At 63.8% G+C, this 47,706-nt stretch carries 43 protein-coding genes, 2 tRNA genes and 1 pseudogene; 31 read left to right on the top strand and 15 right to left on the bottom strand.

Translation table 11 applies throughout. The features are described 5' to 3' along the window. Positions 1–59 precede the first annotated feature (59 nt). From ENJ19_04690 to tsaB, 4 genes are read left to right on the top strand one after another with little or no spacing between them, the layout of a single operon-like run. Positions 60–566: a hypothetical protein gene (locus ENJ19_04690; protein HHM05025.1), complete on the top strand. Its 507-nt coding sequence runs from the start codon at positions 60–62 to the stop codon at positions 564–566. A 41-nt stretch (positions 567–607) separates the two neighbouring features. Next, positions 608–1,999 carry an esterase gene (locus ENJ19_04685; protein ID HHM05024.1) on the top strand — a complete coding sequence of 464 codons (1,392 nt, stop codon included), beginning with the start codon at positions 608–610 and terminating at the stop codon, positions 1,997–1,999. Next, on the top strand, positions 2,000–3,940 hold the full coding sequence (locus ENJ19_04680; GenBank protein ID HHM05023.1) for an ATP-dependent DNA helicase: 1,941 nt from the start codon (positions 2,000–2,002) through the stop codon (positions 3,938–3,940). It begins immediately after the preceding gene. Next, entirely contained in the window at positions 3,937–4,635 is a 699-nt protein-coding gene (gene tsaB / locus ENJ19_04675; protein ID HHM05022.1) for a tRNA (adenosine(37)-N6)-threonylcarbamoyltransferase complex dimerization subunit type 1 TsaB, read from the top strand. Before ENJ19_04680 ends, tsaB begins: the two co-directional genes overlap by 4 nt. Before the next feature lie 237 nt (positions 4,636–4,872). On the opposite strand, the gene ENJ19_04670 is transcribed toward tsaB, so the two are convergent. From ENJ19_04670 to ENJ19_04655, 4 genes are all read right to left on the bottom strand, one after another. Continuing rightward, a complete protein-coding gene (locus ENJ19_04670) occupies positions 4,873–5,217 on the bottom strand; it encodes a cytochrome c (GenBank protein ID HHM05021.1) in 345 nt (114 codons plus the stop codon). Positions 5,218–6,079: 862 nt separating this feature from the next. Then, on the bottom strand, positions 6,080–6,373 hold the full coding sequence (locus ENJ19_04665) for a hypothetical protein (GenBank protein ID HHM05020.1): 294 nt from the start codon (positions 6,371–6,373) through the stop codon (positions 6,080–6,082). Between the two features lie 166 nt (positions 6,374–6,539). Further along, positions 6,540–7,793, bottom strand: coding sequence for an ISL3 family transposase (locus tag ENJ19_04660; protein HHM05019.1), 1,254 nt, complete (start codon positions 7,791–7,793; stop codon positions 6,540–6,542). A gap of 326 nt (positions 7,794–8,119) precedes the next feature. Beyond that, on the bottom strand, positions 8,120–8,608 hold the full coding sequence (locus ENJ19_04655; protein ID HHM05018.1) for a 3-deoxy-D-manno-octulosonate 8-phosphate phosphatase: 489 nt from the start codon (positions 8,606–8,608) through the stop codon (positions 8,120–8,122). 170 nt (positions 8,609–8,778) lie between these two features. Between ENJ19_04655 and ENJ19_04650 the strand changes: the two genes are divergently transcribed. From ENJ19_04650 to ENJ19_04600, 11 genes are all read left to right on the top strand, one after another. Further along, on the top strand, positions 8,779–9,366 hold the full coding sequence (locus ENJ19_04650; protein HHM05017.1) for a penicillin-binding protein activator LpoB: 588 nt from the start codon (positions 8,779–8,781) through the stop codon (positions 9,364–9,366). 48 nt (positions 9,367–9,414) lie between these two features. After that, a complete protein-coding gene (locus ENJ19_04645; protein ID HHM05016.1) occupies positions 9,415–10,740 on the top strand; it encodes a hypothetical protein in 1,326 nt (441 codons plus the stop codon). After that, complete coding sequence (locus tag ENJ19_04640; GenBank protein HHM05015.1) at positions 10,737–11,750, top strand: hypothetical protein; 1,014 nt, start codon at positions 10,737–10,739, stop codon at positions 11,748–11,750. Before ENJ19_04645 ends, ENJ19_04640 begins: the two co-directional genes overlap by 4 nt. A gap of 45 nt (positions 11,751–11,795) precedes the next feature. After that, a complete protein-coding gene (gene miaA, locus ENJ19_04635; GenBank protein HHM05014.1) occupies positions 11,796–12,728 on the top strand; it encodes a tRNA (adenosine(37)-N6)-dimethylallyltransferase MiaA in 933 nt (310 codons plus the stop codon). Between the two features lie 125 nt (positions 12,729–12,853). Further along, complete coding sequence (locus ENJ19_04630; protein HHM05013.1) at positions 12,854–13,099, top strand: RNA chaperone Hfq; 246 nt, start codon at positions 12,854–12,856, stop codon at positions 13,097–13,099. Positions 13,100–13,120: 21 nt separating this feature from the next. Then, positions 13,121–14,476: a GTPase HflX gene (gene hflX, locus ENJ19_04625; protein ID HHM05012.1), complete on the top strand. Its 1,356-nt coding sequence runs from the start codon at positions 13,121–13,123 to the stop codon at positions 14,474–14,476. 51 nt (positions 14,477–14,527) lie between these two features. Further along, on the top strand, positions 14,528–15,754 hold the full coding sequence (hflK, locus tag ENJ19_04620; protein HHM05011.1) for an FtsH protease activity modulator HflK: 1,227 nt from the start codon (positions 14,528–14,530) through the stop codon (positions 15,752–15,754). Positions 15,755–15,768: 14 nt separating this feature from the next. Further along, positions 15,769–16,650 carry a protease modulator HflC gene (gene hflC, locus ENJ19_04615; GenBank protein ID HHM05010.1) on the top strand — a complete coding sequence of 294 codons (882 nt, stop codon included), beginning with the start codon at positions 15,769–15,771 and terminating at the stop codon, positions 16,648–16,650. A gap of 142 nt (positions 16,651–16,792) precedes the next feature. Further along, entirely contained in the window at positions 16,793–16,981 is a 189-nt protein-coding gene (locus ENJ19_04610; protein HHM05009.1) for a DUF2065 domain-containing protein, read from the top strand. A gap of 59 nt (positions 16,982–17,040) precedes the next feature. Then, positions 17,041–18,246 (top strand): ATP phosphoribosyltransferase regulatory subunit, encoded by a 1,206-nt coding sequence (locus ENJ19_04605; GenBank protein HHM05008.1) that lies wholly within the window; start codon positions 17,041–17,043, stop codon positions 18,244–18,246. Next, complete coding sequence (locus ENJ19_04600) at positions 18,239–19,546, top strand: adenylosuccinate synthase (protein HHM05007.1); 1,308 nt, start codon at positions 18,239–18,241, stop codon at positions 19,544–19,546. Before ENJ19_04605 ends, ENJ19_04600 begins: the two co-directional genes overlap by 8 nt. A gap of 30 nt (positions 19,547–19,576) precedes the next feature. Here ENJ19_04600 and ENJ19_04595 read toward each other — a convergent pair. Next, positions 19,577–19,663: transfer RNA gene (locus ENJ19_04595), tRNA-Leu, on the bottom strand. A gap of 123 nt (positions 19,664–19,786) precedes the next feature. Here ENJ19_04595 and rnr point away from each other — a divergent pair. The 12 genes and pseudogenes from rnr (at position 19,787) to ENJ19_04535 (ending at position 31,442) form a co-directional block, all read left to right on the top strand. Then, positions 19,787–22,003, top strand: a complete 2,217-nt coding sequence (gene rnr, locus ENJ19_04590; protein HHM05006.1) for a ribonuclease R — start codon at positions 19,787–19,789, stop codon at positions 22,001–22,003. Positions 22,004–22,026: 23 nt separating this feature from the next. After that, positions 22,027–22,779: a 23S rRNA (guanosine(2251)-2'-O)-methyltransferase RlmB gene (rlmB, locus tag ENJ19_04585; GenBank protein HHM05005.1), complete on the top strand. Its 753-nt coding sequence runs from the start codon at positions 22,027–22,029 to the stop codon at positions 22,777–22,779. Between the two features lie 55 nt (positions 22,780–22,834). Continuing rightward, positions 22,835–23,512: pseudogene (locus tag ENJ19_04580) on the top strand (transposase). A gap of 71 nt (positions 23,513–23,583) precedes the next feature. Continuing rightward, positions 23,584–25,509: a threonine--tRNA ligase gene (gene thrS, locus ENJ19_04575; protein ID HHM05004.1), complete on the top strand. Its 1,926-nt coding sequence runs from the start codon at positions 23,584–23,586 to the stop codon at positions 25,507–25,509. 3 nt (positions 25,510–25,512) lie between these two features. Next, positions 25,513–26,094 carry a translation initiation factor IF-3 gene (locus ENJ19_04570; protein HHM05003.1) on the top strand — a complete coding sequence of 194 codons (582 nt, stop codon included), beginning with the start codon at positions 25,513–25,515 and terminating at the stop codon, positions 26,092–26,094. A 75-nt stretch (positions 26,095–26,169) separates the two neighbouring features. Next, positions 26,170–26,367 carry a 50S ribosomal protein L35 gene (locus ENJ19_04565; GenBank protein HHM05002.1) on the top strand — a complete coding sequence of 66 codons (198 nt, stop codon included), beginning with the start codon at positions 26,170–26,172 and terminating at the stop codon, positions 26,365–26,367. 19 nt (positions 26,368–26,386) lie between these two features. Beyond that, a complete protein-coding gene (locus tag ENJ19_04560; protein ID HHM05001.1) occupies positions 26,387–26,746 on the top strand; it encodes a 50S ribosomal protein L20 in 360 nt (119 codons plus the stop codon). A 315-nt stretch (positions 26,747–27,061) separates the two neighbouring features. After that, positions 27,062–28,081 (top strand): phenylalanine--tRNA ligase subunit alpha, encoded by a 1,020-nt coding sequence (locus tag ENJ19_04555; GenBank protein ID HHM05000.1) that lies wholly within the window; start codon positions 27,062–27,064, stop codon positions 28,079–28,081. A gap of 169 nt (positions 28,082–28,250) precedes the next feature. Next, positions 28,251–30,632 carry a phenylalanine--tRNA ligase subunit beta gene (locus ENJ19_04550; GenBank protein HHM04999.1) on the top strand — a complete coding sequence of 794 codons (2,382 nt, stop codon included), beginning with the start codon at positions 28,251–28,253 and terminating at the stop codon, positions 30,630–30,632. 5 nt (positions 30,633–30,637) lie between these two features. Then, positions 30,638–30,946, top strand: a complete 309-nt coding sequence (gene ihfA / locus ENJ19_04545) for an integration host factor subunit alpha (protein ID HHM04998.1) — start codon at positions 30,638–30,640, stop codon at positions 30,944–30,946. After that, complete coding sequence (locus ENJ19_04540) at positions 30,918–31,280, top strand: MerR family transcriptional regulator (protein ID HHM04997.1); 363 nt, start codon at positions 30,918–30,920, stop codon at positions 31,278–31,280. Before ihfA ends, ENJ19_04540 begins: the two co-directional genes overlap by 29 nt. A gap of 85 nt (positions 31,281–31,365) precedes the next feature. After that, positions 31,366–31,442: transfer RNA gene (locus tag ENJ19_04535), tRNA-Pro, on the top strand. A 286-nt stretch (positions 31,443–31,728) separates the two neighbouring features. On the opposite strand, the gene ENJ19_04530 is transcribed toward ENJ19_04535, so the two are convergent. The 7 genes from ENJ19_04530 to amrB all read right to left on the bottom strand — a co-directional run bounded on the left by ENJ19_04530 (position 31,729) and on the right by amrB (position 38,420). Further along, the gene (locus tag ENJ19_04530) at positions 31,729–32,214 is read right to left on the bottom strand and encodes a peptidylprolyl isomerase (protein HHM04996.1); all 486 of its coding nucleotides are present in this window, start codon (positions 32,212–32,214) and stop codon (positions 31,729–31,731) included. A gap of 346 nt (positions 32,215–32,560) precedes the next feature. After that, complete coding sequence (locus ENJ19_04525; protein HHM04995.1) at positions 32,561–33,682, bottom strand: hypothetical protein; 1,122 nt, start codon at positions 33,680–33,682, stop codon at positions 32,561–32,563. Positions 33,683–34,123: 441 nt separating this feature from the next. Next, positions 34,124–34,771: a phosphoglycolate phosphatase gene (gph, locus tag ENJ19_04520; GenBank protein HHM04994.1), complete on the bottom strand. Its 648-nt coding sequence runs from the start codon at positions 34,769–34,771 to the stop codon at positions 34,124–34,126. Between the two features lie 23 nt (positions 34,772–34,794). Beyond that, positions 34,795–35,502, bottom strand: coding sequence for a bifunctional 2-polyprenyl-6-hydroxyphenol methylase/3-demethylubiquinol 3-O-methyltransferase UbiG (gene ubiG, locus ENJ19_04515; GenBank protein ID HHM04993.1), 708 nt, complete (start codon positions 35,500–35,502; stop codon positions 34,795–34,797). 7 nt (positions 35,503–35,509) lie between these two features. Beyond that, the gene (locus ENJ19_04510; GenBank protein HHM04992.1) at positions 35,510–36,829 is read right to left on the bottom strand and encodes a TRZ/ATZ family hydrolase; all 1,320 of its coding nucleotides are present in this window, start codon (positions 36,827–36,829) and stop codon (positions 35,510–35,512) included. 234 nt (positions 36,830–37,063) lie between these two features. Continuing rightward, complete coding sequence (amrA, locus tag ENJ19_04505) at positions 37,064–37,645, bottom strand: AmmeMemoRadiSam system protein A (GenBank protein HHM04991.1); 582 nt, start codon at positions 37,643–37,645, stop codon at positions 37,064–37,066. After that, complete coding sequence (gene amrB / locus ENJ19_04500; GenBank protein ID HHM04990.1) at positions 37,632–38,420, bottom strand: AmmeMemoRadiSam system protein B; 789 nt, start codon at positions 38,418–38,420, stop codon at positions 37,632–37,634. Before amrB ends, amrA begins: the two co-directional genes overlap by 14 nt. Before the next feature lie 126 nt (positions 38,421–38,546). Here amrB and amrS point away from each other — a divergent pair, with 126 nt between their 5' ends. Next, the gene (gene amrS, locus ENJ19_04495) at positions 38,547–39,644 is read left to right on the top strand and encodes an AmmeMemoRadiSam system radical SAM enzyme (GenBank protein HHM04989.1); all 1,098 of its coding nucleotides are present in this window, start codon (positions 38,547–38,549) and stop codon (positions 39,642–39,644) included. A gap of 141 nt (positions 39,645–39,785) precedes the next feature. Here the strand turns inward: amrS and ENJ19_04490 are convergent, their stop codons facing one another. Continuing rightward, entirely contained in the window at positions 39,786–41,153 is a 1,368-nt protein-coding gene (locus ENJ19_04490; protein ID HHM04988.1) for a cation:proton antiporter, read from the bottom strand. Between the two features lie 493 nt (positions 41,154–41,646). Here ENJ19_04490 and ENJ19_04485 point away from each other — a divergent pair, with 493 nt between their 5' ends. From ENJ19_04485 to ENJ19_04475, 3 genes are all read left to right on the top strand, one after another. Then, positions 41,647–42,330, top strand: a complete 684-nt coding sequence (locus ENJ19_04485) for an ABC transporter ATP-binding protein (GenBank protein ID HHM04987.1) — start codon at positions 41,647–41,649, stop codon at positions 42,328–42,330. A gap of 60 nt (positions 42,331–42,390) precedes the next feature. Beyond that, positions 42,391–44,889 (top strand): FtsX-like permease family protein, encoded by a 2,499-nt coding sequence (locus ENJ19_04480; protein ID HHM04986.1) that lies wholly within the window; start codon positions 42,391–42,393, stop codon positions 44,887–44,889. A 73-nt stretch (positions 44,890–44,962) separates the two neighbouring features. Next, positions 44,963–45,844: an HDOD domain-containing protein gene (locus ENJ19_04475; protein HHM04985.1), complete on the top strand. Its 882-nt coding sequence runs from the start codon at positions 44,963–44,965 to the stop codon at positions 45,842–45,844. A gap of 13 nt (positions 45,845–45,857) precedes the next feature. On the opposite strand, the gene ENJ19_04470 is transcribed toward ENJ19_04475, so the two are convergent. Then, entirely contained in the window at positions 45,858–46,046 is a 189-nt protein-coding gene (locus tag ENJ19_04470; GenBank protein HHM04984.1) for a CPXCG motif-containing cysteine-rich protein, read from the bottom strand. A 142-nt stretch (positions 46,047–46,188) separates the two neighbouring features. Beyond that, positions 46,189–47,706 (bottom strand): aminoglycoside phosphotransferase, encoded by a 1,518-nt coding sequence (locus tag ENJ19_04465; protein ID HHM04983.1) that lies wholly within the window; start codon positions 47,704–47,706, stop codon positions 46,189–46,191.

The following is a 47,706-nucleotide window of genomic DNA, read 5'->3' as shown; positions in this document are numbered from 1 at the left end:
GGGGCGGGTCTTTTGCGGGCATAATAACCTCTTTGCTGTCTGGCGGAGGGCGCAGGCCATTGACCGTCTACAAGGTCGACAAGCTTATGAGCGAGGCGCGCCGTCTCGCCCGGGATTACCGCAGCGCCATGGGCAAGCCCCTGGCGGGCATCAGTGCCGAACTGGCGGTGCACGATGCCATCCGCCTGCTGGATCTCAGGCCCGCGCCGGCGGGGACGGTGGGTTACGACGCGCTCGGCCAGGGGCGTTGGGACGGCAAGCGCATCCAGATCAAGGGCCGGGCGATTTTTGACGAGGGCAGGGGCGGCCAGCGCATCGGCCAGCTTAAGACCGAGCAGGACTGGGACAGTGTCGTGCTGGTGCTCATGGACGAGGCCTACGAGCCCTTTGAGATCTATGAAGCGGAACGGGATGAGGTAATGGCGGCGGTGGCCGAGTCCGCCGGCAGCAAGCGCAGCCGGCGGGGGGCCCTTTCGGTGGCCAAGTTCAAAATCATCAGCCGCCTGGTGTGGACCCGCGAAAACGGCATCGAGGACGAGATCTGGGACAACCAGGGGAGGGCGTGATGGTCAGGGAAAGACAGTTCAGCAAGGGAAAAGGGCAACGCCTGCCGCGCTGGGCGGTTGGGGCCGTGGTGGTCCTTCTGGTCGCCGCCTGCGCGCCGCACCAGGTTTACCGCAGCGATTACACCTTGTGCCGCGACGCCCGGCCCGAGCAGGCCTGCCCCCGCGCGGCCTTGCAGGAGACCGCCGACAGCGCCGATCCCGCGGCCCGCTATCTGCTGGGGTTCGTGGAATTTGACGACCAGGGTCAGCTCTGGGACCGGGCGCAGATGGATGCGGTGCTGGGCCGGATCAACGCCGAAGCGGCCGACAAGGATCTGCTGCTGCTGGTTTTTGTGCACGGCTGGAAACACAGCGCCGCCCCCGGGGATGGCAATGTGAACACCTTTCGCGGGGTGCTGGGGCGGCTGGCGGCCCTGGAAAACCGCATCAGCGCCGCCGCCGGCCTCGCCCCGCGGAAAGTGGTGGGGGTGTACCTGGGCTGGCGGGGCGGCTCGGTGACGGTGCCGGTGGTGAAAGAGCTGTCTTTCTGGGACCGCAAGAACGTGGCCCACAAAGTCGGCTACGGTGGCGTGACAGAAGTGCTGGCGCGGCTGGAGCTGGTCCAGAAAACCAAAGACGCCATGGCCGCCCGGGATGCCTCCGGTCCCGCCGGCGCGAAAAGCCGCACGCGGCTGGTGGTGATCGGGCACAGCTTCGGCGGGGCGGTGGTGTTTTCCGCTTTGTCGCAAATCCTGGAAATGCGTTTTGTGGACACCACCGGTCCCTTGGGGGTGGTCAGCGACGTCCGGGGTTTCGGCGACCTGGTGGTGTTGATCAACCCCGCTTTCGAGGCGGCGCGCTATGCCGTCCTCAGCGACATGGCGACCGAACGGGGCACGTATTTCCCCAGCCAGCTGCCGGTACTGGCGGTGCTCACATCGCAAGCCGACTACGCCACCAAGCTGGCCTTCCCCCTGGGCCGCTGGTTTTCCACCCTGTTTGAAAAAGAACACGAGGCCAGCCGCAAAAACGGCCTGACCGGCAAGCGGGAAACCATCGACCAGGGCCGGGCCAACGTTACCGCCGTGGGCCATTTCGCGCCCTATCAGACCCACCGCCTCAGCGCCACGGCCACTGTCGGGCGGGAGGCCCTTGCGCCGGTTGCAATGGCGGAAGACCTAAAGCTGCTGTTTAACACCGTGGAAGAATGGCGAAACGACGCGCCGGGCAATGTCATCCAGTTCCACGGCGCCCGCCTGACGCGCTCCCAGACTTCCGCCGGCCGCAATCCGTACCTGGTGGTGAAAGTGGACAAGGCCCTGATCCGCGATCACAACGATATGGACGATCCCCGGATCATCGGCTTCATCCGCCAGCTGGTGTTGCTGGCCAGTCTGGCACGGGAGCTGGAGGCGGAGCAGGTGACGCCGGCGCAATTGCTGGGCCCTGAATGAATGGTCCGGGCGGCGGAGGTGCTCGGTCCCCACGGCCCCCTGGCGGCCACCCTGGCCGGTTTCGCCCCGCGGGCCAGCCAGCAGGCGATGGCGGCGGCGGTGGAGGCGGCCCTGGCGGCCGGTGAGACCCTGGTGGCCGAGGCGGGCACGGGCACCGGGAAAACCTTCGCCTATCTGGTGCCCGCCCTGCTGTCCGGCAGGCGGGTGATTGTTTCCACCGGGACCAAGACCCTGCAGGACCAGCTTTTCCACCGTGACCTGCCCGCCGTGCGGCGGGCACTGGACGTTCCCGTGGCGGTAAGTTTGCTCAAGGGCCGGGCCAACTATTTATGCCTCCACCGCCTGGCCCGGGCGGAAACGGACGGGGTGCTGGGCACGCCCCGGGAGCTGGCCAGTCTGGGCCGGCTGCGGGAGTGGGCCCGCCGGACCCGCTCCGGGGACATCGCCGAGGTGGAGGAAGTGCCGGAACAGTCCCCGCTCTGGCCTCAGGTTACCTCCACCGCCGACAACTGCCTGGGCCAGGACTGCGGGCACTTCAAGGACTGCTACGTGGTCAAGGCCCGGCGGGCCGCGCAAAAAGCGGCGCTGGTGGTGGTCAATCATCATCTGCTGCTGGCGGACATGGTGCTGAAGGAAGAGGGCTTCGGCGATCTGTTGCCCGGCGCCGATGCCTTCATCATCGACGAAGCCCACCAACTGCCCGAGGTGGCTTCGGGTTTTCTGGGCGCCAGCGTGGGCACGCGCCAGCTTGTTGAGCTGGCCCGGGACAGCATCGCCGAATACCTGACGGAAGCGGGCGACATGCCCGAAGTCAAAGAGGCGGCGGAGGCGCTGGAAAAAAGTGCCCGGGACGCCCGGCTGGCCTTTGGCCTGGCCAGCCGCCGCGCTCCCTGGAGCGCACTGACCGGTGGGCCCCGCGCCGCCCTGGATGAAGTACGGCAGGCTTTGGGGCGTTTGCAGACCCTGCTGGAGGCGGCCGCCGAGCGGGGCAAGGGCCTGGACAACTGCCATCGCCGCAGCCTCCATCTGGGGGAGCGCCTGGCGGCCTTGCTGGCGGCGGAGCAGGACGGCCATGTGCAATGGTTCGAGACCTACCCCAAAAGCGTGGTGTTCCATCGCACACCCCTGCGGGTGGGTCCCGCCCTGGCCGCCCACATGCTGCGTTTCCAGGCGGCCTGGGTGTTTACCTCCGCCACCCTGGCGGTGGCCGACAGTTTTGCGCACTTTTGCGCCGCCGCGGGCCTGGCGGATCCCCGCACCGCCCGCTGGGACAGCCCCTTCGACCATGCCCGCAACGCCCTGCTTTATGTGCCCCGGAACCTGCCCCTGCCCGCGGCGCCCGGTTATACCAAAGCGGTGGTCGCGGCCGCCGTGCCCGCGCTGGCGGCCAGCGGCGGGCGGGCTTTTTTCCTGTTCACCAGCCACCGCGCCCTGCGGGAGGCGGCGGAAATCCTGCGCCGTGCGGTGGACTATCCCCTCTTGGTGCAGGGGGAGGCGCCCCGGGGCGAGCTGTTGGCGCGTTTTCGCCGCCTGGGCAATGCCGTGCTGTTGGGTACCGGCAGTTTTTGGGAAGGGGTGGATGTGCGCGGCCCGGCCCTGTCGCTGGTGATTATCGACAAACTCCCCTTCGCCGCTCCCGGTGATCCTGTGCTCAGCGCCCGCATCGACGCCCTGCGGCGCGAGGGCGGTCAGCCCTTCACTGACTACCAACTCCCCCAGGCGGCCATCGCCCTGAAACAGGGCGTGGGGCGGCTGTTGCGGGACGTGCACGACCGGGGGGTGTTGATGCTGTGCGATCCGCGCCTGGTGAGCAAAGCCTATGGCAAGGTCTTCTTGCGCAGCCTGCCGCCCATGCCGCGCAGCCGGGATATTGCCGCCGTGAGGGCGTTTTTTGCCCGGGAAGACGCCCACCCGGCGGCCGCGGGCGAGCCGGGCCGGTGAAGCTGCTGGCCCTGGACACCTCCACTGAAGCCTGTTCCGCCGCGCTCTACCTGGACGGCGAAGTGCGGGGATGCTTCGAACTGGCCCCCCGGCGCCACGCCGCCCTGATCCTGCCCATGCTGGACAGCCTGCTAAAGGAAGCCGGCCTGGCCCCTGCCCAGCTGGATGCCCTGGCCTTCGGCCGGGGGCCGGGGGCTTTCACCGGCGTGCGCATCGCCGTGGGGGTGGCCCAGGGGGTCGCCTTTGGAGCCGGCCTGCCGGTGGTGCCCGTCTCTTCCCTCGCGGCCCTGGCCCACGGCATCTTCCGTCAGCAGGGCCGGCAGCGGGTGCTGGCGGCCCTGGACGCCCGCATGGGACAGGTGTACTGGGCGGCCTACGAGGTCCAGGGAATGGGGCAAGTCATTCTGCAGGGGGAGGAGCGGGTGGTAGCACCGGAAGCGGTTCCCCTCCCCGCAGGCGGGGGATGGTGCGGTGCCGGCACCGGCTGGGGGGCCTGGGGCGGCTCTTTGCATGCCCGGCTCGCCGGCAAAGTGACCGCAGTGCACGGCGCCTGTTATCCCCATGCCGTGGATCTGGCCCACCTGGGCGCCAGCGCCTGCCGGGCCGGCGTTATCCTGCCGCCGGAGCAGGCTCTGCCGGTGTATCTGCGCGAGCGGGTGGCGGAAAAAACGTCCCGGAACAAGGCCACCTGGTAGACATGACGTTTTGCAGGAAACGCCCGTGGATATGAGAATCATCACGGACCGCCAGGCCCGCCAGCCGGTGGAAGCGCGCGACCCGGGTTTATCAAGGCCGGTGGTTAATATCGACGGCGTCTTGCGCGGCAAGTCCCTGGCGCGGGAGATGTTTCTGTCGGCCCTGGACAAGGGCCGGGGAAATTTTCCAATCAACCGGATATTCTCATCTTCATGCTTCCCGGCAGACTTTGGTCCTCAGTCCGGGCCGGCCCGGGCCTGCAGATAACTCACGATTTCCTGCAAGGTCTCATCGGAGGGTGTATCCGCCCCGTCGCGCATGTGCTGACGCATACGGACTACCACCAGCGGCCATTGGCCGGCAGTGTGGCTCTCAGGCTCGGGCAGGCCGTGGCACTTGCTGCAGTGTTGACGGAACGCCTCGGCAGCCGGGGACCGGTCTTGCGGTGCCGCCACCACTCTCTGCCCTCCTCCCGGCCCGGTCCCGGCCGGACCCTGTTCCGGTTCCCCACTGTGATAGTCACAAGCGGCCAGCAACGTCGCCATCAACAGCGCCGCCGGAAGTGTCGTAGATCTAATCATCTTGTTTCGCCTTATTGACTCGGCCATCAAACAGTTCGTCCTGAGCTGTTTGACGGCCACCCGAGAAATCCGCGTGCCATTTTGCGACATGGCGGATAGGGCGCGGGCGCCCAGCGGCTGGCGCCAATGGCGGCACCTCCCTGTGCCGCAACAGCAACCCGGTAATTTTAATTTCTTTGACAGGGGATCACTAAATCCCCCGCCGTTGGGTGGCATCGTTGCTATTACCCCCTCTCCCCTTGAGGGGAGAGGGACAGGGTGAGGGGTGAACACACGCCGGGGTTGAAACCTGAACCCTCACCCTGGCCCTCTCCCGGTCTTGGGAGAGGGGACAACCGGCCGTACGGCCGCCCACTTCGGCGTATTGCCGTAACATGACGCCACCGGCTTTAGCCGGTGGAGTATTCCCACCCTGGAAGCCACCATGAGACTATTTCCAGCGGGCGAGTGCAAGCCCACTGAAAGCACGGTGCCTCCCTTTGTTGATATGTAGCAGAGACTGTGTTTTCTCAACTTCAACCGGACGCCGGCCAAGCAGCGCGTTGTGCTGGTGTTGCGATATTTATAGTGTTACTCGCGGCCGCGCGCCAAACCGGAGATGACTAAAGTTTTGCGGCGACAGCCCGTTAGCTGGGCCGTCAAGGGGGCGGCGCGCCGGCAATGGCCGCTATATACTGTTAACGCGGCAATCAGACAGGCTGCCCTGAGCTGTTTGATGGTCACCTGCGAAATCCGCCCGCCATTTGGCGACAGGGCGGGGAGTTCGCGGGCTCCCCTTGGCTGACGCCGATGGCGGCACCTCCCGGTGCCGCGACAGTAAGGCGACAATTTGGGTTGCCGGGTTGAAGTTTTGGCAGACATTTTAAGGAGATTTGCAATGGAAGGAAAACACAAACACGCTCACGAACACGACCATCAACACAGTCATCAGCACGAGCATGAACACACTCACGGAGACGGCACGCAGCACAAACACCCCCATGGGCACACCCACAGCCACACGCACAGCCATGAGCATGAACACAGCCACAGTCACGACACCGGCAGCGGACACGATCACCAACATGAAGAAAATGAACTGGAGGGGCATGAACACAAGCACCCGGGTCATGACGCCGAACCGCACGAACATGACCATCACTAACGTGTTCGGCACCCCGCTGTAGCCGCGGCATCCCCCCGCCGCGAAGCGTTCCGCCCGGGCGCTTCACCGCGGCGGGGGACCGCTTACGCGGCGCCGACAGGTCAAAAAGGGGTCAGACCCCTTTAGTGAATGCGAGACCCCTGAATGCGCTTGCCCGCCGCTGATTTTTCTTGCCTCGTCAGCAGAATCTATGGGTAGATTCCGGTTCAGGTAAGGCGCCAAGTGTATGATACAAAGCGATTTCCATAGCGTGATAGGTTCTAAAGCCAAAGGCTTTTCTGACAGTCAGTTTTGCCTTGGTGTTAAAGCCCTCCACTACGCCGCTGGAAAGCTGTCCCTTGGCGCGAAACCAGTTCATCAGCAGCGGACGATGCCTGCGCAACATTCTCGCCACTTTCTTCATCGGTTCAATCTTCGAGCGCATGGTCTTCCTACACCAGCGTTCCAGGAATTCACCGGCCCAGTAGGGCGACTTGTAGGTCCAGAAGAACTGGAACTCTTCCTTCAGCAGATAGCTGCGCACACTCTTCAGATTATATTGCAACAGCTCCGCCAAGCGCGCCTCCTGGTGCTCAGTCAAGTGCTCAGGGCGCTTGAGCAACAGCCATCGCGTCTTGGTCAACACCGGCTCGTAGCCCTGCGCCTTCAGCGCCTTGGCCTCCTGTGCCCGGACCTCGTCAATGGCCTTGCTCAGGTGAGCCATGATGTGAAAACGATCCAGCACATGAATGGCCTGCCCTGCCTTCCTGGCGATCACCTTCAGGTAGGGCCGCCACATGTCGCTGCAGATGAACCTCAGGGACTGGCTGCGCTCCCTGTCAAACCAGCGGAAGAACTTCAGCAGAGTCCTCACCGTCCGCCGTTCTCCCACCCACAGCAGCCGTTTACAGCCACTGTCGATCTGGTAGACCAGCGTCAGATAACGATGCCCCCGCTGCCACTGGATCTCATCCACACCAATGGACCGAATCCCAGAAAGGTCCTGATGCGCCCGACCCCACGCAACGGCCATCTCCACAGAACGGTAGACCGCCTCCCAGCTCATGCGAAAGGCCTCCGCCACCTCTTTCCAGCTCAGCCGCTTTGCCCAGCGCGCCAGAAACCAGGCATAGGCCTGCGTCAGGCGGCTCTTGCCCAAGGCCCACGGCAGATGCTCAACCCGTACGCCGCACCCAGGACAGTCCACCCGCCGCGGTGCATAACGGAAGAATACCTTGAGACCCCAAAGGGGCACAAACTCAAAGCGCCGTGCCGGCAACCGGTCATAGCCAGGCCTCGCCCGGCCACAGCCGCTGCACAGCGGCCGGCTGTTGGCCCGCGCCCGCAGTTCCACTTCCAGGGCCGGCGCCCCCTCATGATCAATCCAGCGGACCGCGCCATACACAAAAGATTTGAATTTCTGGACACGATTGAGGATAGTCTTAACCAGCATCCCGCTCCTTTCCCTCCGATTGATGATGGCCTTAGCAACTATCATCTTCTCAGAGGCGGGGCGGGATGCGCTACTCCTCCTCTGCCCTCAATCTCTCATTTACAACCCCCTTCTACCCACGAATTCTGCCGAAGAGCCAAAAAGAACAATGGGGCCGAGAACGGCGGCGGGGTATTTCATCGTAGGTGCACGCTCTTTGTTGGATGTCCGCTGATCGGCGGTGCTCCGCCCGGCCGGGAAAGGCGACGGAGAGATATTTACAACTTTGCCGCGCTGTCGGTTTTTCGTCCAGCCTGTTTCCGGTCTTGTGGCTGTCCGGTGAGGGCTTATGCGCTGTTGGCTGCCCGCCACCGGTCGCAAAACTCCCGCACGGCGCCATGGCCGCCCGCACGCCGGGTGATGTACACGCAGCGCTCGATCACCTCAGGGTAGGCGTCCGCCACGCAGGCGGGCAGGCCCACTTGCTCCAGGCAGGGCAGGTCGTTGATGTCATTGCCCAGATAGGCCACCTGGGCCATGACAAGGCCGCGTCCGGCGACTTCCTGCCGCAGCCGCGTGCCTTTGTCTTCACAGCCCTGGATGCATTCCAGGCCCAGTTTGCGGCAGCGGGCCCCGACCACCGGGTTGCGCTCCTTGGACAGGACCAGCATGTCGAAGCCGGCTTTTTTACACAATTCCAGGCCCAGGCCGTCAGAGCGGTTGCAGGCCACTGCCTCGCGGCCGTCTTCCAGGACGAATACCCGGTTATCGGTGAACACGCCGTCGAAATCGAATACGGCGAGCCGGATCTGGCGAAAACATTGGTCGAGTTCCACGGTCACAATGATGACTCCTGTGCTGGGGAAAAGCCGGTGGTGAAAGTGTGACAGCTTATCGGCCTGACGGCAGCATCCTCCCGGCGTCGGTGGCAAAAGGATTTGTGTATCATCGCGTCTTGATCCGGCTCAAAAGCGGGTGTGGCCTGGAGCGCAGACGGAGGCTGGCAATGAAAAAGACGGCATGGTTGACGGGGGTGTTGCTGCTGGCGGCCTGTGGCACCACGGTGGAGCGTTTGGACGTGGAAGCGGTACGCGATCTGAGCGGCGCATGGAATGATACGGATTCCCGTCTGGTTTCCGAGGAAATGGTGGCGGACCTGTTGTCCCGTGATTGGCTGGCGGCATTCAGGCGCGAGCGGGGCGCGCAGCCGGCGGTGATTGTCGGGGGCATCCGCAATCTCAGTCATGAGCACATCAATGTTGTCACTTTCATTAACGATATTGAGCGCGCTCTGATCAATTCCGGCAAGGTGGATTTTGTCGCCTCCCGTGAAGAGCGGGATGATATCCGGGCCGAGCGCGCCGACCAGGATCTCAATGCCGCCAGTGTCACCCGCAAGCCCATGGGGCGGGAGCGGGGCGCGGATTTTATGCTGAAGGGGGATATCAGCACCATCGTGGATGTTGAAGGCAGGCGCCAAGTGCGTTTTTACCAGGTGGACCTGACACTGATCAGCCTGGCGGACAACCGCAAGGTCTGGGTGGGTCAGAAGAAAATCAAGAAATATATCACCGGTGCCAAGCTCCGGCCGTGATGACGATCTGTGCCGGCGCAAGCCCGGTTGGTTGGTGTGGTCAGAGCCGTGAGAGTCCTGCTGGCCGCCGTCGCGATGGTGCTCCTGGCGGGCTGCGCCGGCTACAGCGACCGGGTCGGCACTATGGAGCGCATGATCGCCACCGGTCACCCCGAACGCGCCTTGAGGCTGCTGGAAGAGGAGGATGAGCAGGGCCGTGACGCGCTGCTCACTTTGCTCAACCGGGCCATATTGCAGCGCATGAAAGGCGACTACGCTGCCAGCACGGCGTCCCTGGAGGCGGCCAAGCGGCTCTCGGAGCACTTTGCCACCTTGAGCGTCAGCGAGCAGGCCGGCGCCCTGACGGTGAACGACGCGTTGCGCGCCTATGCCGGCGAGCCGTATGAGCGGGTCTTCATACACGTGTTCGAGGCCCTGAATTACCTGCAGCAGGACCGCCTGCCCGACGCCCGGGTGGAAGCATTGCAACTGGACCTGTTGTTGCGGCAGCTTCCCGAGGATGCGCCGGACGCCGCCGGCGTGGCGCGCTACCTCGCCGGTTTGATCTATGAGTCGCTGCATGAATGGGATGATGCCCTTATCGCCTACCGGAAAAGTTACCAGGCCTACAGCCGCGCCGGTGGCGGCGTGCCCCTTTATCTTCAGCGCGATCTGCTGCGCTTGACCCGACAACTGGGGCGGGAGGCGGAATGGCAGGATTACCGCCGCCGCTTCGGTGACGCGGTGGCGGCCGGGGCGGATGCCGCGCTGGCGGGGGGCGAAGTCGTGGTTTTCCTGTGCGCCGGCCTGGCACCGGTGAAGCGGGACGTGGTGGTGCCGGTCTACAGCGGCGCCGGTCGCCTGGTGAGCGTCGCCCTGCCCTATGTGGAGACCCGCCGCGCCGCCGTTGCCGCCGCCCGGGTGGGCGCCGCCGGTGCCACGGCGCCGGCGGAAATGATGGTGGATGTAAACACCCTGGCCGTGCAGGCCCTGGAGCGGAACATGCCTGCCATCACCGCCCGCGCGGTGGCCCGGGCCGTGGCCAAGTACCAAGCGGCGAAAAAGGCGGAAGAAGACGGCGGCCCGTTGCTGGGCGCTGCCATCAACATCGCCGGCCTGGTCAGTGAGCGGGCGGACACCCGGAGCTGGTCCACCCTGCCCAACCGGATTTTCATGGCGCGCCTGCCCCTTGCCCCCGGCCGCTATGATGTCACGCTGTCGTGGCGCGACGATGGAGAAGCCCGGCGGGTGTTCAAAGGGGTCACGGTCACCGCCGGCCGAAAGCGTTTTTTCGGTGTGCACGTCGTATCAGTGGCGGATTTGCGGCCCACGGGCGGCCCGCCCCCCAGAACCGTCATCGATTTGCGCCTGCAGGGCCGCCGGAGAGGCCAATGAAGCGAATAAACAAGCACTTGGTGGTTTTGCTGTTGCCCCTCTTGATCAGTGCCTGCGTCGCGGCCACGAAAACCACTGGCAGACCCGGCTGGGTGGACGGCGGGCCCGGCCGCTATTCCGCCGGCCTGTATCTGACAGGGGTGGGCAGTGGCGATACCCTGGACGAAGCCCAAGACCGGGCCCGGGCCGATCTGGCGAAGATCTTCCGCGTGGAGGTGAGGGAGGAAAGCCGCTTTGTGGAAAGGGTCGAGCGGCCGTCCCAGGGGGCGACCCGGCACAGCAGTGCCGCCAGCAGCAGTGTGCGCACGCGCACCGAGGGCGTGCTGAGCGGTGTCACCATCGCGGAAAGCTGGCATGACCGCGCTGCCCGCCGGTACTATGCCCTGGCGGTCTTGGAACGGCGTAAAGCGGAAACGGCGCTGGCGGAAAAAATTCATGCTCTGGACGAGGTGACGCAGCGTTACCTGGCCAGTGCTGAGAGCGAGAATGATATGCTGAGGAAAATCGCCTGGACTGCCAGGGCGGTGGCCGCCCAGGAGGAGCGGGGCCGGACCCAGTCGATGCTGCGTGTGGTGGATCAGACGGGGTTGGGCATCCCGGCGCCATGGACGCACCAGCAGCTGCAAACCCGCCTCACCGGGCTGGCCGGCCGCATTACCGTGGCGCCCGTGGCCAGCGGCCGTGCCCCGGGGGTGGTGGAACAGGCCCTGGCGGGAGCCCTGGCGGAGGCGGGGTTTCTGGCCCGCTCCGGGGGGGCGGCGGCTTACGTGGTGGAAGCCAAGCTGAGCTGGCGGGACCTCGGGCTCAGAGAGGGGTGGTACTGGTTGGCCGGTTCCCTGGATCTGGTGTTGCGGGATGCCGCCGGTGCGGTGCGCGGCCGCCGGAGCTGGCCCATCAAAGAATCGGCCACCCGGCGGGAGCTGGCGCGGCAGCGGGCGGTGGCGGCGGCCACGGCGTTGATCCGAAGCGGCTTGCGGGACACCCTGCTGGAATTTGCCGGCGCGCATTGAGCGGTCCCGTTACCAGGGTCAGCAGCGGATTCCACCTGAATTCCCGTGACATCACTTCCTCCCGCCATCTTTCTTATGGGTCCAACGGCTGTGGGCAAGACCGCGCTGGCTCTGGCGCTGGTACAGCGTTTTCCCTGTGACATCATCAGCGTGGATTCCGCCATGATCTATCGGGGGATGGACATCGGCACCGCCAAGCCCGATGCCGAAACGCTCCGCGTCGCACCCCACCGCCTGATCGATATCCGCGACCCCGCGCAACGCTATTCGGCCGCCCGGTTCGCGGCCGATGCCCGCCGCGAAATGGAGGCCATCACCCGTGCCGGGCGGATTCCGCTGCTGGTGGGGGGCACCATGCTGTATTTCCGCGCCCTCGAGCGGGGCCTGGCTCCCCTGCCCACGGCTGATGAAACAGTGCGCGCCCGTCTCGCCGCTGAGGCCGCCGAGGTGGGCTGGGAGGCGCTGCACCGCCGCTTGCGGGATGTGGACCCCCAAGCCGCAGGGCGCATTCACCCCAACGACCCCCAGCGTATTCAGCGGGCGCTGGAGGTCTTTGCGCTGTCCGGGCGCACGCTCACAGAACTGTGTGCGCACTCCGCGCAAGCGCCCTTGCCTTTCCAGGTCGCGAAGCTGGCCCTGATCCCCGGCGAACGCCATATCCTGCGCGCCCGGATTGCGCAGCGTTTTCAAGCCATGATGGCGCAGGGCCTGCTGGAAGAGGTCCGTGGTCTCTATCACCGCGGTGACCTGCATCCGGGCCTGCCGGCCATACGCTGCGTGGGCTACCGTCAATTGTGGCGCCATCTTGCCGGTGACAGCAGCCGCGAGGAAGCGGTCGCCGGCGCCGTCATCGCCACCCGTCAACTGGCCAAGCGGCAATTGACCTGGCTGCGGCGGGAGCGGGGGTTGCACCACTTTGACAGTGCAGACCCTGCACTTGCCGAGCGGGTTGCGGCCTGTCTGGGGAAGATTCTTTGAGAGTTGCCCCTGGGAATATGCTACTCTTGTCATGTTAAGCAGGGAGGGTAACCAGCGGGTTTCTTCCTGCCGATACAACCAACCCAATTTCGCTTACAAGAAGGATAATTTCAGGAGACCCGGTTATGAGTAAAGGGCAATTTCTCCAAGACCCTTTTTTGAACACCTTACGAAAAGAAAAAGTTCCCGTGTCGATCTATCTGGTGAACGGTATCAAGCTGCAGGGGCAGGTGGAGTCTTTCGACCAGTTCGCCGTGCTGCTGAAAAACAGCGTCAGCCAGATGGTTTACAAACACGCGATTTCCACCGTTGTCCCGTCCCGCCCGGTGAAGATCCACATTCCGGCGGAAGACAGCCCGGGCAACAGCTGATACGAGGTGCGCTAGAAACACGTGCATTTTATCGAACGTCCCCGCGCAGGCGAGCGCGCCGTGCTCGTGCATGTTGACCTGCAAGTTGCGCAAGCAAGGGAGGATTGCAGTGAGTTTCTAGAGCTGATTCGTTCGGCCGGTGCTGAGTCCGTCGCCCTGATTGCGGCGAGGCGGCGGGTGCCGGACGCCAGATTCTTCGTCGGCCAGGGAAAGGCCGCGGAGATCCAACAGCAGGTCGCTGACCATGGCGCAGAGCTGGTGGTGTTCAATCACACGCTTTCCCCCACCCAGGAACGCAACCTCGAACGCCTGTTCAAATGCCGGGTGGTGGACCGGACGGGGCTTATATTGGATATCTTCGCCCAGCGCGCCACCTCCTTTGAAGGCAAACTGCAGGTCGAGTTGGCCCAGCTCCGTCACTTGTCCACGCGGCTGGTGCGCGGCTGGACACACCTGGAACGGCAAAAAGGCGGTATCGGCTTGCGCGGTCCCGGTGAAACCCAGCTTGAAACCGATCGTCGTCTGATCGGTCAGCGCATCAAACAGCTCAACAAGCGTCTGGACAAAGTCCGCCGCCAACGGGGTGAACAACGGCGGGCCCGACGCAGAGCTGGCGTACCCACCGTGTCACTGGTGGGTTATACCAATGCCGGTAAATCCACCCTGTTCAACCGTCTGACCAAGGCAGGCGCCTATGCGGCGGACCTGTTGTTCGCCACTTTGGATCCCACGCTGCGCCGGGTGGAACTGCCGGGTGGGCAGCCGGTCATTCTGGCGGATACCGTCGGATTCATCCGACATCTGCCCCACAGCCTGGTGGCCGCGTTTCGCTCCACCCTGGAGCAGACCCGCGAGGCCGATTTGTTGCTGCACGTCATCGACGTGACCGACACGGAGCGCCAGGCCCGCATTGATCAGGTGCGTACGGTATTGGATGAAATCGATGCCGGCGCCCTGCCCTGTATCGAAGTGTTCAACAAGATAGATTGCCTGCCACGGCAAGGTGCCCGTGTCGACAGGGACGAGGCGGGCCGCGTGCGCCGGATTTGGGTGTCGGCAGTCACGGGAGAAGGTGGGCTGGAGTTGCTTGAAGCCATAGCGGAGCACCTTCAGTTTGCGGAAAAAGCCCACGGTCCGGCGCCAAAGAAAGCGTGCGCCCGGATTTACCTTCCGCCCAGTGCGGGTAAAGTGCGTGCGCAGCTTTATGAAAAGGCGTGGGTTCGTGGAGAAGAGGAATCTGCCCAGGGGGGATGGTGGGTGGAAATAGAGGCCTGGCCGCAAGATATCGACAAGCTGTGCATGAACTGGCAGTGCGCGCGCGAGAGGGGGGAACAAGCCGCTTGCGCAGCACCCCGGTTGTTGCGAAACGGCCGCTAAGCCTCCTACAATGACCTACTCAGTTCACACAACGTAAAACGGAGTGAAGGAATGGCCTGGAATGAGCCGGGTGGCCCCGATGACAAAGATCCCTGGGGCAGCCGCAAACAGGATCAAGGCCCGCCAGATCTGGATGAGGCGATACGCAAGCTGCAACAAAAGCTGAAGGGCCTGTTCGGTGGCGGCGGGGCCGGCGGCGGCAGGAGCGGCGGCGGGGGTGCACCCAAGGGCGCTGTCGCCGGGGTGGGGGCGCTGCTCGCGGTGGTCGTGCTGGGGTGGGTGGCCTACGACTCCGTATACATTATCCAGCCCGCCGAGCGTGGCGTGGTGCAGCGTTTTGGAAAGTATGTGGCCACCTTGCAGCCCGGTCCCAACATCCGCCTGCCTCGTCCCATTGAAACCGTCACCCGCGTCGACGTTGATCAGATTCGCACCCTGGAGATCGGTTATCGGGCCGAGGGACGCCAGGCCAGTTCGGTATTGAACGAGTCACTGATGCTGACGCAGGATGAAAACATCGTCGACATCAAACTGGCGGTGCAATACAAAGTGAAAGACCCCGCCGACTACCTGTTCCGGGACCGTGGTCCGGACCTGACCCTGCGCAAGGCCGCGGAAAGCGCCATTCGTGAGGTGGTGGGCAAGAACAAAATGGATTTCGTGGTGGGTGAAGGCCGCGCGGCCGTGGCGGCGCGCACCCAGGAAGTGGCGCAGGCCATTCTTGACCGCTATCGTACCGGCTTGCTGGTCACCAGCGTGAATCTGCAGGACGCCCAGCCGCCCGAGCCGGTGCAGGAAGCGTTCAACGATGCCATTCGCGCGCGTGAAGACCGGGAACGCTTCATCAAGCAGGCTGAGGCATACGCCAATGAAGTGATACCCAAAGCGCGTGGTGAAGCGGCACGTATCATCGAAGATGCCAACGCCTATCGGGCCAGGGTGGTCGCCGAATCCGAAGGTAATGCCAGCCGCTTCACCCAGGTGTTGGCGGAATACAAAAAAGCGCCCGATGTCACCCGCGAGCGTCTGTATCTGGAAACCCTGGAATCGGTGCTGACCCGGTCCAGCAAAATCGTGGTGGATGTGGAGAACAGCAACAACCTGCTCTACCTGCCGCTGGATCAGCTGGGCAAGTCTGCGCCTGATGACACCGCGGCCGCCCCGCCGGTTGCGCCGGTCCGCATGGCGCCGGCCACCTTGATGGAGGAGCATCCTTCTTCGTCGCAGCCGCGCAGCAGCAGCCGCAGCTCCCGCGGCCTCAGCCGGGAGGTACGTTGATCATGTCACAACAGATGAAATCCCTCGGTGTGCTGGCGGCGGTTCTGCTGCTGGTGATTGCCGGGTTTTCCGTGTTCACCGTCAAGGAAACTGAAAAGGCCGTTTTGCTTCGTTTGGGTGAGATTGTCCGCACAGACTACGAACCGGGGCTGCATTTCAAAGTGCCGTTCATCAACAATGTCCGCACTTTTGATTCACGGATACTGACCTTGGACGTGGAGTCCGAGCGCTACCTGACCAGTGAGAAGAAAAACGTCATCGTGGATGCCTTCGTGAAATGGCGTATTGCCGATGTCGCCGCCTTTTACAAGGCGGCGGGTGGTGACGAGCGTCAGGGCGCCCTGCGTCTGTCGCAGATTATCAAGGACAGCCTGCGGGGCGAGTTTGGCAAGCGCACTATTCAGGAAGTGGTGTCCGGCGAGCGTTCCATGATCATGAATTTGGTAACGGTCAACGCCAACAAACAGGCGCAGGAGTTTGGCATCAAACTGGTGGACGTCCGCTTGAAACGAATTGATTTGCCGGAAGCGGTCAGCGAAGCCGTATACCGCCGGATGGAGGCGGAGCGTTCCCGCGTGGCCAGAGAGCTGCGCTCGGAAGGGTCCGAGGAGGCGGAGCGGATTCGCGCGGACGCCGACCGGCGGCGCACGGAAATTGTCGCCAACGCCTATCGTGATGCCGAGCGGGCCCGCGGTGAAGGGGATGCGAAAGCGGCGGAAATTTACGCTGCCGCCTTTGATCAGGACAGGGAGTTCTTTTCCTTCTACCGGAGCTTGCAGGCCTATCGCAATACCTTCAATTCGGCCAACGACGTGTTGGTCATCGACCCCAAGGCGGACTTTTTCAAATACTTTAACCAGCAGCGGGCCACGGTGCCGGCCGCGCCGCAGCCATAGGGGCTGCATCTGCTATAATCCCGGCCGCAGTGGGGCGGCCGGGTCTTTCCCGTTTTTGCTTCCAGGCTTGTCACCGGGCCGCGTCGCGTGAGTGGGGGTGATTCCCCGCAAGCGGCGCGCTCCGTCCACATGGCGTCGGGAAATGTCTTGGCAGGATTTGTTTGTTGCGTTGGCTCTCATGTTGGTGATAGAGGGGATCCTTCCCTTTATGAGTCCGGCGCGCATGCGGCAGGCCGGTTGGCTGATCAGCCAGATGGACGACCGCTCTTTGCGCCTCAGCGGCAGTGTCTGCATGGTCGCGGGGGTGACGCTGCTTTATCTGTTGCGTTGACCAGGCCAGGTCCGCAGAACACCGTTTGCCGTCAGAGATGACATCTCATGCTTGAATTAATGCAAACCCGCACCGAGCGCTGGTTGTTGCCGGAGGGTATCGAAGAGTTGCTGCCGGACCAGGCCGAGCGGCTGGAACATTTGCGCCGGCGCCTGATTGACCTGTTTGCCTCCTGGGGTTATCGCCTGGTTATCCCCCCCGTGATCGAACACCTGGAGTCGCTGCTGGTGGGAACGGGGCAGGATCTGGAGCAACAGACGTTCAAACTCACCGATCCCATGACGGGCCGGCTGCTCGGTATCCGGGCTGATATGACGCCCCAAGTGGCGCGCATTGATGCCCACCGGACCCGCTCGGAGGCCCCCAACCGCTTGTGCTATGTGGGGCCGGTGTTGCATACCCGGCCCGGCGGTTTTCACGGTGGCCGCGGTCCCTTCCAGGTAGGGGCGGAGCTGTATGGTCATGGCGGTGTCGAGAGCGACGTGGAAATCCTGCACTTGATGGTGGCCGCCCTGAACGCTGCCGGCATGCGCCAGCCCCACATCGACGTGGGTCATGTGGGCGTTTTCCGCGCCCTGGCGCGGGAGGTGGGCCTTGACGGCGATCAGGAACAGGCGTTGTTCGATGCCCTGCAGCGCAAGGCCGTGCCGGAAATGAGTGACTATTTACGCCGGCTGGCCTTGACAGAGGGCCAGCGGCGCATGCTTGTCGGCCTGGCCGAGCTGAACGGTGGTGGTGAGGTGTTGGCGGAGGCGCGCCGGACCTTGCGCGGGGCCGCGGCGCCGGTGCAGGAAGCCCTGGACAACCTGGAGCGTATCGCCGCTTTGGCGCGGCAGCACATGCCCGGGGTGAGCCTGAATTTTGATTTGGCCGAACTGAGGGGCTATTACTACCAGACGGGTGTGGTATTCGCCGCATTTGCGCCCGGCCACGGCAAGGAAGTGGCGCGGGGCGGACGTTACGACGACATCGGCCGCGCGTTCGGCCGGGCCCGTCCTGCCACGGGTTTCAGCACGGATCTGGAGACCCTGATCCGTCTCAGCAACAGCAGCGAAACCGCGGGAGGTATTTTCGCACCGGCCGCTGACGATCCGGCCTTGCGCCGCGTGGTGGACCAATTGCGCCAGCGGGGTGAGCGGGTATGCTGGGAATTGCCCGGCCAGCGCGGCGGGCCCGAAGACATGGCTTGCGACCGGATATTGTGTTTGAACCGGGGGCAGTGGCGGGTCCGGCCGCTGGGCCCGGCGGCGGAGAAGCATGGCTAAGAACATCGTGGTGATCGGCACCCAGTGGGGTGACGAAGGCAAGGGCAAGATCGTCGACTGGTTGACCGACCGCGTGGGTGTGGTCACGCGTTTCCAGGGGGGGCACAACGCCGGCCACACACTGGTGATCGACGGTGAAAAAACGGTTCTGCATCTGATCCCTTCCGGTATCCTGCGTCCCAAAGTGAGTTGCCTGATCGGCAATGGCGTGGTGCTCTCGCCCCACGCGCTGCAAGAAGAAATCACCATGTTGGAGGGGCGGGGTGTGCCGGCGCGGGAGCGGCTGCGCATCAGCGGCGCCTGCACCTTGTTGTTGCCGTACCATGTGGCCCTGGATCAGGCCCGCGAGCAGGCCCGGGGCAAGGCCGCCATCGGCACCACCGGACGCGGCATCGGGCCGGCCTATGAAGACAAGGTGGCGCGGCGGGCCCTGCGGCTGGCGGATTTGTTTCACCGCGAGCGTTTCGCCGCGAAACTGGGCGAAGTGCTGGACTACCATAACTTTGTCCTGAGGCACTATTACCATGCCCCCACCATAGATTTTCAGCAGACTCTGGAAGAGGCCCTGGCGTTCACCGAATTATTGACACCGCTGGTAGCCGATGTGCCCGCTCTGTTGCACCAGGCGCGTGAACAAGGCGAGAACATTTTGTTTGAAGGCGCCCAGGGGGCGTTGTTGGACGTGGATCATGGCACGTATCCCTTCGTGACCTCGTCCAACACCACCGCCGGCGGTGCGGCCACCGGCAGCGGCGCCGGTCCTTTGGATCTGGACTATGTTCTCGGCATCACCAAGGCCTACACCACGCGGGTGGGCTCGGGGCCGTTTCCCACTGAGTTGTTTGGCGAGCTGGGGGAGCATCTGGCGACCCGCGGCCATGAATTCGGTTCCACCACCGGGCGGCCGCGTCGCTGCGGTTGGTTTGACGCCGTGGCCTTGCGGCGGGCCTGTGGCATCAACAGCGTATCCGGCTTGTGCATCACCAAGCTCGATGTGCTCGATGGTATGGACACCTTGCGTGTGTGTGTGGGCTACCGTTGCGGCGATCAGGCTTTTGCAGCACCGCCGGTGGGTGCGGAAGCCCTGGCCGAATGTGAAGCCGTTTATGAAGATCTGCCTGGCTGGCAGGAATCCACCGTTGGTGTGAAAACTTATGCGGAGCTGCCGGTCAACGCCCGGGCCTATTTGCGGCGTATCGAAGACATCGTTGGCGTGCCGGTGGCCATGATATCCACCGGCGCCGATCGTGCCGATACTATCGTGTTGAACAATCCCCTGGAATCTGAAGCTGGGGGGTGAACACCCGACGGGGGAGATGCTAAAGATGAATGGTGCCGAGGAGAGGACTTGAACCTCCACGGGGTTTCCCCCACAAGTACCTGAAACTTGCGCGTCTACCAATTCCGCCACCTCGGCAGGTGGCTCCAAGCGGTTCGCTTCGAGACGCGGCGCACTTTACAGCCCAACCTGGCGCTTGTCAATTGCTCCCTCTAGGTATCCTGGCCCGCCGCGTGAACTTTAACTATTTGGAATGAAAGCATGGCTGAAAGCCAAGATAAAACAGTGATAGACGACCCGTATCGTGAACGGGAGGCCAGCAAATACGACCACCCCATTCCCAGCCGGGAATGCATCCTGGCATACCTCGAAAGCCAGCCGGCGCCGGCGCCCATGGCCCAGGTCGCGCAGGCCTTGCAGCTTGATGACGAAGAACAGCTGGAAGCCCTGCGCCGCCGGCTGCGGGCCATGGAACGTGACGGCCAGCTCATCCGTAACCGCCGCGGCGACTATGGTCCGGTATCAAAAATGGATCTGGTCCGCGGCCGGATTATCGGGCACCCCGACGGCTACGGCTTTTTAGTGCCCGAGGACGGGGGGGACGATGTGTTTCTCAGCGCCCGGCACATGCGCAGTCTGCTCCACGGCGACCGGGCCATGGTATGCATCACAGGTGTGGACCGCCGGGGCCGGCGCGAGGGCGCCCTGGTGGAAGTGCTGGAGCGGGCCAATCATCTGGTCGTGGGGCGTTTTCGTACGGAGCATGGCCTGGGTTTTGTGATTCCCAGCAACACCCGCATCAATCAGGACATCCTCGTTCCACCCGAGCACCAGGCCGGCGCGGCGCCGGGGCAGATCGTTGAAGCAGAGCTGGTGGAGCAACCCAGCCCCCGCAGCCAGCCCATAGGCCGCATCACCAAGGTGCTGGGCGACCACATGGCGCCGGGCATGGAAACGGACATTGCCATACGTACATACGAACTTCCCCACGAGTGGTCGCCGGAAGTGTTGCGCGAGGCGGCGGCCTTGGGCGGGGAGGTGCCGGAGGCGGCGGTCACCGGCCGGGAGGACTTGCGCGGCCTGCCTTTGGTGACCATTGACGGTGAAGACTCCCGCGATTTCGATGATGCGGTCTATTGTGAACCGCACGGCAAGGGCTGGCGGCTCATCGTGGCCATCGCTGATGTGTCCGCCTACGTGCAGCCCGGCACTGCCCTGGACCGGGTCGCCCGTGAACGGGGCAATTCAGTTTATTTCCCTGATCGTGTGATCCCCATGCTGCCCGAGGCCTTGTCCAACGGCCTGTGTTCGCTCAATCCTGACGTGGACCGCCTGTGCATGGCCTGTGAGCTGATTTTAACCGCGGCCGGGGGTGTGCGCCGCTTTCGCTTCTTCGATGCCGTGATGCGTTCCGCCGCCCGCCTGACCTATACCGAAGTTGCCAAAGTATTGGCCGGTGAGGCCGCAGCGCAACGCGGGCGCAGCGCGCTGGTACCCCATCTTGAAACCTTGCACGGGCTCTATCAGGCCCTGAGGCACCGGCGCGAGCAGCGCGGCGCCATCGACTTTGATACCACGGAGACCCGGATTGAATTCGGCGCGCACCGCAAAATCAAACGCATTGTTCCGGTGGAGCGCACCGTTGCCCATCGCATCATCGAAGAGTGCATGATCGTTGCCAATGTCGCGGCCGCCGAATTTTTGCTGGAGCGGCAACTGCCCGCCTTGTATCGCGTTCACTCCGGCCCCAGCGCTGAAAAACTGGCGGGCCTGCGGGCGTTTCTGGCGGAACTGGGGCTGCGTTTGGGCGGCGGAGACGAACCCGAAGCCCGCCACGTCGCGAAGCTTCTGAATGCCGTGCGCGGACGGCCTGATGCCCACCTCATCCAGACGGTGTTGCTCAGAAGCTTGAGCCAGGCGGTATACACTCCGGACAACAGCGGCCACTTTGGATTGGCTTTTCCCGCTTACACCCACTTCACCTCACCCATCCGCCGCTACCCCGACCTCCTCGTGCACCGGGCCTTGCGCCACGCCTTCTCGGGCGGTGAAGCCCACAACTTCGCATACGGCTACGCCGACATGCTCGCCGCCGGCGAACATTGTTCCATGACCGAACGGCGCGCCGACGAAGCCACCCGTGACGCCGTGGACTGGCTCAAATGCGAATACATGCGTGACAAAGTGGGCGACGAATTCGAGGGGGTAATCACCTCCGTCACCAGTTTCGGCTTGTTTGTGGAGCTCAAAGACATCTTCGTCGAGGGCCTGGTTCACGTGACCGCTTTAGGGAAAGACTATTTCCACTTCGATCCCGTCAAACACTCGCTCATCGGCGAGCGCAGCCATACCGTCTACCGCCTGGCCGACACCGTGCGCGTGCAAGTGGTGCGGGTTGATCTCGACGAGCGCAAAATCGACTTTGAACTGGCGCAAACGCGCCAACCCTCCCGGCGCCGCCGCCGGCGCGCCGCGTGAAAAACAAATCGGCTCCCGCGCGTCTGCACGGCATTCATGCCGTGCGCCTCCTGCTTGAGCGCGCGCCCGAGCGGGTGTTGCATCTGCACATCCTGGAATCCGCCGCCGGTGCCAATTCCCGCCTTGCCACCGTACTGGCCGAGGCCAGGCGCTTTGACATTCCCGTCACCCGCGCCACCCGTGAGCAGCTCGCGCGCCTGGCTGAAGGCGGCGTGCACCAGGGCTTGGTTGCCGATATCCGCCCCGCCCGGGTGGTGGACGAAAGCGCCTTGCCGGAACTGCTGGACCGGCTCACCGGGCCACCCCTGCTCTTGGTACTCGACGGCGTCCAGGATCCCCACAACCTGGGCGCCTGCTTGCGCACCGCCGACGCCGCCGGCGTGAACGCCGTTATCATCCCCCGCCACCGCGCCGCCGGGCTGACGCCGGTAGTCCACAAAACCGCCTGCGGTGCCACCCAGACCCTGCCACTGGTGCAGGCCACCAATCTCGCCCGCGCGCTGCGCAACTTGAAAGACCAGGGCATCTGGCTGCTCGGCGCTGCGGGTGATGCGCGGGACAGCCTCTACAGCGCGAACTTGACCGGCCCCCTGGCCATCGTGGTGGGCGCGGAACAAGAAGGCCTGCGCCGCCTCACCCGCGACCTTTGCGACACCCTGGTGCACATCCCCATGCGCGGGGCGGTGGAGAGCCTGAACGTGTCTGTTGCCACCGGAGTGTGTTTGTTTGAGGCGCGCCGGCAGCAGGCCTCTGACAAAGGGGTCAGAGCCCTTTAAAAGCCCGTCGGGCCATGCTATCTTCCCTTGCAGCTCAGTTACCGGTGCCGGTCCAATGCCCAGAAAACCCCGCTTCTACCTCCCGGACCTCCCCGTCCACGCCGTTCAGCGCGGCCGCGGCCATCAGGCGGTGTTTTACGACGAGGCTGACTACCGCGCCTACCTGGGCTGGCTGCAGGAAGGCGCCGAGCGCTATCAGTGCGCCGTTCACGCCTATGTATTGATGACCAACCACATCCATGTGCTGGCCACGCCCGCAGACGCGGAGGGCATCAGCCGTATGATGCAATACGTCGGCCGGCGCTACGTGCCCTACGTCAACCACCATTACGGCGGCAGCGGTTCCCTGTGGGAAGGGCGCTACAAAGCCAGCCTGGTGCAGGAGGAGGGCTATCTGCTGGCCTGCATGCGCTACATCGAACTCAATCCGGTGCGTGCCGGCATGGTGAAACATCCCCGCGCGTACCGCTGGTCCAGCTACCGGGCCAATGCAGAGGGGCGGGCCGATGCCGTGCTGAGGCCCCAGCAGGCCTACCTTGCCTTGGGGCGCACCGCCCAGCAGCGCAAACAGGCCTATCGGGCGCTGTTCAAAGCCCATATTGATGACGAGAAGGCGCTTCACAGTATTCGTGCGGCCTGGCAGACCGGCACGCCGCTCGGCAACGACCGCTTCAAAAAGCAGGTGGAATCCAAGCTCAAGACAAGCGTGGGCCAGGACCGGCGCGGCCGCCCCAGTAAAGGCCTGGCGAAAAAGGGCTCTGACCCCTTAAAGTTCCGGTCACTTTCGAACGCTAAGGGAAGGCTATGCCGCGTGTAACATTGCCCGATGGCTCGGAACGCCGCTTTGACGGGCCGGTAACGGTCCGCGCTGTGGCGATGGACATCGGCCCGGGGCTGGCCAAGGCGGCGCTGGCCGGAGAGGTGGACGGCCAGCTGGTGGATATCTCTTACAGTATCGACCGGGATGTGCGGCTGCGCCTGATCACCGACAAGGACGAGGAAGGGGTGGAGATTCTGCGCCATTCCTGCGCCCATTTGCTGGCGCATGCGGTGAAATCCCTGTTTCCCGAGGCCCAGGTGACCATCGGTCCGGTAATCGAAAACGGTTTTTACTATGATTTTGATTACCAGCGCCCCTTCACCCCGGAGGATCTCAAGGCCATTGAAAAGAAAATGCGGGAACTGGCCAGGGCGGATTACCCGCTAGAGCGCAAACTCATGCCGCGGGATGAGGCCGTGCGCTTTTTCCGCGGCCTGGGCGAGGAATTCAAGGCGCGGATCATTGCCGACATTCCCGCGGAGGAGGACATTTCCCTGTATGAACAGGGCGATTTCATTGATCTTTGTCGCGGTCCCCACGTGCCGTCCACCGGCCGGATCAAAGCCTTTAAGTTAATGAAGGTGGCAGGGGCCTACTGGCGCGGTGATCCCAAAAACCCCATGCTGCAGCGGATTTACGGTACGGCCTGGCCGGACAAGAAGCAGCTCAAAGCCTATTTGCACCGTCTGGAAGAAGCAGAAAAGCGTGACCACCGTCGTCTGGCCCGGGTGATGGACCTGTTTCACACCCAGGAAGAGTCTCCCGGCATGGTGTTTTGGCACGACAACGGCTGGCGGGTGTACGTGATCATTCAGGACTACATCCGCAAGCTGCTGCGCCGCCACGGCTATCAGGAGGTACACACCCCGGCTATCATCGACCGCAGCCTGTGGGAAAAATCGGGCCATTGGGACAAGTTCCAGGAGATGATGTTCACTACCGAATCGGAAAACCGGGCCTACGCCGTCAAGCCCATGAACTGTCCGGCCCACGTCCAGATTTACAACCAGGGTCTGAAAAGCTACCGGGATTTGCCCCTGCGGCTGGCCGAATTTGGTTCCTGTCACCGCAACGAGCCGTCCGGCACCTTGCACGGGCTGATGCGGGTGCGTAATTTCGTCCAGGACGATGCCCATATTTTCTGCACCGAGGAGCAGATCGAATCGGAAGTCTCCGATTTCATCGATCTGGTCTATCAGGTGTACCGGGATTTCGGTTTTGAGGACGTCATCGTCGCCCTGTCCACCCGCCCCGAAATGCGCGTGGGCGAAGAGGCGCTGTGGGACAAGGCTGAACAGGCCCTGGAAGCCTGTTTGGGCGCCAAGGGGCTGGATTGGCAGCTGCAGCCGGGGGAGGGGGCGTTTTACGGGCCGAAAATCGAATTTTCCCTCCGTGATTGCCTGGACCGGGTGTGGCAGTTGGGCACCATCCAGCTGGATTTCTCCATGCCCGGGCGGCTGGGGGCGACTTACGTGGCGCAGGACGGTGCCAGGCGCACGCCGGTGATGTTGCACCGGGCCATCCTCGGTTCCCTGGAACGCTTCATCGGTATTTTGATCGAGCACTACGGCGGCTGTTTTCCCGCCTGGCTGGCGCCCCGGCAGGTGGTGATCCTTAATATTACGGACAATCAGGCCGATTATGCCCGGGAAGTGGAAAAAGTGTTGGCCGAAAAAGGATTCCGGGTGGCGTCGGACTTGAGAAACGAAAAAATAGGATTTAAAATCCGCGAACATACGCTTTTGCGCGTACCTTACCTCTTGATCGTGGGCGACCAGGAGGTCAACGACCACTCGGTGGCCGTGCGCACGCGGAGCGGCGAGGATCTGGGCCGGATGACGCTGGACGCGTTTTCCGCCAGGCTCGCCGCTGACATCGCGGGCCGCGGCCTACTTGTTTTGGAGGACTAAAATATCGCTGCCGATAAACGTGATACGCGGATCAACGACGAAGTGACCGCGCCGGAAGTGCGCCTGGTTGGCCCTGATGGAGAAATGGTGGGTGTGGTGCCCATCGCCAAGGCGTTGGCTTTTGCCGAAGAAAAAGGGCTTGATCTCGTGGAAGTGGCCCCGCAGGCGGCGCCCCCGGTGTGCCGCGTCATGGACTATGGGAAGTTTTTGTTCGAAGAGAGCAAAAAACGGCAGGCAGCGAGGAAAAAGCAGAAGCAGATTCAGGTGAAAGAGGTCAAATTCCGTCCCGGTACGGAAGAGGCCGATTACCAGGTGAAACTGCGCAAGCTGATCGGCTTTCTGGAACATGGTGACAAGGCCAAAGTGTCCCTGCGGTTTCGGGGGCGGGAAATGGCCCATCAGTCCCTGGGTGCGAAGCTGCTCAAGCGCATCGAGGGCGATTTGGAAAACTACGCGGCCGTGGAGCAATATCCCAGGCTGGAAGGCCGGGTGATGGTGATGGTGTTGGCGCCCAAAAAGGCGACTCACCCAGCCCCTGCGCAGGCCGCCGGCAGGGGCGAGAAAAGACCGCACGCCTCTTCTTGAAGCCCGCCAGCGGTGCTGATCAATCCTGGAAGCCTCCGCGAGGTGCGGGGGTTTCTTAAATTTTGGAGTTCGGTAATGTCAAAATTGAAAACCCATCGCGGCGCCGCCAAGCGCTTTGCCCGTACGGGCTCGGGCAAATTCAAACGGGCCCAGAGTTTCAAGCGGCACATTCTGACCAAGAAAAGTTCCAAGCGTAAGCGCCAGCTGCGTAACAACACCCTGGTGCATGTCGCGGATACCGCCGCCGTGCGTAAAATGCTGCCCAACGTTTAAGTGTTAGAGGATTCATTTCATGCCCAGAGTAAAACGAGGTGTCGTTGCCCGTGCCCGCCACAAGAAGGTGCTGGAACAAGCCAAGGGTTATCGTGGACGCCGCAAAAACGTCTATCGCGTTGCCACCCAGGCGGTGACCAAAGCCGGCCAGTATGCTTATCGTGACCGCCGTCAGCGCAAGCGCGTGTTCCGCGCCCTGTGGATTACACGTATCAATGCGGCGGCTCGTGAGTGTGGCTTGTCTTACAGCCGCATGATGGACGGTTTGAACAAGGCCGCCATCGAGGTGGACCGCAAGGTGCTTGCCGATCTGGCCGTGTATGACAAGGCCGCGTTTGCGGCCTTGGCAGACAAAGCAAAAGCGGGTCTTTCGGCCTGATCGTCAGCGATCACTGCTAGGGGCACCGGACCGCGAAAGCGGGGGCCGCGCCCGGGTGCGAAAGGGGAAAGGCCCGACACCTTTCCCCTTTTTTATTGTTTTTTCCACAAGGACGTTCTTCCATAAACGTTTTCCCGTTCCCTTCTCCTGCCAGGGGGAGGGCAGGAGGGTGGGGGTGGGCAATTTGCTGCGGGCGCAGGCTGTCATGTGTCTGCCCCATTCCAGGTTTTCCCTGCAAGGGGAAAGGGGCCGGGGGAGACGCAGTGTGTGGGAGAACTACAATCTTGGTGTCGTCTTTCCAAAGCAAGGCGTGTGATGCAAGAACAACTCGATCAACTGTTAGCAGAGCTCCAACGGGATCTGGCGGGCGCAAACGATCTTGGCGCCCTGGAGGCCTTGCGGGTGAAATATCTCGGCAAAAAGGGATCGGTGACCGTACAGCTCAAACAACTCGGTACTTTGCCACCGGAAGAGCGGCGTGCAGCAGGGCAGTTGATCAACGACGCCAAGGCCCGGGTGATGGCTTTGTTGGAGGCGCGGCGGGCTGTGTTGGAACAAGCCGCCCTGGCGCAGCGCCTGCTTGCCGAAACCGTGGATGTGACCCTGCCCGGTCGCGGCCAGCACCGAGGCGGTGTGCATCCGGTAACGCGCACCCTGGGCCGTATCGGACGTTTATTGGGGCGGGTCGGTTTCGAAGTGGTGTCGGGTCCGGAAGTGGAGACGGACTATTACAATTTCGAAGCCCTGAACATCCCTCCCGAACACCCTGCCCGGGCCATGCACGACACTTTTTACTTTCCTGACGGACGTTTGCTGCGTACGCACACTTCGCCGGTGCAGATTCGCCTGATGAAAGACCGCGAGCCGCCGTTCCAGGTGATCGCGCCCGGCCGGGTTTACCGCTGCGATTCCGATGTCACCCACACCCCGATGTTTCATCAGGTGGAAGGCTTCATGGTGGGCACCAAAGTCAGTTTCGCTGATTTAAAGGGCATCCTCAACGATTTCTTGCGGGTGTTCTTTGAACGCGAACTGGCCGTGCGTTTTCGCCCCTCGTATTTTCCTTTCACCGAGCCTTCGGCGGAGGCGGATATTCAATGTGTGATGTGTGGCGGCGAAGGCTGCCGCGTGTGCAGCCACACCGGCTGGATTGAAGTGCTGGGCTGCGGGATGATCCATCCCAATGTGTTTGCCCACGTGGGCGTGGATGCGGAGCGCTACACGGGTTTTGCCTTTGGCATAGGTGTGGAGCGCATGGCCATGTTGCGCTATGGCGTGAATGATCTGCGGCTCTTTTTTGAAAATGATCTGCGCTTTTTGCAGCAGTTCCAATAAAGCGGATTCAAAAGGCCGGTGTGTTGGTCGGATGCCAGGGGCAGATCCGCGTTGTCTTCAAACAAATACGGTGCTGCGCCACCCGATTTCTTTTTCTTCCCAAAGGAAAGGGACGGAAGTTTGAGACAGGTTTTTTTGCACGGTTACCACTAATACAAGCTGTCACACTATGAAATTCAACGAACAATGGTTGCGCGAGTGGGTGAACCCTGATGTCTCCACGGCGGATTTGGCCCATCAACTCACCATGGCGGGTCTGGAAGTGGACGCCGTTGAACCCGTGGCGCCGTTTTTTGAAGGGGTGGTGGTTGCCGAAGTGATGACAGTCGCGCCGCATCCCAATGCGGATCGCCTGCGGGTATGCCGGGTCAATGCCGGCCAGGGTGAAGTGTTGGAGATCGTATGCGGCGCACCCGATGTTTCCGCGGGGATGCGCGTTCCGCTGGCGCGTGTCGGCGCAGTGCTGCCGGGTGGAATCAAGATCAAAAAAAGCAAACTCCGCGGCGTGACCTCCGAGGGTGTGTTGTGTTCAGCCAGGGAACTGGGTTTGGCGGACAGCGCCGACACTTTGATGCCTTTGGATTCCGATGCTGAGCCGGGCCGGGATCTGCGTGATTATCTTCGTCTCAACGATGTCAGCATTGAGCTGGGTCTGACGCCCAACCGCGGTGACTGCCTGAGTATCGCCGGGGTGGCGCGGGAAGTGGGGGCGTTGAACCGCATGGCGGTGCAGGCACCGGCCATGGCAGCGGTGACGCCCACGATCGACGACCGTTTTCCCGTTCGCGTTGACCATGGTGAGGCCTGCCCGCGCTACTTGGGCCGGGTCGTGCGCGGTGTCGACGCCAGCGCCGAAACGCCGTTGTGGATGCGCGAACGCCTGCGCCGGGCCGGGCTGCGGCCCATCAGTCCGGTGGTGGACGTGACCAACTACGTGATGTTGGAACTGGGGCAACCCATGCACGCTTTCGATTTGGCCCGTTTAAGCGGTGGCATTGTGGTGCGCCTGGCCCGCGGCGGCGAGGCACTGACTTTGTTGGACGGCCAGACCGTGACCTTGGATGAGCGCACCCTTGTGATTGCCGACGAAGAGAAGGCGCTGGCCCTGGCGGGCGTCATGGGCGGACTGGACAGTGCTGTCAGCAGTGAGACGCGGGATTTGTTTCTGGAGTGTGCCTTCTTCTCTCCCCAACACCTGGCGGGCTGCGCCCGCCGCTATGGTTTGCACACGGATTCGTCCCATCGTTTTGAGCGCGGGGTGGATCCCGGTTTGCCCCGGCGCGCCATGGAGCGGGCGACGGCCCTGTTACGGGGCATTGTCGGTGGCGAGCCGGGTCCGGTGACGGGCGTCGATCATAGCGGGCATCTGCCGGTTCGGAGTGAGATAGTGCTTCGTGCCCAGCGTCTGAGCGCGGTGCTGGGCGCGGAATTTTCACCCGGTGAGGTTACGGAAATACTGCAGCGGCTGGGCCTGGACGTGGTGACGGGGGACGGTGAGTGGTGCGTCACGCCGCCGAGTTATCGCTTTGACCTGGCCATCGAAGCGGATTTGATTGAAGAAGTGGCGCGCATTCACGGCTATACTGAATTGCCCACCCGGCGGCCCGCGGTGCGCCTGAGCATTCCGGCGCAAAGCGAAACCAGGGTGAGCCCCGATGAGCTGCGTGAGGTGCTGGTGGCGCGCGGTTATTCCGAAGTGGTGACGTACAGCTTTGTGGATGCGGCGCTGCAGAGCATGTTGATGCCCGGCGAGCCGGCTTTGGCGCTGGCCAATCCCCTGTCCTCCGAGCTGGCCGAGATGCGTACCAGCCTGTGGCCGGGCCTGATTCAGGTGCTGCGCCATAATCTGCATCGCCAGCAGTCGCGGGTGCGGGTGTTCGAAATGGGGGCGTGTTTTCGTCAGCGCGCCGGCCGGCTCAGCGAACCCCAGGTTCTGGCCGGTTTGGTCGTGGGCCGCGTGGAGCCGGAGCAGTGGGGGCTGCCGGGCCGGGAGGTGGATTTCTTCGATGCCAAGGGAGATGTGGAGGATGTGTTGTCCCGGGGGGGGATGGGCGAGGACTATGTGTTCGAAGCTGCGGACCATCCCGCGCTGCATCCCGGCCAGTCCGCCCGTATTCGCACCCTTTCGGGTGAAGTGGTGGGGCTTGTGGGGCGCTTGCACCCGGATTGGGTAAAGCGTCTGGACCTGACCCACCCGCCTCTGCTGTTTGAGTTGGACATGGGGCTGGCAAGCCGGTCCCGGCTGCCCGTTTTTCGTGAGTTGTCCCGGTTTCCCTCCATCCGCCGCGACCTTGCCCTGATTGTGGGGGAGGAGGTGGCTGCCGCCGAAGTCTTGCGCTGCGTCCGCGAAAGTGCCGGCCCGTTGCTGCAGGATCTTCAACTTTTTGACGTGTATCGCGGCAAAGGCATTGAATCCGGGAAAAAAAGCCTGGCCTTGGGCTTGACCTTGCAGGATTCTTCGCGCACCCTTATCGATGAAGATGTGGACAAGCTTACCAGGCAGATAGTGGCAACGCTCCATGATCGTTTCGGGGCTATCTTGAGAGAATAACAGAAATGGCGTTGACCAAAGCGGATATGGCGGAAAGATTGTTTGAAGAGCTGGGGCTGAACAAACGGGAGGCAAAGGATTTCGTCGAAGCCTTTTTCGAGGAAATCCGTCAGTCTCTGGAGCGGGGGGAACAGGTAAAGCTGTCCGGTTTTGGCAATTTCAACCTGCGTGACAAGAAGGAACGCCCGGGGCGCAATCCCAAGACCGGGGAAGAAATTCCTATTACCGCCCGCCGGGTGGTCACCTTTCATCCCGGCCAAAAACTGAAAGCTCGGGTCGAGGCTTATGCTGGAAACGGTGAACAGCAATCCTAGCGATTTACCGCCCATACCGGGCAAACGCTATTTCACCATCGGTGAAGTGAGCGATCTGTGTGACGTGAAGCCTCATGTGCTGCGTTACTGGGAGCAGGAGTTTCCCCAGCTCAAACCGGTCAAGCGGCGCGGCAACCGGCGTTACTACCAGCATCACGATGTGGTGACCATCCGCCAGATTCGCAGCTTGTTGTACGACCAGGGTTTCACCATAGGCGGCGCGCGTCAGCGCCTGTCCGGCAACAAAGTCAAAAACGAGACCACCCAGTCCAAAGAATTGGTGCGCCAGCTGCGTCAGGAACTTGAGGAACTGTTAGAATTTCTCAAAGATTGACGCCCTTTAGGCTTTGAATTTCCATCCCCTTCTCTAGTATCATACCGGGCTCCCGGGCCGTTGCGGCCCATCAATGGCTCATCCACGGGGCGTAGCGCAGCCTGGTAGCGCACCTGAATGGGGTTCAGGTGGTCGGAGGTTCAAATCCTCTCGCCCCGACCAATTTTCCCTCGCCTTGCCCGCTCTTCACGGATTCCGCAATCTCTGGCCCCGGACGATTGCTCGTGCCGGTGTCCGGTGAAGCAGTGTCGTCTCGCCACTGCGGGAAACCGCTCCCGCCAGGGCCGGTGCCACCGCGCCTTGCGGCCTGACCGTCCGGAGACTTGTGGAATGAGGCGTTGTAATCGTTAATGTTTCCGGGCAAATCCCCCAGGGGGAAAGACGGCTCTTTACAACAAAATCTGCCGGGGGGCGGGGAAACAGCAGGGTCTTGAGTGGTTTTTGCCTCTCATTCGTGAGGGTGCCCTCCTGCGCCGTGCACATGGCCGTGGTCGATTTCTTCCTGGGTGGCGTCTCTGACGTCCAGCACTTTTACATCGAAATTCAACTGTTCGCCGGCCAGGGGATGATTGCCGTCCAGGGTGACCTGGTCGCCCTCGATACGGACGACGGTGACGATGAGTTCCTGTCCGTCGGGCGCCTGGGCGCGAAAGCGGCCGCCTACCTGGACATCGTCGGTGGTGGCAAAAGCGCTGCGGGGGACCACCTGTGTCAGGGATTCATTGCGTGCGCCATAGGCCTCTTCAGGCGCTACAGAAACCTGCAGGGTATCGCCCGCCGCTTTGTCGGCGAGTGCCCTTTCAAGGCCGGGGATGATATTGCCAGCACCGTGCAGGTAAGTGAAATTCCCATCCTGGGACTGATCGATAATATTTCCGTCATCACCGGTCAAGGTGTAGTCAAGGGTGACGACTTTGTGCTGGGCGATCTTCATGGGGTATTCCTTACGATATTGGCCATTGTCTGAGGGCTGTTTCGTAGTGAGCCACTATAACATATCGCCTTAGGCGGCTCTCTCGAAGGCCAGCGCCCTTGAGGCTGGATCATAGCAGGGGGAATACAGGCAGGGAGGGAATGGACTCAACTATTGACTGGGCCATCAAACAGCGCGTCCTGGGCTGTTTGATGGCCGCCTGCGAAATCCGCCCGCCGTTCCCTGACAATCTCAATCGCCGGATTGATAAGGTGAAGGAAAAGTGCTGTTGCGGCCCGGTTGCCGTGCGGCGTTGAACGAACACGGCCCGGGGGTGCTGTCCCCCGGCCGTGTTACCAGCGTGGGCTCAACGAAGCCGGGTCGCGATCAGTCCATAGGGCCCCAGGCCGCTTTTCGCCGTCTGCAGGAGTGACAGCGCGCCGGTCTGCGGGCTCATGGTGTAGGCGCTGATATTGCCTGCGCCGTTGTTGGCCACGTAGACGAAGTGATCGCTGGGATCCACCACTACGGCGTAGGGGAACCAGTCGGCGGCATAGGGTGAACCGCCGATTTCATGGAGAGTGCCGGTGTTGTTGTCCAGCCGGAAGGCGGAGACGTCATGGCTGCCCCAGTTGGCCACATAGACGTAGCGCTCGCTGGGATCCACCGTAACGGAATAAGGTTGGGCCCCGGCGGTGAAGGGCGAGCCGGGCACCGGTGTCAACTCGCCGCTGTCGTTGTTGATGCGAAACGCCGAGACGGTCACGGAACCGTAGTTGGCGACAAAGGCATAGCGGTTGTCCGGCGTCACGGAAATGTAGATCGGCCGGTCTTCGGTTTGTGCTTTCTGAGCGAGAGGCGTGAGCGAACCGGTGGTTTCATCGAAGCGGTACGCGCTGACGGAATGGTCGTAAAAATTGCTCACATACACAAAGCGGCCGTTGGGCGAGACCGTGACGTCAATGGGATGGCGCCCTGTTTTTGCATCATCTTGCTGCGCACCCAGGGCGCCGGTGTTTTTATCGAGAGCGTAGACCTGCAGCGTGTCGGCATCCTCGTTGCTGACGAAGGCCCAGGCGCCGCTGGGGTGTATGATCACCGCGTCCGGGTATTGACCCACGGCAAAGGGCGACCCGGGGATGGGGCGCAGCGAATCGGTGGCGGGGTCCACCCGGAACGCCGAAATTGAGTTGGATCCCTGGTTGGCGACGTATACCGTGCGGCCGTCCGGTGCTGCGGCGATGGAAACGGGATAGCGGCCGACGGTGGGCGCCTTGCCTGTCAAGGCTTGCAGCATGCCCGTGGCGGTGTCGATGCGATAGGCCGAGACGCTGTGGCTGGCCTGGTTGGCGGAAAAGACGTACTCCACCTCTTTGCCTTCAGGGCCGGCCGGTGTTTGTGGTGCCGCCATGGCGAGTGAGCCCAGTGCCCCCATGGACAACCCCGCCAGACAGCGCCGAACAACAGTGAGCGAATTGATGCGCTTCATTGTTCCCCCTCAATTTATGGTGTTAATGCACTACCCCCTGGTAGCTGAAGATATCTTACAACTCCGCTCAGCATATACAAAGCAGGTGGCGTCAGGGTGGATGGCGGGCCGCTGGGTGTGGCCGTACCCGGGCGGAGTAAGCCTATGTCATGTCAACGTTCAAAGGCACTGCCATCGCCCCCCAGCCACCCCGAAGCGGCGCTGACCCTGCTTCGTGACGCGCTGGCGGTGATGGAGCGGAAACCGCGCCCCGCGCATCCTGCCACTTTCCGGCCACTTTCATGCCGGGCGCGTCTGAGCCGGGAGCCGGGGCGGCGGAAGGCAGCTCTCGACTGGTACGCCCGTCCGCTGAAACTGGAAGGCCGGCCAGGATTGGCAGGGGTGTTCTGGGCGCGTTTGCGGCGCCAATGCGAAGTGCCGCCGCGAGTGGAGCAGCCGGGATTACTGCCCGCCGGCGAGGTAGCTCTTTAGCGCAGCCGCGCTGTCGGCCAGGACGTCGGCGCCCCAGTCTGCCGGGGCGTCTGCCGGATCCAGGTAGCCAAACAGGGCGACGGCGGTGGCCATGCCGGCGGCCCGTCCCGCCTGGATGTCCCGCCGGGCATCACCCACGTACAGACACTGGCACGGCGTGCTGCCCGCCTGGGCGCACCCCGCCAGCAGAGGGGCGGGGTGCGGCTTGCGCTGGGGTAGGCTGTCGCCGCTGATGATGCAGGCAGCCCGGGCCGTCAGTCCCAGGGCCGCCAGCAGGGGCTGGGTGAGGAAGGCCGGTTTGTTGGTGACCACGCCCCAGTTCTTTCCGTGCCCTTCGATGAAGTCGAGCAGTGCCGCCATCCCCGGAAAGAGCCGGGTCTTGCGGCAGATGTTGTCGCGGTAGAGGGCGAGGTAGCGCTGCCGCAGGGCGGTGTGCCCCGGCTCCTCCGGTGTTAGGCCAAAACCGGTTTGCAGCAGGGCGTTGGCGCCGTGCGACACTACCGGCCGGATGGCGGCGAAGGGCAGGGGGGGCAGGCCCTGCTCCTGCCGCAGCGTGTTCAGGGCCCAGGCGAGGTCAGGGGCGGTGTCGGCCAGGGTGCCATCCAGATCGAACAGCACGGTGTGTAAGTGGGGACATGGGCTCACAGGGGCTTTTGGGCGTGGGCAAGATAGTTTACATCGATGTCGCCGCCCAGGCGGTAGCGGCGGGTAAGGGGGTTGTAGTGCAGCCCGGTGAGGTCGTCCAGTTCCAGGCCGGCGGCGCGCAGCCAGCGGGCCAGTTCCGCCGGGCGGATGAATTTGGCGTAATCGTGGGTGCCCTTGGGCAGCAGCTTTAGCAGGTACTCTGCGCCGATGATGGCGTGCAGGTAGGCTTTGGGGTTGCGGTTCAGGGTGGAGAGGAGCACATCGCCGCCCGGTTTGACCAGCGCGGCGCAGGCGGCGATGAGCGAGGCCGGGTCGGGCACGTGTTCCAACAGTTCCATGCAGGTGACTGCGTCGAAGGTCCCGCCTTCCTGTTGCGCCAGCGCTTCCCCGGTCATTTGCCGGTAGTCCACCTCCACTCCGGATTCCAGGGCATGCAGCCGCGCCACCGCCAGGGCGCCGCCGGCCATGTCCACGGCGGTGACCCGGGCGCCGGCCCGCGCCAGGCCTTCCGCCAGGATGCCGCCGCCGCAGCCGATGTCCGCCACCCGCCTGCCGGCCAGGTCCACCCGTTGTTGGATGTAGCGCAACCTTAAGGGGTTGATCTCATGGAGCGGCTTGTATTCCCCCTCGGGGTCCCACCAGCGGGTGGCGCTGGCGTCGAATTTGGCCACTTCGGCCGGGTCGATGTTGTTGGTTCCGGTCATGGTCGGTTCAATCGTATTGGCGGATTTTTTGCTGCCAGGCCTGGGCCTTGGCCAGGATATCGTGTTCGTCCACGGTGGTCAGAACCCGGTCTTTGAGCACGTGGCGGCCGGCCACCCAGACATCGGTGACTTTGTCGCGCCCGCAGGCGTAGACCAGTTGGGAAACGGGGTGATAGACGGGCTGGGTCTCCGCCTCTCCCAGATTGACGGCCACCACATCGGCCGCCTTGCCCGCGACCAGGGAGCCGGTTTCTTCCTCCAGCCCCAGGGCGCGGGCGCCGCCCAGGGTGGCCATGGCCAGGGCGCGGGCGGCGGGCACGGCGCTGGCCCGCCTGGCCACTGCCTTGGCCAGCAGGGCGGCGCTGCGCATCTCTGAGAACATGTCCAGGTCGTTGTTGCTGGCGGCGCCGTCGGTGCCCAGGGCCAGGTTGACGCCGGCTTCCAGCAGCCGCTGCACCGGGCAAAAGCCGCTGGCCAGTTTCAAATTGGACTCGGGGCAGTGCACCACGTGGCCGCCGGCGCGGCCGTAGGCGTTGATCTCGCCGTCGCTGAGCTGGGTCATGTGGACGCCCAGCAGGTGCGGTGACAGCAGTCCCAGTTGTTCCAGGCGGGCCAGGGGGCGCAGGCCGTTTTGCTGCGCCGCCTCCGTCACTTCGTGTTCCGTTTCGTGAATGTGCATGTGAATGGGCACATCCAGTTCTTCCGCCAGTGTCTGCACCCGCTGCAAGGGGGCGTCGGAGACGGTGTAGGGGGCGTGGGGGGCGAAGGCGGTGCTGATCAGAGGGTGGTGGCGGAATTCGTCGTGCACGGCCAGGCCCTTGCTGAGGTAGTCATCGGCGTTTTGGGCCCAGGCCGTGGGGAAGTCGATGAGGATCATGCCCACCACCGCCCGCATGCCTGCGGCGGCGGCGCTGCGGGCGGTCTCGTCGGGGAAAAAATACATATCGTTGAAGCAGGTGGTGCCGCCCCTGAGCATTTCGGCCACCGCCAGTTCGGTGCCGTCGCGCACGAACTCGGGACTTACCCAGGCTCCTTCCGCCGGCCAGATGTGTTCCTGGAGCCACTCCATCAGGGGCAGATCGTCCGCCAGACCACGCAGCAGCGACATGGCGGCGTGGGTGTGGGCATTGATCAGACCGGGTATGAGGGCGTGCGCCGCCAGCTCCACCACCGCTGCCGCGCGGTAGCGGGCCGCCGCCTCGGCCCGGGGCAGCAGCGCCGCAATGCGGCCGTCCCGCAGCGCCAGGCTGTGGTGCTCCAGCACTGTTTCGTGCGGCTCCACCGGAATGATCCAGCGGGCGTTGATCAGCGTGTCCACCTGTTCCATAGCGCATCCCCTCCGGCGATGACGGTCAAGTATACCGCATCGGTTGTGGCCGGTATTTTAGCCGGTGAGCGTTTTATTCCGGTTTGTCCGAGAGGGCGCGGACGGGGGGGCGAGCGAAGCGGGGTCAGCACTCGATACGCCGTATTCCGGTGCTGAGGCCTGCTGCCCGCTTGCGGGCGTGGCGTCACCGCTGCGCGGTGATGTGGCCGGCGCTGCCACCCCGCGGGCTCGGGGTCATTCTTTCACGGTTTCCGCGCCATAGCGGTAAAAGCGCAAGGCCGGTGACCAAAAATCCGCCGGCAGGCCCGCTTTGCGTTTGAGTTCGGCGACGAAGCGCCGGGGCTCGGGCAGGCTGTCCCACACTGCCGGGAGAAAGGTGGCGCGATGACTGTCGTCCAGTTCCAGGATGAGGCCGTCCTGGCCGGGCCGGAGCTGGCGGAGCAGGTTTTCTTCGCTGGTGACGGCCAGGGGTTCGGCGGGTTTGAGCACGGAAATGCTGAGGCGCACGGACCCGAATTCTTCCTGTTGCAGGGGCGGAAAGCGGGGGTCGCGGAAGGCGGCGTTGAAGGCGTTTTCCGCCACGTCCCGGGCCAGGCTCTGGCGCGCCTCCAGGCTGCCGATGCAGCCACGCAGTGCTCCGTGGCGCTGCAAGGTGACGAAGGCGGCGCCCGGCCGGGCGAGGCGCGGTGGCAGTGTGCCCGGGGCGACCTCCAGACGCCTGCCTTGCTCCAGCCCGGAGCGGATGGCGGCGCGGGCCAGGCCCAAGAGGGCGCCCCGTTCTTCTTCGCTCAACGGCTGCTGCTCAGTGGAAGACATAGGCGCCGTAACCCACCACCTGATCCCGCGGCCCGGCGGTGTCGCCGGAATTGCGCAAATCCAGCAGCTCGGCATGCAGGCCGTGGCGCCTGGCGGCCAGCAGCAAGCCGTTGACGGGATTGCGGCCGCAGGCCTGTTCGTAGTGGATGGCCTCCGGTTTCAGGGCCAGGATGGCGTTGGAAGTGGCCTGGTCCAGGCGGCGCGCCGTTTGATAATCGTGATAATGGCTGAGGTCGGAACTGACCACGATCAGAGTCTCCGGCCCGTCCCACAAGCGGTCCAGCACCTCGGCCACGTCTTCGGCGCTGGCGTCGCCCACCACCAGCGGTACCAGGGAGAACTTCCCCAGGGCCTCCTGCAAAAAAGGCAGGTGCACCTCCAGGGAATGCTCGTAGGCGTGGGCGGATTCGATCCGCTGCACCTGGGGCAGGGACAATACCGACTGCAGCGCTCCCGTGTCTACCGGAACAAGGCCCAGCGGCGTGCGAAAGGCGTGCGCGCCGCTGGCCGCCAGGCCTTCCACAGGCACGCGGTGAGAAGGCCCCAGCAGGACCACGCGGGTAATGGTGCCACGGCCGTTGGCCACCCGGGCATAGGCGCTGGCGGCGATGGCGCCCGAGTACATGTAACCGGCGTGCGGGGCGATCACCGCCTTGGGAGGGGGATCGGCGCTGCGGTGTTCCTCCAGCCAGTGGTGCACGGCCGCGTGCAGCGCCTCGGGATCGTCGGGATAGAACATGCCGGCCACGGCCGGCTCGCGAATTGCGGATGACATGGAGCGCTCCTTTCCCTCTCCGGGTGCCGGCGAAGCTTCACTCCCGGGGAGTGTGCCGGGGGGAGTCTATACTGAATAATAGCAGTGTCAGTGTATCGAAGGTCAGCGAATACACGGGAGGTGCCCATGGCCGCGCAGACTATGCCAACCGTCGTTCCCACCAAATATTGGCACCGGCTGGACGATGCTCGTGTCCAATGTGATCTTTGTCCCCGCTACTGCAAAATGCACGAAGGCCAGCAGGGCCTGTGTTTCGTGCGGGCCTGCCAGAACAATCAGATTGTGTTGACCACCTATGGCCGTTCCAGCGGTTACTGTATTGATCCCATCGAAAAAAAGCCGCTCTACCATTTCCTGCCGGGCACGCCCGTGTTGTCTTTCGGCACCGCCGGTTGCAACCTGGCGTGCAAATTCTGTCAGAACTGGGACATGAGCAAAGCGCGGGAAATGGACATCCTGGCCGACCAGGCGCCGCCGGAACTCATCGCCCGCGCGGCTCAAAAACTCGACTGCAAAAGTGTGGCGTACACCTATAACGATCCCGTTATCTTTATGGAGTATGCCGTGGACGCGGCCAAAGCCTGCCATGCCGTGGGAGTGAAATCCGTCGCTGTCACCGCGGGATACATTTGCGAAGAACCACGGGAAGAGTTCTTTCGCTACATGGATGCCGCCAATGTTGATCTCAAAGCGTTCACCGACAGTTTTTATCACAAAATCTGCGGCGGCCGCCTGCAGCCCGTGCTGGATACCCTGATGTATCTCAAGCACGAAACCGATGTCTGGCTGGAGATGACGACATTGCTCATTCCCGGTGAGAACGACAGCAATGAAGAACTGAAAGACATGAGCCGCTGGGTGGTGGAAAACCTGGGCACCGACGTGCCATGGCATTTCAGCGCCTTTCATCCCGACTGGAAAATGCTGGATAAAACTGCCACACCTTTGTCCACCTTGATTCGTGCCCGCCAGATCGCCGTCGACAGTGGGGTGCGTTATGCCTACACGGGCAACGTCCATTTCGAGACCGGCGACAGCACCTATTGCCCTCATTGCGGAAAAAAAGTGATCGGCCGGGACTGGTACGAACTGACTGAGTGGCACCTTACCGAGACCGGGCATTGCGCTCATTGCGGTGGCCGCGTTCATGGCGTGTTCGAAGGATCTCATGGAAACTGGGGTGCCCGGCGGCAGCCGGTGCGGTTGAAGGATTTCGCGGCGTGATCCCTGTCCGCGCCAGTGCCGTAGGACGCGGTGAGCTGCGCAGTATATCGTTTCGACGCGATAGCAGGCCTTGGCGCTGCTTCTGGTGTGAGCACCAGCCCCGTTCAGCCTGTTTCTGATTTGCAATAGGAGATCGTTGTCTCACCTGCTGGCAGTCTTGTCCTGCTGAGTGGGTTTCGCGAGTGCCCGCTTCAGCAGCGGGGGTGTCATTATGGTGGTGATGATGACCATCAACACCACCGCGGAAAACAAGGCATCATTGATCACACCCAGGCTTTTGCCCACCGAGGCGAAAATCAAACCCACTTCTCCCCGCGGCACCATGCCGATGCCGATGGCCAGGCGCTGGGCGCCGCGGCCGGCGAGACAGCCGGCGGCGATTTTTCCGGCCACGGCGGTGATCAGCAGGCCCAGCGCCACCAGCACCACATGCGCATCGAAGAAAGATTCCAGTTTGACCTGGATGCCCATCAATACGAAGAAAATGGGCGCGAGGATGGCTTCTATGGGTTGGACAAGATCGCGGATGCTTGCGCGATGTCGGTGGTGGTTGCCCCAGTGCTTGAAGTAGGCGTCGTGCAGGATGACGCCCGCGGCGAAGGCGCCCACTATGGTGGCCAGGCCCACCAGGTTGGCGAACCAGGCCAGAGCCATGACGAACAGAAAAGAGATGAACAGCTTGGCTTCCGCCACGTCGAGATGTCGCACCAGCCCAATGGTCAGGCGCAAAAAGTGCGGTCCCAGCACGAAGGTGGCGGCAAGGAACAGGGCGCTTAAGGCGATGATGGCGGAAATATTGCTCAGGGACACCCCGCCCGAGACAATGATGCCCGAGACCACCGCCAGCATGATGAGTCCCAGGATATCGTCGATGATTGCGGCGCCGAGGATGATGTGGCTGGTGGGGGTGCGCAGTTGTCCCAAATCCCGCAGCACCCGCGCGGTGATGCCGATGGAGGTCGCGCCCAGGGTGGCGGCAATGAACAGATCCGTGTTCAGCGAGGCCTCGGGCATGAGCAGGCGGGCGGTGATAAAGCCCAGCACGAAGGGCAGCAGCACCCCGGCCACCGCCACCTTGAGGGAGCTGCCGCCGACCCGGCGCAGCTCCGCCACACTGGTGTCCAGTCCCACCAGGAACAGCAAAAAGATAACGCCGTAGCGGGAGAACACATCCACCGTCTCCGCCACTTTCAAAATATCCGCCCCGTCCGGGCCCTGGATGGCGCTAAGCACCTGGGCCACCGATGCCGGCGGCAGCGCCAGGGCGGCGGCCTCGGCATAGCTGTGTCCTTGCAGCGCCAGCGCCACCATGTCGAAGATGGCGGGGCCTTCGCGCAACACCGTGATACTGGCAAAACCCAGGTAGTACAGGCCGTTGCCCAGCGCCATGCCCATAAGCAGCTCGCCCAGCACGGAGGGCTGACCGAGTTTTCGCGCGACGTAACGGCCGAGCACGGCAAAAAACAAAATGCCGGTCACGCCCAACAACACCGGCGCCACGGGATCCATGTGGCTGGGGCCGCCCGCGGCCCAGGCGGAACAGGGGGCCAGGCTGGCGGCGCCGAACAGGAGCCAGGGGGCCGGCCGGTTCAAGCTGCCTCCTCCTGGCGGAGCCTGTCCCACAAGCCGGCCTGGCGCAAGGCATCGTCGATTACCGTCATGCGCCTAGCATAGTCCCATTGCCGGAAAAATTCTCCGCCCGTTGAGCGCCGTGGCGGTCATCCCCGCCCTTTGCAAGAAGGGGACGGACATGTTCAGATATCCACTCCCGAGCGGAGCACTAAACCACTATCGCCATGGAAAAGCTGGATGTCCTGCTGCAATGCTGCTTCGGCCAGGAAGACGATGCCGCCGCTGCGCCCCATTGAGCGCGTGTTTCGGTATCTGCCCTTTGAGGACGGGGGGTGCCGGCGGAAACCGCCTTGTCTCAAGCAGCGGGGGTCAGGTTTTTGATCGACGCAGAGGCTTCAGCCAGGGAATGTGCACCGCGCAGTCAAATGCCATGAACCCGCCCTTGATCCAGCTCAGCGGCCTGTCCAAGGCTTACCAGGACGAGGGCCGCAGCCAGGCCGTGTTCACGGATCTGAACCTGAGCGTCCCGGCCGGGGAGATGCTCGCCTTGCTCGGGCGCAGTGGCTCGGGCAAATCCACCTTGCTGAACATCGTGAGCGGTGTGGACCGCGCCAGCGGCGGACAAGTCATGGTCAAGGGTGTGGACCTGAGCGCCCTGGGCGAGCACCAGCGTACCCTGTTCCGCCGTCGCCACATGGGCTTTGTGTTCCAGTCCTTCAATTTGATTCCAACGCTGACCGTGCTGGAGAACCTGCTTTTGCCCCTGGATCTCAACGGCATACGTGGCCGCGCGGCTGTGGCGCGGGCCGAAGCCGCATTGGCGCAGGTGGACGTGGAGGCTTTCGCTCACCGATATCCTGACCGGCTCTCCGGCGGCCAGCAACAACGGGTCGCCATCGCCCGCGCCCTGGTGCACGGTCCCGATCTGCTGCTGGCGGACGAGCCCACCGGCAATCTGGACGCGGACACCGGGGCCGTGGTGGTCGAATTACTCACCCGGCGCTGCCGGGAGGAAGGGCTCACCGTGGTACTGGCCACCCACAGTCTGGAACTGGCCGCCGGTGCCGACCGGGTGTTGCGTATGCAGGGCGGGTGTTTGGTGGAGGGGGAGTGAATCGGGGAAGTCCCTGCTTTGAGAAACAGCGGGTGGGGAATCAATGCAACAAGGAACCAAGTGTTAACACGCCTCATTGTCAAAGAACTCCTGCGCCACCCCTGGCAGTTCGCCTTTTCCGTGGTGGGTATTGTGCTGGGCGTAGCGGTGGTGACGGCGGTGGATCTGGCGGCCGGGAGTGCCCTCAGCAGTTTCGAGGCTACCGCGGAGTTGCTGAGCGGAAAGGCCACCCACAGCCTGAGCGGCGGGCGGGAGGGGGTGCCCGACGCCGTCTATGTGGCGCTGCGCAAACAGGGCCTGCGCAGTATCGCGCCGGTGGTGGAAGGACAGGGGCGCGTGCCGGATCATCAGGATGCCCGTTTGAACATCCTGGGTGTGGATCCCTTTGCCGACGGGGGGGCGCGTGGTGCCGCCGCCGTTACAGTCGAGGGCGGGAACAGCGGGCGGCTGCTGACGGAAGCGGGTTCGGCGCTTCTGAGCGCCGATGCGGCTCACGATCTCGGCATTGTGCCAGGCAGCCGGATCACGGTGGCGGCGGGTGGGCGTGAGCACCGGATCACCGTCATCGGCGTGTTCGACCCGCCCGGCAGTCTCGCCCGGGCCGCTTTCCAGGACACCTTGGTGATGGACATCGCCACGGCCCAGGAGGTGCTGGACAGCGTGGGCCGGCTGTCCCGGGTGGATCTGGTGCTTTCGGCGGAGCAGGCGGCCCGGGTGCAACAACAGCTGCCCGCCGGACTCCGCTTGGGCGCCGCCAATGAGCGCAGCGGCGAACTCGCCCAGCTCACCGCCTCTTTCCGCCTCAACCTGCAGGCCCTCGGTTTGCTGGCCTTGTTGGTGGGCGCCTTCCTAGTCTACAACGCCATGGTGTTTTCCGTGGTGCGGCGGCGGGAGTTGCTGGGGCTGTTGCGGGCCCTGGGGGTGACCCGCCGCGAGGTGTTCGGCCTCGTGATCGGCGAAGCGCTGGCGGTGGGGACGGTGGGCCTGCTGGCCGGTCTGGCGCTGGGCACGGTCCTGGCGGGGGTGTTGATCGGGCCGGTGACCCGCACCATGAGCGATTTGTACCTGTCTGTCAGCGCGGCCGGGCTGTTTCCCACACCCGGGGTGTTCCTCAAAGGCGTCGTGTTGGGCTTGATTGTCACGGTGGCGGCGGCGCTGCTCCCGGCCTGGGAAGCGGCCGCCGTCGCCCCCCGTGCCGCCATGAGCCGTTCCGTGGTGGAGGGGCGTCGCCGCCGGGGCCTGCTGTGGGGCATTCCCCTCGCGCTGGCGCTGCTGGCCGTGGGGGGGGCTTTGCTGGCGTATTCTGGTTTGAGCTTGTTCGGCGCCTTTGCCGCCTTGTTTTTGATCCTCATCGGCATGGCTGTGTTGACGCCCCCGGCCCTGGTGCTGTTTCTGGCGGCCGCCCGCCGCCTGGTGGGTGTCCTGGCGGGGAGCGTGGGGCGCATGGCGGCGCGGGGACCGGCCCTTTCCCTGAGCCGCACGGGGGTGGCGGTGGCCGCCCTGGCGGTGGCGGTGGCGGCCACGGTGGGTATTGCGGTGATGATAGACAGCTTTCGCATCACCTTGAGCGAGTGGCTGAGCCAGACCCTGCGAGCGGATGTGTACGTCTCCCCCCGGGACGGCGCCACCTGGACGGTGGCCGACACGGCACGTTTGTCGGGGCTCGCCGGGGTGGCGGCGGTGAGCACGGGACGGCGCGTCCGGGTGATGGCCGATGGCCACCCCACCACCTTGTTCGTGCTCCACAGCGCGCCCCGCAGTCGGGACGGTTTTCGCATCATTCAGGGCGATCCCGAATCGGCCCGCGCTGCTTTTGCGGGTGAACAGGCCGTGCTGGTATCCGAGCCCTACGCCCGGCGCCACCAGGTGGGGGTGGGCGATACCCTGATGCTGACCACCGATGGCGGCGACACAGCCTACCGCATCGCCGGGGTGTACACCGACTACGGGTCCGATCAGGGGGTGGTGGCCATGAGCCGCGCCAATTACCAGCAAGGCTGGCGCGACCTGGGCGTGGACACCGCCGGCATCTACCTTGCTCCCGGGGCTGACTTGCGGGAGGTGCAGGCCACCTTGCGCCGGGTGCTGGGGGAGCACTTCCGGGTGCGCGCCAACGGTGACATTCAGGCCGCCGCCATGGAGGTGTTCGAGCGCACCTTCTCGGTGACCCAGGTGCTCCGCGCCCTGGCGGTGCTGATTGCCTTTGTGGGCATCGCCAGCGCCCTGGCGGCCATTCAACTGGAGCGGCGGCGCGAACTGGCGGTGCTGCGTTGCCTGGGCCTGACGCCCGTCCAGGTGGGACAAATGGTGACCCTGGAATGTGCCCTCATGGGCCTGGCCGCCGGCCTGATGGCCGTGCCCATGGGGCTGGTGTTGGCGCTGGTGTTGACCGAAGTGATCAATCCGCTGGCCTTTGGCTGGTCGCTGGCCTTTCACGTCGATCCCCGCTGGCTGCTGCAGGGCGTGGCCTTGGCCCTGGTCGCGGCCCTGGTGGCGGGGGCCTATCCTGCCTGGCGCATGGCGCGGGCCGGGCCGGTGGCGGGCCTGCGGGGTGATTGAAGGGATGCCTGCTCAGGTAATTCCGAGTGCGGGCGATATCCCTCAGTGAGCCGGACAGCGGCTTGGCTTGTTGATGTGGCGCACGGGGGCAAGGCTCATGATCCAGGACTTACGCACCGAGATTGAAGGCTTGGTGGAGTTTCCACCCATGCCGGAAATGGCCCGTGAAATCATGGCCCTGGGGCCGGAGCCCAGCGCTCAGGAACTGGCCCGGGTGGTGGACAAAGACCCGGCCATGGCGGGGCAGATCATGCGCTATGCCCTGTCGCCGTTTTTCGGCTACCGGGGGAAGATTCATTCCGTGCAGGCGGCGGTGAGCCGGGTGCTGGGGGTGGAGCGGGCCATAGAGCTGGTCTTCGGCCTGGCCGCCGGCAAGACCTTTCTCGGTCCCAACGACGGGCCGGTGGGACGCCTGGCGGTGTGGACCCACGGTCTGGCCACCGCCACCCTGGCCCACGCCCTGGCCGCAGAGGTGCCACAGGCGCTGCGCCCCGCGCCGGGGATGTGTTACCTGGCCGGCCTGTTTCAGGATATCGGCCTGCTGCTGCTGGGCCATCTGTATCCCGCCCATATCCGCAGCCTCAACCGCGCGCTGGAGGATGATCCTGATGCGTCCCTGGCGGACGTGGAACAACGCATGTTCGGTATTGACCACACCGAAAGCGGTACCTTTTTGCTGCGCAAGTGGAATATGCCGGCGGATTTGATCACGGCGGTGCGCCAGCACCACAATCCCGACTACCACGGTGACCACCTCGCCCACCTGGCCGTGCTCATGTTCGCCGACCATTACGCCCGCTGCTACGAGCAACAGTGTGACGTGGATCTGGAACTCTGCCGCCGCCTGGCCGGCCGGCTGGATCTGGATGTGGCGGCCGCCCTGGCCACCTCCGAGCGCATCGCCGCCGGTTTTGCCCACGTGCAGGACCTGGCGCGGGATTTGATTGCCGCGTGAAGGCCGCTTCGGCTCAGTCGTCTTCCCGGGCAATGTGCAGGGCCTGCAGGGTGCCGTTGGCGTCGATGTCCAAGGTCAGCAGGACGGGGCGGCAGCACACCGCGCAGTCTTCCACACAGGTCTGCGAGCCGCCCCAGCCGTCCACCACAGTAGAGAAGCTTTCGCCGCAGTAGGGGCAGCTCACTTCCACCGGGTACACCAGCGGCACGCTGCCGCCCTGCACCGGCTTGTTGGGACGCGGCCGTGGACGTCGCGGCATGTCGTAGTCCATCGCGCTTCCCTCCCTTCTTGTCGGGACCTGTCTTTCAGTGTAAGGCATTGTGGCAACCGGGCAAGGACCGGCTTCAGGACTGGGTGACGGTGAGGATCTGGTCGGCCTCGTTTTTGCCTAAGGGTTCCGCCGTGGCCAGCTGCCGTTCCAGCACGGCCACCGTGGCCTCGGAGGCGTCCCGCTCCGCGGCGGCGCGGGCCTTGATGCGCTGGCGCAGCAGGGCCGGCGGTGCCTGGAAATCCAAAATGATGAAAGGCAGGCCCAGACGCCGCGCCAGGGCGCGGAAGGCCGCCCGTTGCTCGCGCTTCAAAAACGTGGCGTCCACGATGACCGGCAAGCCGGCCTCGAGCACCTCTTGGGCCAGCGCCGCCAGGCGCTCGTAGGTGCGCCGGCTGGCCTCGGGCCGGTACAGGCCCTGGTCCAGGCCGGCGTGGCTGCGCGCCCCGGGAGGGAGGCCGAACAGGCGTTTGCGCTCCACGTCGGAGCGAATACGCACCGCGCCGTGGGTTTCCACCAGGTCTTGGGTGTTGTGGGTTTTGCCCGAGCCCGACAGGCCGTGGGTGATGAGCAGGGGACGGGGGGTGCTGCGGGTGTAGTCCTGGGCCAGCGCCAGATAGCGGTGGGCGTCGCGGCGCGTGGCCGCCGCTTCCGTCTCGTTCAGGCCGCTCTGGGTCAGCCGCAGGCAGGCCACCTTGGCCCGGACCAGGGCGCGGTAGACCTGGTAGAAGCGCAGCAGGCGCAGCCCGCTATAGTCGCCGCTGCTTTCGCAATAGCGGTTGAGGAAGCGGTGGGCCAGGGCGGGATGGCCACGGGCATGGAGATCCATGGTCAGAAAGGCCACCTCGCTCATGACGTCTATCCAGCGCAGCCCGGCGTTGAACTCCAGGCAGTCGAACGGGGTGATGCGCCCGTCCAGCAGCACCATATTGCCCAGATGCAGATCGCCATGGCATTCGCGGATGAAACCCTGGGCCTTCCGTTGGGCCAGGGTATCGCGCAGCCTGTGGTATGCGGCCTCACTCCACCCTTGCAGGCTTTGGAGGCGGGCCAGTTGGTCGGGGTTTGAAAGGTGGGGGCGGATTTGGGCGAAGTTTTGCGCCACCGGCTGCCAGACATTCTCCGCCGTGCCATAAGGTGAGTCGGGTCCGGCGCGCTCAGCCTGGGCGTGAAAGGCGGCAATATGCCCGGCCAGGGTATCCAGTTGTTCCGGCTGCAAACGGCCGCGCGCCAGCACCCGCGTCATGAGGCTCTCCTGGGAAAACTGCCGCATCTTTACGGCGTATTCGATGGCGCTGCCGGGGCCGCTCAGCCGCGGCGCGGCGGGACTCCCGGTGATGGCCACCACCGCCAGATACAGCGCCGGGGCCAGGCGCCGGTTGAGGCGCAGTTCTTCCTGGCAATAGTGACGGCGCTGGGCCAGCGTAGAGAAATCCAAAAAGCCGAAGTCCACTGGTTTTTTGATTTTGTAAGCGTACTCACCTGTGAGCAGCAACCAGGAAATGTGGGTCTCCAACAGTTCCACCGCCGCCACCGGATGGTCATAGGCGGCCGGGTCGAGCAAGTTCCGGATCAATGAAGGGGCGATGTTCAT

Source organism: Gammaproteobacteria bacterium (genome assembly GCA_011375345.1).
GTDB lineage: Bacteria > Pseudomonadota > Gammaproteobacteria > DRLM01 > DRLM01 > DRLM01.
Note: the sequence above shows the minus strand (reverse complement) of the source record. Positions and strands in the feature narration are given on the sequence as shown.

Bases quoted from the DNA above. Each gene is read 5' to 3' on its own strand.
- ENJ19_04680 (HHM05023.1), top strand. From the start codon at position 2,000: ATGGTCCGGGCGGCGGAGGTGCTCGGTCCCCACGGCCCCCTGGCGGCC.
- ENJ19_04670 (HHM05021.1), bottom strand. From the start codon at position 5,217: ATGATTAGATCTACGACACTTCCGGCGGCGCTGTTGATGGCGACGTTG.
- ENJ19_04660 (HHM05019.1), bottom strand. From the start codon at position 7,793: ATGCTGGTTAAGACTATCCTCAATCGTGTCCAGAAATTCAAATCTTTT.
- ENJ19_04650 (HHM05017.1), top strand. From the start codon at position 8,779: ATGAAAAAGACGGCATGGTTGACGGGGGTGTTGCTGCTGGCGGCCTGT.
- ENJ19_04640 (HHM05015.1), top strand. From the start codon at position 10,737: ATGAAGCGAATAAACAAGCACTTGGTGGTTTTGCTGTTGCCCCTCTTG.
- ENJ19_04630 (HHM05013.1), top strand. From the start codon at position 12,854: ATGAGTAAAGGGCAATTTCTCCAAGACCCTTTTTTGAACACCTTACGA.
- hflK (HHM05011.1), top strand. From the start codon at position 14,528: ATGGCCTGGAATGAGCCGGGTGGCCCCGATGACAAAGATCCCTGGGGC.
- hflC (HHM05010.1), top strand. From the start codon at position 15,769: ATGAAATCCCTCGGTGTGCTGGCGGCGGTTCTGCTGCTGGTGATTGCC.
- ENJ19_04610 (HHM05009.1), top strand. From the start codon at position 16,793: ATGTCTTGGCAGGATTTGTTTGTTGCGTTGGCTCTCATGTTGGTGATA.
- ENJ19_04605 (HHM05008.1), top strand. From the start codon at position 17,041: ATGCAAACCCGCACCGAGCGCTGGTTGTTGCCGGAGGGTATCGAAGAG.
- ENJ19_04600 (HHM05007.1), top strand. From the start codon at position 18,239: ATGGCTAAGAACATCGTGGTGATCGGCACCCAGTGGGGTGACGAAGGC.
- rnr (HHM05006.1), top strand. From the start codon at position 19,787: ATGGCTGAAAGCCAAGATAAAACAGTGATAGACGACCCGTATCGTGAA.
- thrS (HHM05004.1), top strand. From the start codon at position 23,584: ATGCCGCGTGTAACATTGCCCGATGGCTCGGAACGCCGCTTTGACGGG.
- ENJ19_04565 (HHM05002.1), top strand. From the start codon at position 26,170: ATGTCAAAATTGAAAACCCATCGCGGCGCCGCCAAGCGCTTTGCCCGT.
- ENJ19_04560 (HHM05001.1), top strand. From the start codon at position 26,387: ATGCCCAGAGTAAAACGAGGTGTCGTTGCCCGTGCCCGCCACAAGAAG.
- ENJ19_04555 (HHM05000.1), top strand. From the start codon at position 27,062: ATGCAAGAACAACTCGATCAACTGTTAGCAGAGCTCCAACGGGATCTG.
- ENJ19_04550 (HHM04999.1), top strand. From the start codon at position 28,251: ATGAAATTCAACGAACAATGGTTGCGCGAGTGGGTGAACCCTGATGTC.
- ihfA (HHM04998.1), top strand. From the start codon at position 30,638: ATGGCGTTGACCAAAGCGGATATGGCGGAAAGATTGTTTGAAGAGCTG.
- ENJ19_04540 (HHM04997.1), top strand. From the start codon at position 30,918: ATGCTGGAAACGGTGAACAGCAATCCTAGCGATTTACCGCCCATACCG.
- ENJ19_04530 (HHM04996.1), bottom strand. From the start codon at position 32,214: ATGAAGATCGCCCAGCACAAAGTCGTCACCCTTGACTACACCTTGACC.
- ENJ19_04525 (HHM04995.1), bottom strand. From the start codon at position 33,682: ATGAAGCGCATCAATTCGCTCACTGTTGTTCGGCGCTGTCTGGCGGGG.
- ubiG (HHM04993.1), bottom strand. From the start codon at position 35,502: ATGACCGGAACCAACAACATCGACCCGGCCGAAGTGGCCAAATTCGAC.
- ENJ19_04510 (HHM04992.1), bottom strand. From the start codon at position 36,829: ATGGAACAGGTGGACACGCTGATCAACGCCCGCTGGATCATTCCGGTG.
- amrA (HHM04991.1), bottom strand. From the start codon at position 37,645: ATGTCTTCCACTGAGCAGCAGCCGTTGAGCGAAGAAGAACGGGGCGCC.
- amrB (HHM04990.1), bottom strand. From the start codon at position 38,420: ATGTCATCCGCAATTCGCGAGCCGGCCGTGGCCGGCATGTTCTATCCC.
- amrS (HHM04989.1), top strand. From the start codon at position 38,547: ATGGCCGCGCAGACTATGCCAACCGTCGTTCCCACCAAATATTGGCAC.
- ENJ19_04490 (HHM04988.1), bottom strand. From the start codon at position 41,153: ATGGATCCCGTGGCGCCGGTGTTGTTGGGCGTGACCGGCATTTTGTTT.
- ENJ19_04485 (HHM04987.1), top strand. From the start codon at position 41,647: ATGAACCCGCCCTTGATCCAGCTCAGCGGCCTGTCCAAGGCTTACCAG.
- ENJ19_04475 (HHM04985.1), top strand. From the start codon at position 44,963: ATGTGGCGCACGGGGGCAAGGCTCATGATCCAGGACTTACGCACCGAG.
- ENJ19_04465 (HHM04983.1), bottom strand. From the start codon at position 47,706: ATGAACATCGCCCCTTCATTGATCCGGAACTTGCTCGACCCGGCCGCC.